The organism is Serratia marcescens, assembly GCF_001902635.1.
Lineage (GTDB): Bacteria > Pseudomonadota > Gammaproteobacteria > Enterobacterales > Enterobacteriaceae > Serratia > Serratia marcescens_F.
In genome coordinates this window covers 56,902-112,855 of record NZ_MJAO01000016.1, presented here as the reverse complement: position 1 = coordinate 112,855, position 55,954 = coordinate 56,902, and the positions used below count along the sequence as shown (strand labels likewise).

The 55,954-nt window shown below is 60.7% G+C and carries 56 protein-coding genes and 1 tRNA gene (2 of these 57 running past the window's edge); 25 read left to right on the top strand and 32 right to left on the bottom strand.

Features of this window, described 5'->3' with window-relative positions; all coding sequences use genetic code 11:
* A protein-coding gene (locus BHU62_RS16825) for a molybdopterin guanine dinucleotide-containing S/N-oxide reductase (RefSeq protein WP_073533021.1) crosses the window boundary here: on the bottom strand, window positions 1-1,560 show its 5' portion. Its footprint begins 699 nt before the window's first position; the window shows 1,560 of its 2,259 coding nt (coding positions 1-1,560); its start codon is at window positions 1,558-1,560; its stop codon lies beyond the left edge, outside the window.
* Window positions 1,561-1,780: 220 nt separating this feature from the next.
* On the opposite strand from BHU62_RS16825, the gene galR reads away from it, so the two are divergent.
* The 3 genes from galR to BHU62_RS16810 all read left to right on the top strand — a co-directional run bounded on the left by galR (window position 1,781) and on the right by BHU62_RS16810 (window position 3,612).
* Window positions 1,781-2,800: an HTH-type transcriptional regulator GalR gene (galR, locus tag BHU62_RS16820; RefSeq protein WP_073533020.1), complete on the top strand. Its 1,020-nt coding sequence runs from the start codon at window positions 1,781-1,783 to the stop codon at window positions 2,798-2,800.
* Between the two features lie 159 nt (window positions 2,801-2,959).
* Complete coding sequence (locus BHU62_RS16815) at window positions 2,960-3,304, top strand: type II toxin-antitoxin system RelE/ParE family toxin (RefSeq protein WP_073533019.1); 345 nt, start codon at window positions 2,960-2,962, stop codon at window positions 3,302-3,304.
* Between the two features lie 5 nt (window positions 3,305-3,309).
* Window positions 3,310-3,612 carry a helix-turn-helix domain-containing protein gene (locus BHU62_RS16810; protein WP_004931828.1) on the top strand — a complete coding sequence of 101 codons (303 nt, stop codon included), beginning with the start codon at window positions 3,310-3,312 and terminating at the stop codon, window positions 3,610-3,612.
* Between the two features lie 27 nt (window positions 3,613-3,639).
* On the opposite strand, the gene lysA is transcribed toward BHU62_RS16810, so the two are convergent.
* Complete coding sequence (gene lysA, locus BHU62_RS16805) at window positions 3,640-4,902, bottom strand: diaminopimelate decarboxylase (RefSeq protein WP_073533018.1); 1,263 nt, start codon at window positions 4,900-4,902, stop codon at window positions 3,640-3,642.
* Window positions 4,903-5,035: 133 nt separating this feature from the next.
* On the opposite strand from lysA, the gene BHU62_RS16800 reads away from it, so the two are divergent.
* Window positions 5,036-5,959: a LysR family transcriptional regulator gene (locus BHU62_RS16800; protein ID WP_073533017.1), complete on the top strand. Its 924-nt coding sequence runs from the start codon at window positions 5,036-5,038 to the stop codon at window positions 5,957-5,959.
* A gap of 15 nt (window positions 5,960-5,974) precedes the next feature.
* Here the strand turns inward: BHU62_RS16800 and BHU62_RS16795 are convergent, their stop codons facing one another.
* Complete coding sequence (locus tag BHU62_RS16795; protein WP_073533016.1) at window positions 5,975-6,883, bottom strand: LysR family transcriptional regulator; 909 nt, start codon at window positions 6,881-6,883, stop codon at window positions 5,975-5,977.
* A gap of 108 nt (window positions 6,884-6,991) precedes the next feature.
* Between BHU62_RS16795 and BHU62_RS16790 the strand changes: the two genes are divergently transcribed.
* A complete protein-coding gene (locus tag BHU62_RS16790) occupies window positions 6,992-7,876 on the top strand; it encodes an MBL fold metallo-hydrolase (RefSeq protein WP_073533015.1) in 885 nt (294 codons plus the stop codon).
* A 65-nt stretch (window positions 7,877-7,941) separates the two neighbouring features.
* Window positions 7,942-8,589, top strand: coding sequence for a DsbA family protein (locus BHU62_RS16785; RefSeq protein ID WP_073533014.1), 648 nt, complete (start codon window positions 7,942-7,944; stop codon window positions 8,587-8,589).
* Between the two features lie 27 nt (window positions 8,590-8,616).
* Here BHU62_RS16785 and BHU62_RS16780 read toward each other — a convergent pair whose 3' ends face one another.
* Entirely contained in the window at window positions 8,617-9,324 is a 708-nt protein-coding gene (locus BHU62_RS16780; protein ID WP_073533013.1) for a tetratricopeptide repeat protein, read from the bottom strand.
* A gap of 205 nt (window positions 9,325-9,529) precedes the next feature.
* Between BHU62_RS16780 and BHU62_RS16775 the strand changes: the two genes are divergently transcribed.
* Window positions 9,530-11,257, top strand: a complete 1,728-nt coding sequence (locus BHU62_RS16775; protein ID WP_073533012.1) for an ABC transporter ATP-binding protein/permease — start codon at window positions 9,530-9,532, stop codon at window positions 11,255-11,257.
* 36 nt (window positions 11,258-11,293) lie between these two features.
* On the opposite strand, the gene agaF is transcribed toward BHU62_RS16775, so the two are convergent.
* From agaF to agaR, 6 genes are read right to left on the bottom strand one after another with little or no spacing between them, the layout of a single operon-like run.
* On the bottom strand, window positions 11,294-11,728 hold the full coding sequence (gene agaF, locus BHU62_RS16770; protein WP_073533011.1) for a PTS galactosamine/N-acetylgalactosamine transporter subunit IIA: 435 nt from the start codon (window positions 11,726-11,728) through the stop codon (window positions 11,294-11,296).
* Between the two features lie 10 nt (window positions 11,729-11,738).
* The gene (locus BHU62_RS16765) at window positions 11,739-12,632 is read right to left on the bottom strand and encodes a PTS system mannose/fructose/sorbose family transporter subunit IID (protein WP_073533010.1); all 894 of its coding nucleotides are present in this window, start codon (window positions 12,630-12,632) and stop codon (window positions 11,739-11,741) included.
* On the bottom strand, window positions 12,622-13,401 hold the full coding sequence (gene agaW, locus BHU62_RS16760; RefSeq protein ID WP_019455697.1) for a PTS N-acetylgalactosamine transporter subunit IIC: 780 nt from the start codon (window positions 13,399-13,401) through the stop codon (window positions 12,622-12,624). Before agaW ends, BHU62_RS16765 begins: the two co-directional genes overlap by 11 nt.
* A gap of 15 nt (window positions 13,402-13,416) precedes the next feature.
* Complete coding sequence (gene agaV, locus BHU62_RS16755; RefSeq protein WP_073533009.1) at window positions 13,417-13,893, bottom strand: PTS N-acetylgalactosamine transporter subunit IIB; 477 nt, start codon at window positions 13,891-13,893, stop codon at window positions 13,417-13,419.
* 1 nt (window position 13,894) lies between these two features.
* Window positions 13,895-15,178 (bottom strand): D-tagatose-bisphosphate aldolase, class II, non-catalytic subunit, encoded by a 1,284-nt coding sequence (locus tag BHU62_RS16750; RefSeq protein WP_073533008.1) that lies wholly within the window; start codon window positions 15,176-15,178, stop codon window positions 13,895-13,897.
* A gap of 23 nt (window positions 15,179-15,201) precedes the next feature.
* On the bottom strand, window positions 15,202-15,975 hold the full coding sequence (gene agaR / locus BHU62_RS16745) for a transcriptional repressor AgaR (protein WP_004931804.1): 774 nt from the start codon (window positions 15,973-15,975) through the stop codon (window positions 15,202-15,204).
* A 503-nt stretch (window positions 15,976-16,478) separates the two neighbouring features.
* On the opposite strand from agaR, the gene BHU62_RS16740 reads away from it, so the two are divergent.
* Window positions 16,479-17,699, top strand: coding sequence for a CynX/NimT family MFS transporter (locus BHU62_RS16740; protein ID WP_073533007.1), 1,221 nt, complete (start codon window positions 16,479-16,481; stop codon window positions 17,697-17,699).
* On the opposite strand, the gene BHU62_RS25275 is transcribed toward BHU62_RS16740, so the two are convergent.
* The 3 genes from BHU62_RS25275 to BHU62_RS16730 all read right to left on the bottom strand — a co-directional run bounded on the left by BHU62_RS25275 (window position 17,696) and on the right by BHU62_RS16730 (window position 20,034).
* A complete protein-coding gene (locus BHU62_RS25275) occupies window positions 17,696-17,857 on the bottom strand; it encodes a hypothetical protein (RefSeq protein ID WP_171971329.1) in 162 nt (53 codons plus the stop codon). The genes BHU62_RS16740 and BHU62_RS25275 overlap by 4 nt on opposite strands.
* 20 nt (window positions 17,858-17,877) lie before the next feature.
* A complete protein-coding gene (locus BHU62_RS16735) occupies window positions 17,878-17,994 on the bottom strand; it encodes a YmiA family putative membrane protein (RefSeq protein WP_073533039.1) in 117 nt (38 codons plus the stop codon).
* A 387-nt stretch (window positions 17,995-18,381) separates the two neighbouring features.
* The gene (locus BHU62_RS16730) at window positions 18,382-20,034 is read right to left on the bottom strand and encodes a multidrug ABC transporter permease/ATP-binding protein (RefSeq protein WP_073533038.1); all 1,653 of its coding nucleotides are present in this window, start codon (window positions 20,032-20,034) and stop codon (window positions 18,382-18,384) included.
* 179 nt (window positions 20,035-20,213) lie between these two features.
* On the opposite strand from BHU62_RS16730, the gene BHU62_RS16725 reads away from it, so the two are divergent.
* The 3 genes from BHU62_RS16725 (at window position 20,214) to lldD (ending at window position 24,223) form a co-directional block, all read left to right on the top strand.
* The gene (locus BHU62_RS16725; protein WP_073533006.1) at window positions 20,214-21,134 is read left to right on the top strand and encodes a LysR family transcriptional regulator; all 921 of its coding nucleotides are present in this window, start codon (window positions 20,214-20,216) and stop codon (window positions 21,132-21,134) included.
* Window positions 21,135-21,457: 323 nt separating this feature from the next.
* A complete protein-coding gene (locus tag BHU62_RS16720; RefSeq protein ID WP_073533005.1) occupies window positions 21,458-23,041 on the top strand; it encodes an L-lactate permease in 1,584 nt (527 codons plus the stop codon).
* Window positions 23,042-23,083: 42 nt separating this feature from the next.
* Complete coding sequence (lldD, locus tag BHU62_RS16715) at window positions 23,084-24,223, top strand: FMN-dependent L-lactate dehydrogenase LldD (RefSeq protein WP_073533004.1); 1,140 nt, start codon at window positions 23,084-23,086, stop codon at window positions 24,221-24,223.
* A 1-nt stretch (window position 24,224) separates the two neighbouring features.
* On the opposite strand, the gene BHU62_RS16710 is transcribed toward lldD, so the two are convergent.
* Together BHU62_RS16710 and BHU62_RS16705 are read right to left on the bottom strand one after the other, a co-directional pair.
* Window positions 24,225-25,034: a MoaF C-terminal domain-containing protein gene (locus tag BHU62_RS16710; protein WP_073533003.1), complete on the bottom strand. Its 810-nt coding sequence runs from the start codon at window positions 25,032-25,034 to the stop codon at window positions 24,225-24,227.
* A 35-nt stretch (window positions 25,035-25,069) separates the two neighbouring features.
* The gene (locus BHU62_RS16705; protein WP_073533002.1) at window positions 25,070-26,335 is read right to left on the bottom strand and encodes an MFS transporter; all 1,266 of its coding nucleotides are present in this window, start codon (window positions 26,333-26,335) and stop codon (window positions 25,070-25,072) included.
* Window positions 26,336-26,978: 643 nt separating this feature from the next.
* Here BHU62_RS16705 and BHU62_RS16700 point away from each other — a divergent pair.
* Window positions 26,979-27,410, top strand: a complete 432-nt coding sequence (locus BHU62_RS16700; RefSeq protein ID WP_073533001.1) for a VOC family protein — start codon at window positions 26,979-26,981, stop codon at window positions 27,408-27,410.
* A 6-nt stretch (window positions 27,411-27,416) separates the two neighbouring features.
* On the opposite strand, the gene BHU62_RS16695 is transcribed toward BHU62_RS16700, so the two are convergent.
* On the bottom strand, window positions 27,417-28,961 hold the full coding sequence (locus tag BHU62_RS16695) for a BCCT family transporter (protein WP_073533000.1): 1,545 nt from the start codon (window positions 28,959-28,961) through the stop codon (window positions 27,417-27,419).
* Between the two features lie 158 nt (window positions 28,962-29,119).
* On the opposite strand from BHU62_RS16695, the gene betI reads away from it, so the two are divergent.
* The gene (gene betI, locus BHU62_RS16690; RefSeq protein WP_073532999.1) at window positions 29,120-29,716 is read left to right on the top strand and encodes a transcriptional regulator BetI; all 597 of its coding nucleotides are present in this window, start codon (window positions 29,120-29,122) and stop codon (window positions 29,714-29,716) included.
* A gap of 9 nt (window positions 29,717-29,725) precedes the next feature.
* On the opposite strand, the gene BHU62_RS16685 is transcribed toward betI, so the two are convergent.
* Window positions 29,726-31,495 (bottom strand): ABCB family ABC transporter ATP-binding protein/permease, encoded by a 1,770-nt coding sequence (locus BHU62_RS16685; protein WP_073533037.1) that lies wholly within the window; start codon window positions 31,493-31,495, stop codon window positions 29,726-29,728.
* 181 nt (window positions 31,496-31,676) lie between these two features.
* On the opposite strand from BHU62_RS16685, the gene BHU62_RS16680 reads away from it, so the two are divergent.
* Window positions 31,677-32,534 carry an AraC family transcriptional regulator gene (locus BHU62_RS16680; RefSeq protein WP_073532998.1) on the top strand — a complete coding sequence of 286 codons (858 nt, stop codon included), beginning with the start codon at window positions 31,677-31,679 and terminating at the stop codon, window positions 32,532-32,534.
* Window positions 32,535-32,727: 193 nt separating this feature from the next.
* Here BHU62_RS16680 and actS read toward each other — a convergent pair whose 3' ends face one another.
* Window positions 32,728-33,486, bottom strand: a complete 759-nt coding sequence (gene actS, locus BHU62_RS16675; protein ID WP_073532997.1) for an amidase activator ActS — start codon at window positions 33,484-33,486, stop codon at window positions 32,728-32,730.
* 149 nt (window positions 33,487-33,635) lie between these two features.
* Between actS and BHU62_RS16670 the strand changes: the two genes are divergently transcribed.
* A complete protein-coding gene (locus BHU62_RS16670) occupies window positions 33,636-34,205 on the top strand; it encodes an HdeD family acid-resistance protein (RefSeq protein ID WP_073532996.1) in 570 nt (189 codons plus the stop codon).
* A 95-nt stretch (window positions 34,206-34,300) separates the two neighbouring features.
* On the opposite strand, the gene BHU62_RS16665 is transcribed toward BHU62_RS16670, so the two are convergent.
* Together BHU62_RS16665 and BHU62_RS16660 are read right to left on the bottom strand one after the other, a co-directional pair.
* Window positions 34,301-34,909, bottom strand: a complete 609-nt coding sequence (locus BHU62_RS16665; RefSeq protein WP_073532995.1) for an OmpA family protein — start codon at window positions 34,907-34,909, stop codon at window positions 34,301-34,303.
* 3 nt (window positions 34,910-34,912) lie between these two features.
* The gene (locus BHU62_RS16660) at window positions 34,913-35,389 is read right to left on the bottom strand and encodes a hypothetical protein (protein ID WP_073532994.1); all 477 of its coding nucleotides are present in this window, start codon (window positions 35,387-35,389) and stop codon (window positions 34,913-34,915) included.
* A gap of 390 nt (window positions 35,390-35,779) precedes the next feature.
* On the opposite strand from BHU62_RS16660, the gene BHU62_RS16655 reads away from it, so the two are divergent.
* From BHU62_RS16655 to BHU62_RS16630, 6 genes are all read left to right on the top strand, one after another.
* On the top strand, window positions 35,780-36,394 hold the full coding sequence (locus BHU62_RS16655) for a 2OG-Fe dioxygenase family protein (protein WP_236720684.1): 615 nt from the start codon (window positions 35,780-35,782) through the stop codon (window positions 36,392-36,394).
* Complete coding sequence (locus BHU62_RS16650; protein ID WP_073532992.1) at window positions 36,391-37,623, top strand: cysteine desulfurase-like protein; 1,233 nt, start codon at window positions 36,391-36,393, stop codon at window positions 37,621-37,623. Before BHU62_RS16655 ends, BHU62_RS16650 begins: the two co-directional genes overlap by 4 nt.
* Before the next feature lie 176 nt (window positions 37,624-37,799).
* The gene (locus BHU62_RS16645; RefSeq protein ID WP_073532991.1) at window positions 37,800-39,398 is read left to right on the top strand and encodes an ATP-binding cassette domain-containing protein; all 1,599 of its coding nucleotides are present in this window, start codon (window positions 37,800-37,802) and stop codon (window positions 39,396-39,398) included.
* Complete coding sequence (locus BHU62_RS16640) at window positions 39,395-40,999, top strand: ATP-binding cassette domain-containing protein (protein ID WP_073532990.1); 1,605 nt, start codon at window positions 39,395-39,397, stop codon at window positions 40,997-40,999. Before BHU62_RS16645 ends, BHU62_RS16640 begins: the two co-directional genes overlap by 4 nt.
* Window positions 41,000-41,013: 14 nt before the next feature.
* Window positions 41,014-41,682, top strand: a complete 669-nt coding sequence (locus BHU62_RS16635) for a TetR/AcrR family transcriptional regulator (protein WP_078062078.1) — start codon at window positions 41,014-41,016, stop codon at window positions 41,680-41,682.
* Between the two features lie 45 nt (window positions 41,683-41,727).
* Window positions 41,728-42,027, top strand: coding sequence for a hypothetical protein (locus tag BHU62_RS16630; protein ID WP_139282291.1), 300 nt, complete (start codon window positions 41,728-41,730; stop codon window positions 42,025-42,027).
* A gap of 8 nt (window positions 42,028-42,035) precedes the next feature.
* Here BHU62_RS16630 and BHU62_RS16625 read toward each other — a convergent pair.
* The 3 genes from BHU62_RS16625 to prfB form a co-directional block, all read right to left on the bottom strand.
* Window positions 42,036-42,109 (bottom strand) — tRNA-Gly (locus BHU62_RS16625).
* Between the two features lie 147 nt (window positions 42,110-42,256).
* The gene (gene lysS, locus BHU62_RS16620) at window positions 42,257-43,774 is read right to left on the bottom strand and encodes a lysine--tRNA ligase (RefSeq protein WP_073532987.1); all 1,518 of its coding nucleotides are present in this window, start codon (window positions 43,772-43,774) and stop codon (window positions 42,257-42,259) included.
* 9 nt (window positions 43,775-43,783) lie between these two features.
* Window positions 43,784-44,882 (bottom strand): peptide chain release factor 2 gene (gene prfB / locus BHU62_RS16615; protein WP_096242572.1). Its coding sequence is split into 2 segments (ribosomal slippage): window positions 43,784-44,806 and window positions 44,808-44,882, totalling 1,098 coding nucleotides; the frame shifts between segments, so codons are not numbered across the junction.
* 261 nt (window positions 44,883-45,143) lie between these two features.
* On the opposite strand from prfB, the gene BHU62_RS16610 reads away from it, so the two are divergent.
* Together BHU62_RS16610 and BHU62_RS16605 are read left to right on the top strand one after the other, a co-directional pair.
* The gene (locus BHU62_RS16610) at window positions 45,144-45,530 is read left to right on the top strand and encodes a type II toxin-antitoxin system RelE/ParE family toxin (RefSeq protein WP_073532986.1); all 387 of its coding nucleotides are present in this window, start codon (window positions 45,144-45,146) and stop codon (window positions 45,528-45,530) included.
* Window positions 45,523-45,867, top strand: a complete 345-nt coding sequence (locus BHU62_RS16605; protein WP_073532985.1) for a helix-turn-helix domain-containing protein — start codon at window positions 45,523-45,525, stop codon at window positions 45,865-45,867. Before BHU62_RS16610 ends, BHU62_RS16605 begins: the two co-directional genes overlap by 8 nt.
* A gap of 50 nt (window positions 45,868-45,917) precedes the next feature.
* On the opposite strand, the gene recJ is transcribed toward BHU62_RS16605, so the two are convergent.
* Genes recJ through xerD form a run of 3 tightly spaced genes read right to left on the bottom strand, consistent with a single transcriptional unit; the run spans window position 45,918 to window position 49,300 of the window.
* Window positions 45,918-47,651 (bottom strand): single-stranded-DNA-specific exonuclease RecJ, encoded by a 1,734-nt coding sequence (gene recJ, locus BHU62_RS16600; protein WP_073532984.1) that lies wholly within the window; start codon window positions 47,649-47,651, stop codon window positions 45,918-45,920.
* 6 nt (window positions 47,652-47,657) lie between these two features.
* A complete protein-coding gene (gene dsbC / locus BHU62_RS16595) occupies window positions 47,658-48,374 on the bottom strand; it encodes a bifunctional protein-disulfide isomerase/oxidoreductase DsbC (RefSeq protein WP_038871236.1) in 717 nt (238 codons plus the stop codon).
* 26 nt (window positions 48,375-48,400) lie between these two features.
* Complete coding sequence (gene xerD / locus BHU62_RS16590; RefSeq protein WP_073533036.1) at window positions 48,401-49,300, bottom strand: site-specific tyrosine recombinase XerD; 900 nt, start codon at window positions 49,298-49,300, stop codon at window positions 48,401-48,403.
* Between the two features lie 106 nt (window positions 49,301-49,406).
* On the opposite strand from xerD, the gene fldB reads away from it, so the two are divergent.
* On the top strand, window positions 49,407-49,925 hold the full coding sequence (gene fldB, locus BHU62_RS16585) for a flavodoxin FldB (protein ID WP_073532983.1): 519 nt from the start codon (window positions 49,407-49,409) through the stop codon (window positions 49,923-49,925).
* Between the two features lie 36 nt (window positions 49,926-49,961).
* Here the strand turns inward: fldB and creD are convergent, their stop codons facing one another.
* The 5 genes from creD to sdhE all read right to left on the bottom strand — a co-directional run bounded on the left by creD (window position 49,962) and on the right by sdhE (window position 54,186).
* Entirely contained in the window at window positions 49,962-51,326 is a 1,365-nt protein-coding gene (gene creD / locus BHU62_RS16580; protein WP_073532982.1) for a cell envelope integrity protein CreD, read from the bottom strand.
* An 80-nt stretch (window positions 51,327-51,406) separates the two neighbouring features.
* The gene (gene creC / locus BHU62_RS16575) at window positions 51,407-52,825 is read right to left on the bottom strand and encodes a two-component system sensor histidine kinase CreC (RefSeq protein ID WP_073532981.1); all 1,419 of its coding nucleotides are present in this window, start codon (window positions 52,823-52,825) and stop codon (window positions 51,407-51,409) included.
* On the bottom strand, window positions 52,822-53,517 hold the full coding sequence (creB, locus tag BHU62_RS16570; RefSeq protein ID WP_033644777.1) for a two-component system response regulator CreB: 696 nt from the start codon (window positions 53,515-53,517) through the stop codon (window positions 52,822-52,824). The genes creC and creB overlap by 4 nt, the downstream gene beginning before the upstream one ends.
* Window positions 53,517-53,939 carry a protein YgfX gene (locus BHU62_RS16565; RefSeq protein WP_073532980.1) on the bottom strand — a complete coding sequence of 141 codons (423 nt, stop codon included), beginning with the start codon at window positions 53,937-53,939 and terminating at the stop codon, window positions 53,517-53,519. Before BHU62_RS16565 ends, creB begins: the two co-directional genes overlap by 1 nt.
* On the bottom strand, window positions 53,920-54,186 hold the full coding sequence (gene sdhE / locus BHU62_RS16560; RefSeq protein ID WP_019455657.1) for an FAD assembly factor SdhE: 267 nt from the start codon (window positions 54,184-54,186) through the stop codon (window positions 53,920-53,922). Before sdhE ends, BHU62_RS16565 begins: the two co-directional genes overlap by 20 nt.
* Window positions 54,187-54,506: 320 nt before the next feature.
* On the opposite strand from sdhE, the gene ygfZ reads away from it, so the two are divergent.
* Complete coding sequence (gene ygfZ / locus BHU62_RS16550; protein ID WP_073532978.1) at window positions 54,507-55,499, top strand: tRNA-modifying protein YgfZ; 993 nt, start codon at window positions 54,507-54,509, stop codon at window positions 55,497-55,499.
* A 38-nt stretch (window positions 55,500-55,537) separates the two neighbouring features.
* On the opposite strand, the gene BHU62_RS16545 is transcribed toward ygfZ, so the two are convergent.
* On the bottom strand, window positions 55,538-55,954 hold the 3' portion of the coding sequence (locus BHU62_RS16545; protein ID WP_073532977.1) for a DUF2165 family protein. 81 nt of this gene lie beyond the right edge of the window; the window shows 417 of its 498 coding nt (coding positions 82-498); its start codon lies off the right edge, out of view; it ends in the stop codon at window positions 55,538-55,540.

Here is a 55,954-nt window from a genome sequence, read left to right as displayed (position 1 = left end):
GCGGTTCTCGGTAAAGCGTTCGCGATAGCCGAGGCGCTCCGCCAGATCGGCGAAGATATCGAAATCGTTGCGTGCCTGGTGCTGCGGCGCGATGGCCTGGTGCATCGCCAGTACGTAGCGATCGCGCGAGGAACCGCCGATGTCGTTGCGCTCCAGCGAGCTGGTGACCGGCAGCACGATGTCCGCCATTTTGGCCGCCGCCGTCCACCAGATATCTTGCACGATCACCGTATCCGGCCTTTGCCAACCTTCCACCAGCCGGTTCAACTGCTGATGATGATGGAACGGGTTGCCGCCGGCCCAGTGCACCAAATGAATATCCGGGTAATGCCGCGTCTCGCCGCAAAACTGATAGGCTTCGCCAGGGTGCAGCAGCATGTCGCAGATGCGCGCCACCGGGATCGCCAGCCCGGCCGGGTTGTCCCCCACCGGCATGGTCGGCGCGGGCGTATCCACACGCGGATTGCCGACGCCGTTCATCGAACCGTGGCCAAACGAGAAACCGCCGCCCGGCAGCCCCACCTGGCCCAGCATCGCCGACAGCGCGATCATCATCCAATACGGCTGTTCGCCGCGGTGTGCCCGCTGCACGGAGTAGGCGCAGGTGATGAAACTGCGCACGCCGATCAGCTGCCGCGCCAGCAAAGCGATGCGCGCCGCTGGAATGCCGGTGATGGCGCTGGCCCAGGCGGGGGTTTTCGCCACGCCGTCGCCGGCACCGTTCAGATAATCCGCCAACTGTTGATAACCCACGCAGTGACTGTGCAGGAAAGCCTCGTCCTGAGCACCCTGCCGCTGGATTTCGTACGCCAATGCCAGCATCAGCGCCACATCGGTATTCGGCCGGATCGGGATCCATTCCGCGTTGACGAACTCGGGGCAGTCGTCGCGCATCGGGCTGATGTTGATCACCGGCGTGCCCTTTCGCACCAGCTGTTGCAACCACGGCTTAAGCGCATGCTCCGCCGCGCCGCCGGAAGAGACCTGGGCATTTTTCAGCGCCAGCCCGCCAAACGCCACGAACAGCTCACAGTGCTCCACCACGCTCGGCCAACTGGTGACGCGCCCGGTCAACGGCGAGAAGGTGCCGATCACATACGGCAGGAAAAACTGCGCCGCGCCCCAGCTGTAGTTGCCCTGCTGATCGACCCCGCCGCCGCCGCTGAAGTAGAACCGCCGCACCAGCGAACGCGCATGGTGCAAACGCCCGGCCGACGACCAGCCATAAGAGCCGGTAAACAGCCCGGAGGCACCGTAGCGATCGCGCACCCGGCGGTTCTCCTCCGCCACCAGATCGAGCGCCAGCTCCCAGTCCACCTCAACGAAATCTTCCCGACCGCGCAGCGAGCGATCGCTGCCCTCGCGCTTTTGCAGCCACGAGCGGCGCACCGCCGGCTTGCGGATGCGTTTGTCGGAATAGACCATCGGCGCGATGGAATCGAGCAGCGGCGAAGGATCGGGATCGTCGGCGAAGGGTTCACAGCGGATGAGGCGACCGTCTTCAACCACGGCGGTATAGGCGCCCCAATGGGCGAGCTGCGGATAGCGTTTAATGGACATGGTGTTCTCGGCGCAAAACGGAATGTAAAGACGTTACCTCAGCCCGTCGCCCGTGCCAACGTACAAATTGCACTATCGTTCGGCGGCCGAAGGTTATGCGCGCAGCCGCGAAGATATTCTGCAACGGCCGCCACAAGTTGCGCACGACACCGCTTGCAGCCCCGGTTTTTTTCCGCAAAACTGGGGCATGTAAGCGATTACCCAGGATGTGTTGACAGATATGGCTACGATAAAGGATGTTGCCAGGCTGGCGGGTGTTTCCGTGGCCACGGTATCCCGCGTGATAAACAATTCCCCCAAGGCCAGCGAAGGATCGCGCACCGCGGTGCTGGCCGCCATGGAACAGCTGCAGTACCACCCCAACGCCAACGCGCGTGCGCTGGCGCAGCAATCCACCGAAACGCTGGGCCTGATCGTCTCCGACGTTTCCGATCCCTTCTTCGGCGCCATGGTCAAGGCGGTCGAGCAGGTGGCTTACGCTACCCACAATTTTCTGCTGATTGGCAACGGTTACCACGACGCCGAGAAAGAGCGCCAGGCGATTGAACAACTGGTGCGACACCGCTGTGAAGCGCTGGTGGTACACGCCAAAAGGCTGAGCGATCAGGAACTGTGCGGTTGGATGCAACAGATCCCGGGCATGGTGCTGATCAACCGCACGCTACCGGGTTTTGAAACGCGCTGCGTGGCGCTCGACGATCGCTACGGCGCCTGGCTGGCGACCCGTCATCTGATCCAGCAAGGGCATCAGCGCATCGCCATCATCTGTTCCACCCACCAGATTTCCGACGCCACCGATCGCCTGCAGGGCTATCTCGACGCGCTGCAGGAACACGGCATTGCGGTGGATGAAAAGCTGATCGCCTACGGCGAGCCGGACGAGATCGGCGGCGAACAGGCGATGACCGAGTTGCTCGGCCGCGGCCGCTCGTTCTCCGCCATCACCTGCTACAACGATCCGATGGCCGCCGGCGCACTGTCGGTGCTGAGCGATAACAGCGTCGACGTACCGGGGCAAATTTCGCTGATCGGTTTCGATGACGTGCTGATTTCACGCTATCTGCGGCCGCGCCTGACCACCATTCGCTACCCGATCGTGGCGATGGCGACTCAGGCGGCGGAGCTGGCGCTGGCGCTGGCCACTCGGCAACCGCTGCCGGAAATCACCAACATGTTCAGCCCGACGCTGGTGCGCCGCCACTCGGTCGCCATCCTCAACAACGCGCACGAACAGCCGTAATTCACGCCGCCGCATGGGTGAGCCATCACCCATGCGCTCAGATTGCGCAGCCCGCCGCATTTCCCGCTTTTGGATTTTTTCCGCTCCCAGCGTTCGTGCATATTGTTGGCACAATAACCTTTACACTATATAGCATAAACGCTATATTCGGAGCGCATCATGTGGCAAGTGGTGACCGTCGAACGGTTTGACGACTGGTTTTTAGCGCTGAACAACGCCCAGCAAACAAGCATCCTGGCTGCGATCTACAAATTGCAGACGTTCGGCCCGCAATTGGCGCGGCCGCATGCCGATACGCTGCATTTTTCCGACGCGGTCCGGCAGTTGAAGGAGCTGCGCATTCAACATCGCGGGCACCCTTTCAGGGTGTTTTTCGCCTTTGATCCACAGCGGCAAGCGGTATTGCTGTGCGGCGGCGATAAAACTGGCGACAAACGCTTTTACCAGCGCATGTTGCCCATCGCCGCCATGGAGTTTTCACATTATCTGGCAACCCGGAGGTAGTGCAGATGGCCAAACCTTTATCCCAACTGATCGATAAACTCGATCCCGCCGTCGTTGCTGCCGCCAGGCAAAAAGCGGACCAGGAGATTTTCGAGCTGCGGCTGGCGATGCTGAGGGAAGAGTTGGCGGTTTCTCAGGTTGAATTGGCGAAGCGGCTCGGCATCAGCCAACCCTCCGTCGCCAATTTGGAAAAGCGCGGCAGCGAAATAAAGCTGTCGTCGCTCAAACGCTATATCGAGGCGATGGGTGGCACGCTGTCGCTGGATGTGCAATTGCCCAATGGCCAGCACCGCCGCATGACGCTGTGAAGCGGGCGCAATGTGCCCGCCCTCTAATCAGATAAGCTCCAACGCGATCAACTCTTCGATGGTTTGGCGGCGGCGGATCAGCCGCGGTTCGCCGTTTTCGAACAACACCTCCGGCAACAGCGGGCGGCTGTTGTAGTTGGAGGACATCGACGCGCCGTAGGCGCCGGTGTCGTGAAACACCAGATAATCGCCGATCTGAACCGGCGGCAGCTCGCGGGTTTCCACTCCGCCCCCCGCCTGCTGGGTGAACACGTCACCGGATTCGCACAGCGGCCCGGCGATCACCGTTTCGCGCAATGGTTGCCCCGAAGTGTCGCGCCCATCGGCCGGCAACAGCGAAATATGGTGATAGCTGCCGTACATCGCCGGGCGCATCAGATCGTTAAAACCGGCATCCACCAGCACAAAGTGGCGGCTGCCCATGTCTTTTACCGCCCGTACCTCGGCCACCAAGACGCCCGCTTCCGCCATCAGGAAACGCCCGGGTTCGATCTCCAACTGTACCGGGTGCCCCAGATGCGCGGCGATGCGTTCACGCGCCCGGTTCCACAAACCGAAATAGTGTTCGGTATCGATCGCCTCTTCGCCGTACTGATACGGGATAGACAGGCCGCCGCCGGCGGAAATGGCGCTGATATCATGACCGAGATCGATCACCTGCTGCACCATCGCATCGCAGACGCGCTCCAGGTGCTGGTAGTCGACGCCGGAACCGATATGCATGTGTACGCCGATCAGTTTCAGGCCGTAGCGGCGGATCTTCTCCACCGCCTGCGGCAGGTCTGCATACCAGATGCCGTGCTTGCTGTTCTCGCCGCCGGTGTTGGTTTTCTGGCTGTGGCCGTGGCCAAACCCTGGGTTAATGCGCAGCCACACCGGGTGCCCTGCGGAAACCTGGCCAAGCTGATCCAGCATGTCGATGGAGCCGGCGTTGACCGGGATCTTCAATTCGCTGACGCGCGCCAGCGTGGCGTGATCCAATACGTCCGCGGTAAACACGATCTCGCTCGGTTCGCCGCCCGGCTGGAAACCGGCCTGCAGCGCCCGCTCGATCTCGCCCAGCGACACCGAATCCACCTTCACGCCCTGCCCGCGCATCAAGCGCAAAATATGAATGTTCGAACAGGCCTTCTGCGCAAAACGGATAGTGTCGAAGTGGCGCAGCTGAGCGATGCGCTGGCTGATGATGTCGGCATCATAGGCCCAGACCGGGCAGCCGAAACGCTGCGGCAAAGCCAGCAGGTTGGCGGCGTTCAACGCGGTGGAGGTGTCGTGCAGTGGGCGTGGCATGGCGATATTCCCAATTCGAAAATGACGGCAGAGAAAGCCATAGTGCCGCACGCTGAATCGGGTGGAAAATATCTATTTAGCCGTAGTCTATTCATTTATGATATGGCTTTCTTCACAGTCGAGCAGCTTCGCCATGTACAGCATCTCTTTGCGGCAGATCGAAATCTTTCGGGCGGTGATGACCACCGGCAATCTGACCGAGGCGGCGGCCCTGCTGCAAACCTCGCAACCGACCGTCAGCCGCGAGTTGGCGCGCTTTGAAAAGCTGATCCGGCTGCAGCTGTTCGATCGGGTGCGTGGGCGTTTGTCTCCCACGGTGCAGGGATTGCGGCTGTTTGAAGAGGTGCAGCGTTCCTATTACGGCCTCGATCGCATCGTCAACGCCGCCGCCGGTATCCGCCAGTTTCAGCAGGCGCAACTGTCGATCGTGTGCCTGCCGGTATTTTCCCAATCGCTACTGCCGGCAGTGTGTCGGCCCTTTATCGAACGTTACCCGGAGGTCAGTTTCAGCGTCATCCCGCAGGAGTCGCCGCTGCTGGAAGAGTGGCTGTCGGCCCAGCGCCACGATCTCGGGCTGACGGAAACCACCCTGACGCCGGCGGGTACCGAGCGGGTGACGCTGATGACGTTGAACGAGGTGTGCGTGCTGCCGACGGGCCACCCATTGCTGGCGAAAGACCAGCTGACGCCGCAAGACTTCGCCGGGCAGAACTTTATCAGCCTGTCGAGCACCGACAGCTATCGCCATTTGCTGGATGCGCTGTTCGGCGAACAGGGCGTAGAGCGCCGCATGGTAATGGAAACGCATAGCGCGGCGTCGGTGTGCGCCATGGTGAGAGCCGGCGTGGGGGTATCGATCGTCAACCCGCTAACGGCGCTCGACTATGCCGGCGGCGGCGTACACGTGCGGCCGTTCAGCATCGACGTGCCGTTCACCGTCAGCCTGATCCGGCCGCTGCACCGCCCTTCTTCGGCGCTGGTCACGGCCTTTGTCGAGCACCTTCATCAGCAGGCAGCAACCTTTTCCGCCCGGCTGGCGGCAGCCGTCAAGCGTTAAAATATTGCCAAGACATCAACGCAGCGTCGCCTGCCACTGCGGATCGGTCGCGAACCACTCCACCAGAAAGTCCAGCATGGTACGCAAGGTGGCGGGCATTTGTCGGCGTGAGGTGTAGATGCCGTAGATGCCCATCGACTGCGGCCGGTAATCCGGCAACAGCTCCACCAACTCGCCGCTGGCCAACAGCGGCGCCGCCGAATAATAGGGCTGCATGGAAATGCCGGCACCCTGCACCGTGCCGGCCATCAGCACCACCGACTCGTTGGCGCTCAGGTTGCCGCTGACCGCCACCGCCGATTTCACCCCCAGGGCGTCGAAGTGCCACAGGCTTTTGCCAAAATAGGAGTAGGTCAGGCAGTTGTGCAACGCCAGATCCTGCGGCTGGCGCGGGGTGCCGTGCGCCGCCAGATAAGCGGGCGCGGCGCACACCACCGACGCGCAGGTGGACAGCGGCCGGGCGATCAGGTTGGGATCCAGTTCGTTGGTGATGCGCAGTGCCAGATCGATGCGTTCTTCCACCAGATTCACCGCGCGGTTGTTCATCTGCAGATCGACCGCCACCTGCGGGTGACGCTTCAGATATTGAGCCACGGCCCCCACCAGCGCCGTTTGCCCCAGCGACTGCGAACAGGTGATGCGCAGCAGGCCGCGTAATTCATCGCTCTGCCCTTCCTCCACCAGATCGATCTCCCCCGCCAGTGCCAACATTTGCCGGCAGCGTTCCAGAGTACGCTCGCCGGCGTCGGTCAGACTAAGCTTACGGGTAGTGCGATGCAGTAAACGCGCCCCGGCCCATTGCTCCATCTGTGCCAGGTAGCGCGTCACCATCGCGCGCGACATCTCCAACGTTTCTGCGGCAGCAATCATGCTGCCGCGATCGACGATGGTGACAAAAACCTCAGCGGCGGTAATGCGATCCATGATTAGTCCGATTTATGCAATGAATAATTGCTTATTATCCGGTTTTTCTATCGCTTTATGCAACCTAACATCATTACAACATTAACCGATACCTAAGGACCTCTGCCCATGTTTAAGAAATCACTGTTGACTCTGGCCTTCACCGGCGTCGCCACCCTGAGCGCCTACGCCACCGCCGCCGATACCCTGACCATGGAAGTGTATAACCCGGGCGAGAAAAGCGTGTTCCCGGTTTCTTCCGAGATCGTCAGCGGCAAACACGAAGTGGCGCTGATCGACGCTCAGTTCCAACGCAACGATGCCGAAGCGCTGGTGAAGAAGATCAAGGCGACCGGCAAAAAGCTGACCACCGTCTATATCAGCCACTCAGATCCGGATTTTTACTTCGGTCTCGATGTGATTAAGGCCGCCTTCCCTGAGGCGAAAATCATCGCTTCGCCAGGCACCATCAAGGACATCAACGCCACCAAAGACGGCAAAGTCGCCTACTGGGGCCCGATCCTGAAAGACAACGCGCCGAAAACCGTGATCGTGCCTCAGCCGCTGCAGGGCGACAGCTTCACCATCGACGGCCAGAAAGTGGAAGTGAAAGGCCTGAACGGCCCGACCCCCGATCGCACCTTCGTGTGGATCCCGGCGCTGAAAGCGGTGGTGGGCGGTGTCGCCGTCGCCGGTGACAACATCCACCCGTGGATCGCCGACAACCAGAGCGTGGAATCGCGCCAGCACTGGCAGCAGACGCTGAAAAACATCGAAGCGCTGAAGCCGCAGGTCGTCGTGCCGGGCCACTTCCTGCCGGGTGCAGCGCAAACGCTGGCATCGGTGCACTTTACCCAGAAATACCTGACCACGCTGGAAGCCGAACTGCCGAAGGCCAAGGATTCCGCCGCGCTGATTGAAGCGATGAAACAGCACTACCCGACGCTGAAAGACGAGTCGAGCCTGGAACTGAGCGCGAAAGTGCTGAAAGGCGAGATGAAGTGGCCGCAATAAGCCCGCGTGATTAAACCAGCCCTGGCGCCGCGGTTGACCTGCCGCGCGCCAGGCGAGGAGCAAAGATGACCGAAACCACTCTGCATTACATTTTCGATCCGCTGTGCGGCTGGTGCTACGGCGCCGCGCCGCTGGTGAAAGCGGCTCAGAGCCTTCCAGGCCTGAAGGTCGTGCCGCACGCCGGCGGCATGATGACCGGCAACAATCGCCGCCAGATCACCGACGAATGGCGCAACTATGTCATTCCGCACGACAAACGCATCGCCGAGATGACGGGCCAGCCTTTCGGCGAAGCCTATTTCAACGGCCTGCTGCGCGACACCACGGCGGTGATGGATTCCGAACCGCCGATCACCGCCATCCTGGCGGCGGAAAAGCTGGCGGGGCGCGGGCTGGACATGCTGCACCGCATTCAGCAGGCGCACTATCAGGAAGGCCGGCGCATCGCCGACACGCCGGTGCTGGAGGCATTGGCGAAAGAACTGGGGCTGCCTTCTGCGGCATTCATCGCCGAAATGCGCTTCAACAGCGGGGCGCCGACCGCGCAACACATCGCGGAAAGCCGGGCGTTGCTCGCCAAAGTGCAAGGCCAAGGCTTCCCGACCTTTGCTTTGCAGGATAGCGAAGGCCGCCTGCATCTGCTGCCGGCCGGCAACTATCTGGGTAACGTGGAAGCCTGGAAAAACCTGCTGGGCGCCGCCGTTCTGGCGTAACCCCTCCGCCCCGCTCACCGGGGCGGGTCATTCGACCCGCACGAACCGCCCTTCCGCCCGCACGTTGTGACCGAACCCGCAATCGCCCCGCGTGTGCATTTCCAGCGCTTGCTCGCCAAATTCCATCGTGACGTCGCAAACCTGCGCGCTTTCCGACTCGTGCTGGTGGTAAACCGCCTTGCCGTGCTCGATCGGCAGCTCGGCGGTGAAGTCGCCCATGTTCGGCCCGTAATACAGCCCCATCTGCGGCATGGCGTAGCCGGAGAAATCGATCAGCCAATGCTCGCCCTGCGGCTTCACCACCACTTCGCTCCACACGCCGCGCCCGGCGTATTGCCAATACACGCCGCCCGGCCCGTTCGAGGCTTGCCGCTGCGCCAGACGCTGGCGCAACAGCTTCATGTTGTGTTGCGACTTGTCGTCATGCGGCGCAAGTTCCAGATAAGCCTGAGCCTTGAGCAGTTCACCAGCGTGCATCAGCGACAGCGCCACATTGTTGTAAGCCGTGGCGACGGCCTGCTCGCTCAGGCCGCAAAACTCGCTCCAGGCCGCCTGATCGCGAAAGATGTCGGCGGATTTTGCGTAATCCTGCCGCTGATAGGCCTTTTTTCCCAGTTCGGCGTAGCTCACCACCTTTTGGCAGTCGGCGACGATGTCCGGCTCGTCAATATGCGCCCAGGCCCGGTCGCTGGCGAAAACGCCGCAGGTCAGCAACAGGGGAAACCAAACCTTCATCGTTTATCCTTTCCGCAAAAATTCGGCGCCAGTATAACCGCCCGACGCCGGAGTGTATGCCGCAATTGCGCCCGTCTGCGTGCCGCTGGCGATTCAACCGTATTATTTCAAACGGTTAGCGGAGTCAAAACTGCTTACAGTCACGGTTTGTTTGTTACCGGCCCGCGGCCCATGCTGAACGAAACGCCGCAATTAACGAGTCGCTATGAACACAACCCCGTTGCAGAAACATGCCGTTTGGCAGCTGATCAAGCCCTTTTGGGTGTCGGAGGAGCGATGGCGCGCCTGGGCGATGCTGATCGCCATCGTCGTCCTGTCGCTCGGCCTGGTCTATATCAGCGTGCTGATCAACCAATGGAACCAGGTGTTCTACGACGCGTTGCAGAATAAAAACTACCCAGTGTTCAAGGCGCAGCTGTGGCGTTTTACCTATCTGGCGCTGATCTTCATCGTGCTGGCGGTCTACAAAATCTACCTGACTCAGGGACTGCAGATGCGCTGGCGGCGCTGGATGACGGAAAAGTTCATGGGAAAATGGCTGGCGCATCAGGCGTATTACCACACCGAACAACAGCAGATCGTCGATAACCCCGATCAGCGTATCGCCGAAGACCTGAACGTGCTGACCCAATATACCCTGTCGCTGTCGCTCGGGCTGCTCTCCAGCCTGGTGACGCTGTTTTCCTTTATCGATATTTTATGGCACGTCAGCGGGCCGATGACTTTCGCGTTTCGCCAGCACGCCATCACATTGCCCGGTTATATGGTGTGGTTCGCGCTGCTGTATGCGGTGCTGGGATCGCTGCTGATCTGGTGGGTCGGCAAACCGCTGGTCATGCTGGGCTTCAACCAGGAACGGTACGAGGCAAACTTCCGTTTCGGCCTGATCCGCATCCGCGAAAATAACGACGCCATCGCGCTGTACCACGGCGAACCGCGCGAGGCGCAGCAGTTGGGCGATCGTTTTGACACCATTCGCAACAACTGGTGGGCGATCATGCGCATCACCCGGCGGCTGAACATCGCCACCAACTTCTACAGCCAGTTCGCCATCGTGTTTCCCCTGCTGGTGGCGGCACCGCGCTACTTCTCCGGCGCCATCCAGATGGGGGGGCTGATGCAGATCTCCTCGGCCTTCGGCCAGGTGCAGGGCGCGTTGTCGTGGTTTATCGACGCCTTCAGCGATCTGGCGACCTGGAAAGCCTGCGTCAACCGTCTGGCCGGTTTCAACGCCGCCGTCGATCAGGTGCACCATCAGCCGCGCGGCATTCAGCTGCGGGCAGACACCCCCCATCCGTTGACGCTGAACAATCTCAGCCTGCACTTGCCCGACGGCCAGCCGCTGTTAACCGGCGCCGAGATGACGCTGCAACGCGGCGACCGCCTGCTGATCGTCGGGCCTTCCGGCTGCGGCAAGTCGACGCTGCTGCGGGCCATCGCCGGTATCTGGCCTTACGGTGCCGGCGCCATCGGGCTGGCGGCCAACGCCAACACGCTGTTCCTGCCGCAGCGCAGCTACATTCCGATCGGCACGCTGCGCGAAGCGTTGAGCTACCCGAGCCTGGCCTCGGAATACAGCGACCCGCAGCTGATGCGGGTGTTGGAAAACTGCCGCCTGAAGCACCTGCAGCGCTGGCTGGACACCGCCGCCAACTGGAGCCATCGCCTGTCGCCAGGCGAGCAACAGCGGCTGGCGTTCGCCCGCGCCCTGTTGATTCGCCCAAGCATTCTGTTCCTCGACGAGGCCACCAGCGCGCTGGACGATGACACCGAACAGCTGATGTACTGCCTGCTGGTGGATGAACTGCCGGACGTGACGCTGGTCAGCGTGGCGCACCGCAACAGCGTGGCGAAGTACCATCAGACCTGCTGGCGCTTCAGCCGCAGCGAAGATCAACCCGCACGCCTGGTGCTGAGCCCGCTGCCGGCATAACCCGCAGAACCGGGCGCAGCCACGCCCGGCGTTCGTTCAGATGCCGTCTGCCTGCACGTCTTCGCACTTCACCCGGCGTCGTTCATGCCACAGGCTGGTGAGGCCACGTTTGCCGCACGCCAGCGCCACCTCGCGAAATTCGTCCAGGCTCAATCCGTCGCGCTCCAGCATCATTTCCGCCGCCAGCTGCATATTGACGCCGGTCAGCACTTCGCAATCGCCCTGCGCATCTGCCAGCTCGCAGGCGCTGCGGAACGGCGAGCCGCCGAGCATGTCGGTGAGGAACACCACCCCGTCCGGCTGCGCCACCGCCGCCAGCGCCGAGCGCAAGGCGTCTTTGAGCTGCGCGGTGCTCATCTGTTCGGGGAAATCGACCGCCGCGCAGTGCGGCTGCGGCCCCACCACCTGCTCCACCGCCTGCAACAGCCCGGTGGCAAAACCGCCGTGGCCGGTAATCACAATGCCTGGCATAGCCCGCTCCTCACAAAATGCCGATAAATTTGCCCGCCACGCCGATCGCGACGGTGACACCAATCAGCTTCACCGGCGAGAAGCCGCGCTTCATCAGGAAGAAAATGAGCAGCGTGAAGCACAGCGGCAACAAGTTGGGCATCAACTTGTCCAGCACGTCGGTCTGCAGCGCGACGCTGGCCTTGCCGGCATGCATCACCAGCGGCGTGGACAGGTGCACATACGAGGCCACCAGCGCACCGATCACCGTCATGCCGACGATCGACGCAGCGTGAGAAATGCGCCGGGTGTGGGTCTTCAACAGCGCCAGCGCGCTGGTGCCAGCCTGATAGCCGTAGTGCGCCAGCCCGAAGCGCAGGCCGAAGTGGAACAGGTTGAACAACAGCAGGAAGACGATCGGCCCGAACAGGCTCCCCTCCAGCGCCAGCGAAGCGCCAATCCCGGCGCAAATCGGCAGCAGCGTCAGCCAAAACAGCGCGTCGCCGATGCCGCCAAGCGGCCCCATCAGCGCCACTTTCACCGCGCGAATGGTGGAGATCTTCTCCTTGTTCTGCTCCATCGCCAGCACCAGGCCGGACAGGAAGGTGACGTCGAACGGGTGCACGTTGATAAACTCCATGTGCATCTTCATCGAGTTGGCCAGATCCTGCGGGTTGCGGTGGATCTTGCGCAGCCCGGGGATCAGCTGATACAGCCAGCCGCCGGCCTGCATGCGTTCATAGTTGAACGACGCCTGCAACAGCAGCGAACGCCAGGCCATGCGGTTGATGTCGCCGCGCGTCAGCGCTTCGGCGGGCTGACTGTCCAGGTAATCGTCCCGCTCTACCTGGCTGGTGGCCAGCGCCTGCGCCATGCGTTGCTCGGCCTTTTGCGCCAGCAGATCGTCGGAATCGTTAAATGCCATCTTCGGCGTCCTCCTGCGGAGCGGGCCGTGCCGTCGCCTCTGCCGCACCGCGTTGTGTGTTGAAGAAGTCAATCAGCGCGATCGCCAGGGCGCCCAGCGCCACCGCCAGGATCGGCAACTTAAGGAACGTGACCGAGATAAAGCCGAGGATAAAATAGGCCACGTAGGTTTTTTTCATCATCACCTTCATCAGCAGCGAGAAACCGATCGCCGGCATCATGCCGCCCGCCACCGCCAGCCCGTCCAACAACCAGCCCGGCGCCTTCTGCACCATGGCGCTGGCCGCGTCGGCGCCGAAGTAAATCGGCAGGAACGCCACCACGAAATAGAAGATGAACAGGATGCTGATGCCAAGGTAGTTCACCCGTTCGATACCGCGCCAGTTCAGCTCTTTCACCATGCGATCGCAGCGGTGCATCATCGGCGAGAACAGCGTAAACAGCAGCGTGATGCAGCCCTGCACCGCAATCGAAAACGGCACCGCCACGCCGATCGCCACTTTCGGGTCGGCCTTGGTCAGAATGGCGAACGCGGTGCCGATCACACCGCCGATCACCACGTTCGGCGGCTGGGCGCCCGCCAACGGCACCATCCCCATCCACACCAGCTCCAGCGTGCCACCCACCAGCAGCCCGGTGTAAACATCGCCCAAAATCAGCCCCACCAGCGGCCCCATCACTACCGGCCGGTGGAAGTGCGTCAGGCCGTCGAACAGGTCAACCCCCGCCAGCCCGGCCAACAGCGCAATCAATAACGCATCCGTCAACATGCTTCCCCCTCAGGCTCAAAAGAGCAATTTGCCGATCGCCTCGCCCGCTTCATCCGGCACCCGGCGCACTTCGCATTCAACGCCCAACGCCGCCAGCGCGCGGAAAGCGGCCACGTCGCCGTCGTCCAGCGACACCGTTTTGTGCACCTGCCGCTTCCCCTCGGCGAAGTGCATGTTGCCGACGTTGACGAAACGGATCGGCACCCCGCCGCGCACCAGCGTCAACACGTCCTGCGGCGTTTTGCACACCAGAAAGATCTTCTGCCGATCCGTCGCCTTGTGGATCACGTCGATGGTTTTCTGCAGCGTGAAGTAGCGGGTCTGCACTCCTTCCGCCACCACCATGTCCATCAGGTTCTGCTGCACCGGATCGGCGGCGGCCTCGTCGTTGGCTACCACTACCAGGTTGGCGCCGAGGGTGTTGGTCCAGGTTACGCCCACTTGGCCGTGCACCAGGCGATTGTCGATGCGGGTCATTAAAATGTTCGGCATGTCAGCGGCCCTCCGGGTAACAGGCGGCGTGGTAGTCGTCGAGCACCTGCATCACTTTATGCAGCACCCACTCCTGCGGATCGGCGCTCAATTCGCCGGCGTTCAGCGCCCGCGCCTGATCCGGCAGGTACTGGCTGAGCAGCGCCAGCGGCGCCGGGCTGCGGCGCAGGTTGTCCAGCAGGCCGTCGACCGCCTGTTGCACCTGCGGCTGCGGCCAGTAGTAACGCACCCGATCGCTCAGGCTGTAGTGGCGATCGAGATACTGTTGGTGCGGTGTACCGTGGTAATAGCGGCTCCACTGCTGCGGCTGCTCGCGCATCACCTGTTCCAGCGTGGCGCACAGCTGCGCCGACTGGCGTTCCCCCAGCCATTCACGCTCGATGCGATCGAGGGCGAACAGCGCCTCGCGCAGCGCGAAAGTCAGCGCCGGCCCCACCTTCAGGATGGCGAAATGATCGCGCACCAGCTGGCGGTAGGCCTGCGGCGGTTGGTAATCCGTGGAGTGCGCTTCATAGATCATGCCCGGCTGCCGTTCGATAAATTGGCTTAAAGCGCCGGCGCGCTGCGGCTGGTAGCGTTCGACGCTATGGTGATCGAACTCGACGCCCGGCTGCACCACCAGCGCGATGGTGCGCTGCCAGGCGTCATTCAGCTCGGCCTTTTGCCAGGCCAAACAGTGCGTTTCCAGCGTTTGCGCCACCGCCTGCGGCGTGGTGACCTGCAACCCCGCCAGCGCCTCCTGCGCGCCGCCCGGCACCGGTACTTCGGTGCCGATCACATAGACCGGCGCTTCGCCGCCGCTCTGCGACCAGGCGCGTTCCGCCACCGCGCACAAGCGCGCCGCACGCTCGGCGACCGCCGCATCCCCCAGCGGCGATGGGTCCCCGGCGCACGACATGGAACAATCGAGATGGATCTTGCGGAATCCGGCGCGGACGTAATCGTCAATCAGCGTTTCCGCCAGCGCCATCGCCTCCTGTGCCGGGCGTTCTTGCCAGGCGTTGGGGCCCAGGTGATCGCCCCCCAGCCATATACGTTCGCGCGCCAGGCCGACCTCGTCCGCCAGACGCCACAGCGCATCGCGGAACTGGGCTGCCGTTTGGCCGGTATAGCCGCCGAACTGATTGACCTGATTGGACGTCGCCTCGATCAGCACCGGCGTGCCGCGGGCTTTGGCCTGCCGCAGCGCGGCCTCCAATACCCAGGGATGGGCGGAACAGACGGAAAAGATCCCGACCGGCATACCGGCCTTGTGCTGCTCGACAAGCTGTAACAACTGCTGCATGAAGCCCCCATGCAGGCGCCGTGCTACCGATCGGCGATGATGACCTCCACGCCCAGCTCGGTTAACGCCCGCTCGTAATCGTCCGGAAGACGGCTGTCGGTGATCAGCCGATGAATTTGTCCGGCTTCGCGAATCATGCAAAAGCTCTTGCGACCGAATTTGCTGGCATCCGCCACGGCGATAATTTCGCGCGCCACCTCGCACATCACGCGATTGAGGTGCGCCTCACCGGGGTGAGGCGTGGTGATGCCGGCACTCAGATCGAATCCGTCGACACCCAAAAACAGCTTGTCGAAGCGGTACTGGCGCAATTGCTGCTCGGCAGCCGGACCGTAGAGCGAGTAGGAGTTGCGGCGCACGCTGCCCCCCAGCACCATGACCTCCACCCCGTCGTTTCCCGAAAGCTCGTAGGCAATGTTCAGCGCATTGGTCATCACCACCAAATCGCGCCGCCCCTTCAGAAACGGCACAATCTGCGCGGTGGTGGAGCCGGAATCGAGGATCAGCGCATCGCCGTCGCGCACATAGCCGGCCGCCGCGTTGGCGATCAGCGTTTTGACATCGCGATTCAACCGCCCTTTGTCCCGCAGCGGCCGATCGAAAGCGAATTGCTGATTGAGCATCGCGCCGCCATAAGCGCGCAGCGCACACCCTTTTCGTTCCAGAAAGCGCAGATCGTTGCGGATCGTCACCGTGGATACCGCAAACTGTTTGCTGAGCTGCTCCACGCGCACGCTGCCGTGCTCGCATAACAGATCGATAATGTGTTCACGTCGCTTTGCGGTATTCACTGGCATGAGCTGCGGTCCTCAGGTTTCCGGCATCGCCGGGGAGAAGATGGCTTTCGCTCTACTGCGCTGGCATTACAGCAAAGCGAAAGCAATGAAATTGTGATCGGGCTTACAGCCCCGTTTTAGCAAAAAAACCGCCAAAAAACCTTTCGAATCGAAACGGATCGAAAAGCAAAAAAGCGTAATGAGAGAAAAGTGAAATGCCATGACGGGCGCGAACGCCGGGGAGAAGCCGCGCAGACGACGAGGGAAGCGAAAGCGGCGCATGGCCGGCCCCGGGCCGTGACTTTTAGTTCACTCAGTGACCAGGATCACATAATGGTAATTATCCTGCGGGCGCCGGCGTCTCACGGCATTGCCCCGCCCAGGCCCCGCTCTTGTCAGCGCAGGCGATCTTTCCTACACTTGCGAACAGATACCGCCAACTTGTCGGTACGTAAGCGTTAACGTCAATCAACGCATCACGCCATGCAGCACTGATTGACTGCATGCCCTGGTGCGAGGAATCCATGCCGCAACCCGCTTCTTCCCCATCCGCCACCGCGGCCCCGCGTCGCCGTTTACACCGCCCTGTGCTGCTGATCGTCGGCATCATGCTGATCGCGGCCAACCTGCGCGCCGCCCTGACCAGCGTCGGCCCGCTGTTGGAGCAGATCCAGCAACAGCTGGCGTTATCTGCTACCGCCGCAGGCCTGATCAACTCGCTGCCGTTGATCCTGTTCGGCGTCCTCTCGCCGCTGACTCCGGCGCTGGCGAAACGCATCGGCATCGAGCGCACGCTGGGCCTCGCCCTCATGCTGCTGGTGTGCGGCATCGCGCTGCGTTCACTGCCGCAAAACGCCATGTTGTGGCTGGGCAGCATTCTGATCGGCACCGCCATCGCCTTCGCCAACGTGGTGCTGCCGACGCTGGTGAAGCGGGATTTCCCGCATCGCGCCGCCGCGATGATCGCCGCCTACGCGGCGGTGATGTCACTGGTCGCCGCCATCGCCTCCGGTCTGGCGGTGCCGTTGGCTTCCCTGTCCGACCTTGGCTGGCGCTTCTCTTTGTTATGCTGGGGATTACCCGCGCTGTTGGCGCTGTTGGTCTGGTTGCCGCAGCTGCGGCGCTCTGCCGCCCCACACGCCGAAGAATCGCAGCCGGCGGAGCCGCAACGCTATCGCTCCCCTTGGGGAAGCGCGCTGGGCTGGCAGGTCGCGCTGTTTATGGGGCTGCAATCGATCACCTTCTACACCATTATCGGCTGGTTCAGCGCCTTCGCCGCCAGCCACGGCACGTCTCCCCAGCAGGCGGGCTTCGAACTGTTCGTTTACCAGGTGGTGGCGATCGTCGCCAATTTTGTCATGGTGGTGATTCTGCCACGGGCGCGCGATCAACGGGCGATCGCATTGGGCAGTTCTTTGCTGATCTTTATCGGTGTCGGGGGATTGTTGGTGCAGCCCGCCAGCTCACTGGTGTGGCTGACATTTGCCGGATTGGGGGCGGGAAGCTCGCTGGTGCTGTCGCTGTCGTTCTTTGGCCTACGCAGCCAGCATCATCACCAGGCGACGCTGCTGTCGGGCATGGCGCAGTCCGTCGGCTATCTGTTGGCGGCGCTGGGCCCTACATTGTTCGGTCTGCTGCACGACCTGACGGAAGGCTGGCGTTTACCGCTGATCGTCCTGCTGTGTCTGACTGTCTTGCAAATGTTGTTCGGCGCACTGGCAGGCCGCAGCCGCGTGATCAGCTAACGCCGCTGAGCGATGGGCCGCTCCGGTTCGGGGGCATCGTCCTGCCACAAGTCTTCGATAAAAGCGCGTTGCTCCTCGCTCAATACCCACGAAGGCGGAATTTTGGACTGCGCGCGCCGCTGGGCGCCCTCGCTGGTTTTAGCCTGCTTTTTATTCACGAATCGCCTTCCTGCTCAACCTACTTAATCAGTAACCAGTAAATCACGGCGGCGGTGAGTAGCCAGAACAGCCCACAGCCAATAAACACGCACAGCCATGCTTTACGTTTGATATTTGCTCCATCCTTGCTCACCACAGCGCCCCCAACCAATAGATTAAACCATTCAAACATTGATTATCGATCTGTTTTAACGATCGATAAAGTGGTTTGTTCCTATGGAAATTTAAAAAACCGCTGCCACCCATATACCTGCATTGCAGTCGCAGTGAGAACAGCACCGTGGATATCACTGTTATCGGCAGGCGATAACTTGTATTGATAGGTGAACTAGCGTGCAGTCTGCCACATATTGATAGTCTAAAATTAAACCACTGGTAAATAATTAAACACTCAATTATTTGACTGGTCGTAAGTCAAATCGGCAACAGGCAGCGCTGAAGGCGGGAAAGAAAATGAAGTGACGTGCTGCAACCACGCGAAAGAAGCGCCGGCCCGTTTTAGTCTCGCCCGGGCCGGCGTGGCTTAGCCAATCCGGCTGACGGAATCCCGGCTGGCGTGTTCACGCTCGCTGCCGGTCAGCTCGCGCAGCTGGCCTGAGCGCATCTCAAGCAGCCGATCGGCGTGTTCGAAATAGTGATCGTCGTGGCTAATAGCAAACACTGTTTTGCCCAACGCACGCAGCTCCGGCAACAGTTCGCGATAGAAAATGCGCCGGAACTGCGGATCCTGATCCGCCGCCCATTCATCCAACAGTAAAATATCGCGCTGCTCCGCCACCGCCAGCAGCAAGGCCAGTCGTTTGCGCTGCCCCTGCGACAGTTGCGGGTTTGTCACTCTGTCGCCGTCGAACTGCAGTTTGCTTTTCATGTTCAACCGCTCCAGCCAGACGGCGACCAGTGCCGCATCGGGCTCACCACCTTCCGGCCCTTGCAAGCGATCGAACTGATGAAAATCGGTGAAAATCGCCGAAAACAGCCGACGATAGTCCGGCATATCCGCCGCGGCCTGCGCCACGCCATCCAGGACGATGTGCCCACTCACTGGCCGATACAACCCGGTCAGCAGCATCGCCAGCGTTGACTTGCCGCTGCCGTTGCCGCCAATCAGAAAGACCAGCTCACCACGCCGCAGCGTCAGATTAAGTGGCCCTACGGCAAAACCGGGCTGTTGTTCCGTATCTGCATAGTGAAAAACCACGTCGCGCAGCTCCAGCGTCTGCCAGGCACGGGCGATGCCGGCGGAAAACGCCGGTTGATATTCGGCAAGACGCAGCGTCTTCAGCTTGTTGAAGGCCACTTCGGCGCTGACCAGCGTGGGAAACGCCCCCACGGCCTGCAGCAACGGCGTGCGCAAGAACAACAACGTCAATGAATAGGTGGCGGCCACCGCCGTGTCCGCCCACCCCAGGCTGTTAGCCATAAAGAACACCAGCCCGATCGCCCCCAACATCATGATATTTGACCAGTTCACCGCGCTCAGATGGAAGGTGTCGGCGCGAATGATATGGTAGCGATAGGCTTGCGCGTCGGGCTGGTAAGTCTGATCGTACAGCGCCTGCGCCCGCTTGCGGTTCAACGTAAGCTCCTTGCGACCGTCAATCACCGACTCATAACGCTGGTAGAGACGCTCTTCCGACTCGCGCACGCTGGCCATATGGCGATAGACCCGCGATACCAGACAACCGCTGCCCACCACGGTGATGGCGACCCAAACCGCCGTCACCGCCAGCATTTGCGGGGATAGCCAGCCCAAGTAAGCCGCCGCGCCCAAGGTTAAAATCACCCCTTGCACCAGCTCGGGTAGCCGCACGAAGGCGACGGTGATATTGCGGATATCGCTGGACAGGCTGGCCAGCAGCGAGGCGCTGCCCAACTGTTCGAGACGTTCGATATCGGTATCCAGAATGCGCTTCACCAGCTGCCCGCGCAGCCGATAGACGAAGTAATGGCCCAATGTCGTCAGCGCCAGTTGCGATCCCAACGTGACCGCCATCAGCAATGCCAGCAGGGCGAGAAACATCGGCAACACGGCCAATGGGTTGCCGCCGGTGCCCATCAGATATTGATTGATAAAAGCAATGATACCGATACCTAAGCCGGCACTGGCCATGGTCAACGCCATGACAGCCAGAAATGGCCAACGATACTGGCGATAAACCACCCGTAGCAGTTCCATGAAAAAACCTCTGAAGTCGCGATCCGGCAGGCATTGTAAGCGGCGCGCGAATGAGATCAAGACGAATTCTCATCATTCACGCGGTCTCTTATTTCAGCGCCGATAACATTTTGAGGATTGATTATTGAAGCAGGGGACTTACACTGGCGGCCTCTTTCCACTGAAGGGAACAGCCGATTATGCTCGCCACCCACGAATACGCCAACGACCTGATTCTATTTTCGCTGATTGTCGACTGCGGTTCGTTCAGCAAAGCGGCGGAGAGCGCCGGCATCACCAGCTCAGTGGTCAGTAAACGCATCGGGCGGCTGGAAAAATCGCTGGGTGCCCGGTTGCTGTACCGCACCACCCGCAGCCTGACGCTGACCGAAAACGGCCAGGCGCTCTATCAGCAGGCCAAAGAGATCGGCGCCAAAGTGCAAGAGGCGCTGTACGCCGTCAGCGAAAAGAGCGAAGAGTTGACCGGCACCATCCGCATGTCGGTGCCGACCATTTCGGGCGAGCTGTTGCTGAGCGAGAGCGTAGCGGAGTTTTGCGCTCTGCACCCCAACCTGAAGGTCGAGATGCGGCTGGAAAACCGCTTTGTCGATCTGGTGGAAGAAGGCATCGATCTGGCGATCCGTACCGGCACCATGCCGGACTCCAGCCTGATTGCCCGGCCGATCTTCGATTCCCGCTGGGTGATCGTCTGCTCGCCGGGGTACCTGGAAAGCCACCCGGAACCGCGCAGCGCCGAAGATCTGCTTGGTCACAACTGCCTGACCTACACCTATCAGGAGAGCGGCACCGCCAACTGGCTGATGAAGCGGCCGGGGCGCAACGACATCTACGAGCTGCAGGTTAACGGCAACCTGTCGGCCAACAACGCGCGGGCGATCCGCAAAGCGGTAATCGGCGGCCACGGCATCGCCATGGTGCCGCGCTGCATGGTGTATGAAGATTTGCAGGACGGCAAACTGACGGAAATCCTGGCCGGCCACTGCGGCAAAGTATTGGGCATTTACGCCGTCTACCCTTACACCCGTAATTTGCCATTAAAAACCCGCCTGCTAATCGAACATATCATCGGTTCCTACCAAAATATCAGCCATTACTTTTGAGTTTCCCTCTCTGATTATTTCCCCACGACCGCAAAATGCCGTGGGGATTACACTACTTTTGGACATAATCTATTGAGCATTACCGCTTAATTAATGTGAACTCACGCATTCATCACACAATAAACCATTCTATCTAATTGATTTTAAAATACTTAATCTATCCGCTCCCGCTGCCTGTTTTTCCACCGCCTGTGTCGATCGTCGATGTTAAAAAATTACCGCATGGCATCGCCGCCAACGTTGTGATTAGAATGAAAATGTTGCGGTAATTAACCTTTCAGCTACATATCTCTGCCCATAAAAATAATAGCCCTGAGGATCTTATGCCCCTGCTTTTCAGTATTGCGCCCATCGTCCTGCTGATTTGGATGATGACCAAAAGGAATGGCGTGCCCTCTTACCTCGCCCTGCCGCTGACGGCCGCCTTGGTCTATGCCGTACAGCTCGGGTGGTTCGATGCCTCGCTGCGGTTGCTGCATGCCAATATCATCACCGCGCTGGTGTCGACGCTGACGCCGATCACCATCATCGCCGGCGCCATCCTGCTCAACAAACTGATGCAGATCAGCGGTGCGGAAAACGTGGTACGCCGCTGGCTGGAAACCATCAGCCCCAATCCCGTGGCCCAGCTGATGATTATCGGCTGGGCGTTCGCCTTTATGATCGAGGGCGCCAGTGGCTTCGGCACCCCGGCCGCCATCGCCGCGCCGATTCTGGTGGGGTTGGGCTTCAACCCGCTGCGCGTCGCCCTGCTGACGCTGGTGATGAACTCCGTGCCGGTCTCCTTCGGCGCCGTGGGCACCCCCACCTGGTTCGGCTTCGCCAATCTCGGCCTGTCGGACGCCAGCCTGCTGGAGATCGGCCGGCAAACCGCGCTGATCCACTTTGTCGCCGGCTTCGTCATCCCGCTGCTGGCGCTACGCTTTATCGTTTCCTGGCAGGATATCCGCCGCAATCTGCCGTTTATCCTGCTCAGCGTGCTGAGCTGCACCGTGCCCTATCTGCTGCTGGCCCAGGTGAACTATGAGTTCCCGGCGCTGGTCGGCGGCGCCATCGGCCTGGCGCTGTCGGTGCTGCTGGCGCGCGGCGGCGTCGGCCTCGCCCGCAGCGACCAACCGCAGAGCGCCGGGCAAGCAGTGCCGTTCATCCAGGTGGTCAAGGCCATGACCCCGACTTTGCTGCTGATTGCTATCCTGATAGTGACGCGCGTTCATCAATTGGGCCTCAAGACGCTGCTTAACAGCACCGCGCCGCTGTGGCAGGAAAACCTCGGCTGGCTCGGGGAACTGCGCATCAGCCAGGCGCTGATCGTCGAACTGCAGCAGGTGCTGGGCACCACTGCCGCCGCCGGCTACAAGACGCTGTACGTACCGGCGCTGATCCCGTTCCTGCTGGTGGTACTGCTGTGCATCCCGCTGTTCCGTCTGAATCGCGGTCAGGTGCGACAGATGTTCAACGAAACCGGCGAGCGCGTCGCGCGGCCCTTTATCGCCCTGTTCGGCGCACTGGTGATGGTCAACCTGATGATGCAGGGCGGCGACAATGCGCCGGTGATCCTGATCGGGAAAGCGCTGGCGGCGCTGACCGGCGACAGCTGGCTGCTGTTCTCTTCGTTCCTCGGCGCGCTGGGATCGTTCTTCTCAGGCTCCAATACCGTCTCGAACCTGACGTTCGGCGGCATTCAGCAGTCGATCGCCCAGAGCAGCGGCCTCGACGTCAATCTGACGCTGGCCTTGCAGTCCGTCGGCGGTGCCATGGGCAACATGGTGTGCCTGAACAATATCATCGCGGTGTGCTCGATCCTCGGGATCGGCAACGCCGAAGGCAAAATCATCAGAAAGACCGTACTGCCGATGCTGGCGTACGGCGGGATCGCGGCCGCGATGGCGGCGATCCTCACGCTCTGACCGACTACTCGTTATCGCAAGCAAGACAAGAAGGTAAACAACATGATCATCTCCGCGTCAACCGACTACCGGGCCGCCGCCCAGGCCAAACTGCCGCCGTTTCTGTTTCACTACATCGACGGCGGGGCCTACGCGGAGCACACGCTGAAGCGCAATACCGAGGATCTGGCCGATATCGCCTTGCGCCAGCGCGTATTGCGCAACATGTCCGAACTCAGCCTGGAGACCTCGCTGTTCGGCGAAAAACTGGCGATGCCGGTCGCATTGGGGCCGGTGGGGCTGACCGGTATGTACGCCCGCCGCGGTGAAGTGCAGGCCGCGCGCGCCGCAGCCAAGAAAGGCATTCCATTCACGCTGTCCACCGTGTCGGTCTGCCCGATCGAAGAAGTGGCGCCGGCGATCGATCGGCCGATGTGGTTCCAGCTCTATGTGCTGAAAGATCGCGGCTTTATGCGCAACGCGCTGGAGCGCGCCAAGGCCGCCGGCGTGAAAACGTTGGTGTTTACCGTCGACATGCCGGTGCCCGGCGCCCGTTACCGCGACGCGCACTCGGGGATGAGCGGCCCTAACGCCGCCCTGCGCCGCGTGCTGCAGGCGTTTACCCATCCTCAGTGGGCCTGGGATGTCGGCCTGCTCGGCAAACCACACGATCTGGGCAACGTCTCGGCCTACCGCGGCAAGCCGACCAGTCTGGAAGACTACATCGGCTGGCTGGGCACCAACTTCGATCCGTCGATTTCCTGGAAAGATCTGGAGTGGATCCGTGAATTCTGGGACGGCCCGATGATCATCAAAGGCATTCTGGATCCGGAAGACGCCAAAGACGCGGTGCGCTTTGGCGCCGACGGCATCATCGTCTCCAACCACGGTGGCCGCCAGCTGGACGGCGTGCTGTCGACCGCGCGCGCCATGCCGGCGATCGCCGGCGCGGTAAAAGGCGACATCACCCTGCTGGCCGACTCAGGCATCCGCAGCGGCCTGGACGTGGTGCGCATGATCGCCCTGGGGGCTGACAGCGTGCTGTTGGGGCGCGCCTTCGTCTATGCGCTGGCGGCGGCCGGCGAAGCCGGCGTCGCGAACTTGCTGGATCTGATCGACAAAGAGATGCGCGTCGCCATGACGCTCACCGGCGCGAAAACCATCGCGGAGATCAACGCCGGCTCGCTGGTCAGAAACGCCTGACTCAAAGCGGCTGCACGCCCTCCGGGTAAGCGTTGTAGCTCATCTTGCTGATGAATGCCCCGGCCGGTGACACCAGAACCCGGCCGGCGGCGTCCAATCCGAGGAAGGTGCCGGTGCAGCGCCCGGAAATAAAGTCGAAGAAGAACACCGAGCACACCGGAATAATCTTTTCCCGGAAGGTGAACAGGAACATCTCTTCCTCAAACTTGTAGTAGGTGGCGTAGTCCATGTCGCCGTGGCCGAACTGCTCACCGCGCAGGTTTTGCCAGGCATAGCGCTCGGTGTTGACGTAGAAGTGCTCGTAGTAATGGTTGGGGCTGTAGACGTTCAGCGTGCGATAACCGATCAGCTCGCGGGTCAGATGCGGCGCAATGCCGCCCGGCGCCACGCCGGCAATTTGGCCGACGTGGAAGCTTTGCTTGAGGCGGGAACCCTTTTCCACCGCCTGTTCCGGCAACAGCGTGCTGCGCACCAGCAGCGCCCGGCCGCTGTCGCGGTTGAGCACCAGCGTCAAACACTCGTTGCCCGGCGACTGCAGCGGAATATTGAAGAAATAGCGCGCGGCGGAGGTTTGCACCTCTTCGTAAGCGTCCTCGCCGCTCCCCCCGTCCCAAGACCACAGCACCCGCTGCCGATCGGCGCTGAAGCGCAGCGTGATTTCCCCGCCGTCTTCAAAGGCGATCTGCAGCGTTTTTCCGCGCCAGTCCTGGGTGCCCGGCAGCCGGTTGGTGTCGATGCCGCGCGCGAAATCGTCGTAGTTTTTCCAGTCCGGCTCGGCATTTTGATTCAGTACGGATTGTTCTGCTGACATCTTCGCTCTCCTTGATTGAATGAGATAGAAACCGTTCAGACGTCGGCGACGCCCGCGGTTTTCACCGTTCTGCGGTTCACCACGGCGGGTGCGGTTTCATCGAGAAAACAACTCAGTATGCCGGCACAGACCGCGCCGGCGGCCGCCAACCACATCACGCTGACCAAGCCGTAGCGATCGGCGATCAGCCCGGCGATAAACGGCGCCAGACAGCCGCCGATCACCTCGCCAATCCCCATCACCAGCCCCAATGCGGTAGCGATACGGGCAGGCGACACCGTTTCCGACGGAATGGTGGCCATAAACAGCGTGAAACAGCCAAGACCGGTATAAGACAGGAACACCAGCACGCCCAACAGCCACGGATTGTCGACGTAGCTCAGGAACAGCGGGCAGCACACCGCCAGCAGCGAAAAGAAGATCAGCGTCGGCTTGCGGCCGAGGCGGTCGGAAATCGCCGGCACCGCTACGCCCCAGAACACCCAGGCGGCGCCGATGGCGCTCATGATGCCGCCCATCGTGCCTTCGCCGAAACCGCGGTCGGTCACCAAAAAGTTGGGGGTGAAGGTAATGATGATCATGAACCAGGTAACGAACACGCAGGAGATCAGAATGCACAGCGCCACGTTCTTGATTTTAAACAGTTCGCCGTAAGCGCCTTTGTTCGCCGCCTTATCGGCCGCCGGTGCGGCGCTGAAAGCGGGATCCTTCTTGCCGTTCACATAGCGGTAGATCAGCCATGCCAGAATGATGCCCGGCACGGCGGTCAGATGAAACGCCATGCTCCAGCCCCACTTCTGCGCCAGATAGATGATCAACGGCGGCGCAATAATGCCGCCCAGCAGCCCCGGCGCCGCCCCCTGGATCAGCCCCATGTTGAAACCGCGGCGCTGCGGCTGCGATTTTTCCACCATCAGCGATTGCGCGATCGGCAGCACCGGCCCTTCGGCGATCCCCATCAGCGCGCGGAAGATCAATAACATGGCGAAACCGCTCACCCACCCCGACAGCGCGGAGAACAGCGAAAACACCAGGATCGACAGGATCAGCATCGGTTTACGGATATTAAAGCGATCGGCAATCGCCCCCAGCCCCGCACCGGACAGCGCCCAGGTCAACGCCAGCACCGCCGACAGCGTACCGAGATGCACATTGCTCAGCTTAAGATCGGCGGCGATCATCGGAAACAGAAAAGAGATAGTCAGGCGATCGACGAACACGCAGCCGAAGACGAAAAACAAAATGATCAGCAATCGGTTCTCTTCGCTTAATAACGCGCGTTGCCCTGGCGATTTATTCATAGCGTCAGTTGTCCATAAGTTAACTTATAAATGGCGATCGGCCACGACATAAGTCTGTTAAGCGCTCGGCCAAGCGGAAAGTTGGCCATCCGTCACGACAACAACTCATTAACATATTAACGATATAAACTTATCTCAAGCGGGAGGCATGTCAAACGACCAGTAGAAACGGTGACAGGAAATTGGTTCCGGCATTTTTCAAAGCGTGTGAATGAAATGAAAACAAATCAGTTAATTGTTTTTATTAATTAAAAAGTAAATCATCGGCACTTTTTATTTTATCGAATACGCCGACGCGCCGTGATTTATAAACAGGTTAACAAATAAAGATTAAGCATTGCTTATAAATATCCTCTCGCCAACGCGGTCACTCTCTGCTTTTTTATTATTTGAATCTGTTTACTTTATATCGCCCACAGCGCCGCCGATTAACTCCATTGTGTTAGTCAATAATCACGCCATGACATTATCAATGCTGAATAATAATAAAAGCGCAGGCCGTGACGGGAATCACAAACAGAACGCCCTTTAACGCCCTGCGAACGGGTTATTACCGGCGCGGCTAGCTTATGCCAACGCGATCCAACCCCGGATGGAAAAACGGCGGCATGATAAGCGGCAAGAAACAAGCAAGGAGATGAACATGACGACAGCACTGACAGAAGCCGGTTTCTGGCGCAAAACCGCCGACTCTTCATCACAGCGTGAGCCACGCGTGCTGATTCGGGTCTACGTTGACGAAGGCGAAATCGATCGCGCCATCGCGTTTTACGAACAGCTGCACGGCGTAACGGCGGACATGCGCTTCGATTTTCCCGAACATCGGCTGGTATTGGCGGCGGTGGGGCCGTTTCTGATCCTGGAAGGGGCGCAAGAGCAGTTGCGCCCTTTCCACAGCACCGTCGGCACGCTGCTGGTCGATGACATTTATCCCTACCACCAGCGGCTGCTGGCCGCCGGGGCCGAGATCTTCTTCGGCCCGGTGGAGGTGCCCACCGGCGCCTGTTTCAATGCACGCCTGCCGGACGGCACGACTGTCGAGTACGTGCATCACCGGCCGCGCGCGGGTGAATAAACCGCCTCAGGGCAGTACCGGCTTCATGGCGTAACGGCACAGATCCTTGCGCAGGCTGATCATATACAGCACGATCACCGCCGAGAACGGCAGGCCGCACAGCACCACCGCGGTCTGCATCGCGCTGAAGCTGCCGGCGTACAGCAGGCCGGCGCACACCAACGTGGTCACCGCCGCCCAAAATACCCGCAGCCAGGCCGGCGCGTCATCATGGGTGGAACCGCCCTGGCAAGAGAGATTGGCGATCATCAGCGTGCCGGAATCGACCGGCGTCAGGAACAGCACGAAGCTGATCACCACCACAAAGCCGGCGGTCAGCTGGCTATAAGGCAAGTATTCGAATAGCTTGAACACCGCCATCGGCGGATCGCTTTGCGCCACCTGCCCCAGGATCGCCTGCCCGCCTTCCAGTACCAGGCTGATGGCGGTATTGCCGAAGATCGACAACCACGCCAGCGTGAAGCCCAGCGGAATCAGCAACACGCCGAAAATCAGTTCGCGAATGGTGCGCCCTTTGGAAATACGCGCGATGAACAGCCCGACGAACGGCGCCCACGCCACCCACCAGGCCCAGTAGAACAGCGTCCAGGCGCCCTGCCATTGACGCGCCTTGCCGTACAGATACATGTCGAAGCTGCGGCTGACCAACGAAGTCAGATAATCGCCGAGGTTCTGCAACATGCCGTTGAGCAGATTCAGCGTCGGCCCGGCCAGAAATACGAACAGCAGCAGCAGGCACAAAAAACCGACGTTGATGTTCGACAGCATGGCGATGCCCTTCTCGACGCCGGTGACCGCCGCCAGCGTGGCCACCACCATCATCACCACGATCAGCGCCAGCAGCACACCGGTGCTTTGCGGGATATCGAACAGATAAAACAGCCCCGAGTTCACCAGCAGCGCGCCGATCCCCAGGTTGGTCACCATCGAAATCACCGTCACCAGAATGCCGAAGCTGTCCACCAGATGACCGACGCCGCCGTGAGTGCGTGCACCGAAGATCGGGTACAACGCAGAGCGCAGCGCCAGCGGCAGGCCGCGACAATAGGCGAAATAAGCCAGCGCGGTGGCGATCAGCGCGTACAGCGCCCAGCCGTGTAGCCCCCAGTGCAAAAAGGTCAGCGCCATCGCCTGCCGCGCCGCCTGCACGCTGCCGCCGCTGCCTTCCGGCGGCGACAGGAAATGATCCAGCGGTTCATAAGCGCCGTAATACACCAGCGCAATACCGATGCCCGACGAGAACAGCATCGCCACCCATGAGGGGTAGCTGAACTGCGGCGGCTCGTCGTCCTGGCTGAGGCGAATCTGGCCGAAGCGCGACAGCGCCAGCCAGAAGACAAACGCCATGCAGGCGACCATCAACAGCATGTAATACCAGCCGAACACGTCGGCTACCCAGCTTTGCGCGGCGTTCAACCACAACTTGCTGGCGGCAGGAAACAGCACGACCAGCGAACCCAGCAGCAGGATCACCGCCGCCGAGCCGAAAAATACCGGAACATTCAATCTGATAGGTTCTTCTTCAAGCGATGGGGGATTTTTCACTGTCATTGGCAGGCTTCCATGGTGCGAAAGACAGACGATTTAAATGCAACCTTTTGTTAACATTTTATCGTCATTTATTTGACATTTTTGCAGCATATAGAGTATTGATTGACCGTTCAATCAATCAAATCCAAAGTGTGATTGGCCTATCAGTTGAGGAAAATATGTACCGCAGAGACATTCCAGAGCAGCGTAAGGAGCAGCTGATTAACGCCGCTTTCGAAACCATCAACGTCGTCGGGTTGGCCGGCGTCACCCTGTCTCAGGTGGCGAAAGAAGCCGGGCTGTCGACAGGCATCGTCAGCCACTATTTCGGTGATAAAGAGGGGTTGCTCAGCGCCACCATGCGCAAAATCCTGCGCGATCTGCGCGATGCGGTGGCCGAATGCCGCGCGCAGGCGGCAAGCGACAGCCAGTCGCAGCTGTGCGCCATTATTCAGGGCAACTTCCACCCCAGCCAAACCAACGCGATTTCCATGCGCGCCTGGCTCGACTTCTGGGCCGCCAGCATGCACCAGCCGGTGCTGCGCCGCCTGCAACGCGCCAACGATCGGCGGCTCTATTCCAACATTTGCAGCCAGTTCCGCCGCGAGCTGCCGCTACCGCAGGCGCGTGACGCGGCGCGCGGGCTGGCGGCGATGATCGATGGGCTCTGGCTGCGCGGCAGCCTGGCCGGCGACGAGACCGATCTGCAACAGGACTGCCGCATCGCCTGCGACTACGTGGTGCAGCGGCTCAATGCCGCCCAGCCGGCGGGATAAACGGCACCGTCAGCGCGCTCCCTGCTCTTCGCTGTACTGGTTTTGCCACATCGCGGCGTAGCGGCCGTTCGCGGCCAGCAGCCCTTCGTGCCGCCCGCGCTCGACGATCTCCCCCGCCTCCAGCACGATGATTTCATCGGCGTCCACCACGGTGGAGAGGCGATGGGCGATCACCAACGTGGTATGGTTACGGCTCACCTCGCGCAGGTGCCCCTGGATCTCGCGTTCGGTCTGGGTATCCAACGCGCTGGTCGCTTCGTCGAACACCAGGATCGCCGGGTTTTTCAGGATGGTGCGCGCGATCGCCACCCGCTGTTTCTCACCGCCCGACAGCTTCAGCCCGCGTTCACCCACCCGGGTGTCGTAACCGTCGGGCAGACCGACGATGAAATCATGAATGTGCGCCAGCCGCGCCGCCCGTTCGATCTCCTCATCGCTGGAGCCGGTTTTGCCGTAGCCGATGTTGTAGCGCAGCGTATCGTTGAACAGCACCGTATCCTGCGGCACGATGCCGATCGCCTGGCGCAGACTGGCCTGGGTCAGCCGGCGAATGTCCTGGCCGTCGAGGGTAATGGCGCCGCCCTGCACGTCGTAGAAACGGAATAGCAGGCGCGACAGCGTGGACTTGCCGGCGCCGGAGGCGCCGACCACCGCCACCGTGTGGCCCGCCGGAATGGTAAAGCTCACCTGCCTGAGGATCGACCGGCGCACGTCGTAACCGAAGCTGACCGCATCGAACCGCACTTCGCCGCGGTCGAGACGCAGCGGCTGCGCATCCGGGCTATCGACGATCTCGCGCTCCTCTTGCAGCAGCTCGAACATGTTCTCCATGTCGATCAGCGCCTGTCGCACCTCGGCATAGATAAAGCCGAAGAAATTCAGCGGCTGATACAGCTGCAGCAGATAGGCGTTGACCAACACGAAGTCGCCAACCGTCAACCGCCCCTGCACGATGCCCTGCGCCGCCATCGCCATCATCACGATCAGCCCGATCGAGATCACCGCCGTCTGGCCGAGGTTCAGCGCGGTATAGCTGAACTGGCTCTTGATGGCGGCGTATTCATACAGCCTGCGCGACAGGTTGAAACGCTCGGCCTCGAACTCTTCATTACCGAAGTACTTCACGGTCTCATAATTCAGCAGGCTGTCGATGGATTTGCTGTTGGCGTCGGCGTTGGCCTGGTTGAGTTCGCGGCGAAAGCGGGTGCGCCAGCTGACCGCCAGCACGGTGAACAGAATGTAGCAGCCGACCGTCGTCAGGATCGCCAGCGCGAACCAGCCGTTCAGCATGTGCCACATGATCGCCGTGACCAGCGTGAGCTCAAACAGGATCGGCACGATGGAGAACAGCAGCCGCGACAGCACGGTGGACACCGCCTGGGTACCGCGCTCGATAGACAGCGACAGCCCGCCGGTCTGGCGCTCCAGGTGGAAACGCAGGCTCAGCGCATGCAGCTGGCGAAACACCCGCACGCCCAGCAGGCGAGTGGCGTTCTGGCTGACGTGGATAAACATCACGTTGCGCAGCTCTTCAAACAGCGCGCCGCCCACCCGCGCCACGCCGTACGCGACGATCAGCCCCAGCGGCACCGCCAGCATTTTCGCCGTCTCGCCGCTCAGCGCATCGACCATCGCTTTATAGGCCAGCGGCACCAGCGTGGTGCTGACCTTGGCAGCTACCATGAACACAAAGGCCACCACCAGATACCCCCGCAGCCGCGGGTTGTCTTTCGGCCACAGGTAGGGCAGCAGGAATTTCAGCAAGCGGGAACGATCCATCATGTAATATTCATCTTCTCGGTCGTGATCGCGGCGCACGGCCGCGCGGGGGTTATGATTTTGGCCTGGTCGGCGGCGAACGCCGCGGCCATCCCGTTTTCCTGCGCCGGCAACTCAGCATCATCCGTCAGGAGAAGCGGCCGCCACTCGGGCAAAGTTCAGGCATGGAGGAGACAATCACATGACTCACACTTATGCAAAGCGCTTTGCGCAGGTCTTTGACTATATCGACCGCCACCTGGACGAGGCGCTCACCGTCGAAAAACTGAGCGAAGTGGCCCACTTTTCGCGCTTTCACTTTCAACGCCAGTTTAGCGCGTATTGCGGCATCTCGGTGTGGCGTTACATCCAGTGGATGAGGCTCAAACGCGCCTCTTATCGCCTGGCGTACAACCCGCTGGAGCCGGTGATTGACATCGCGCTGGACGCCGGTTTTCAAAACCCGGAGTCCTTCAGCCGCGCCTTCAAACAAGCGTTCAGCCAAACGCCGAGCCAGTTCCGCAAACAGCCGGCCTGGATCGATTGGCAGCAGCGCTTTCCCGAACCGAAACACAGAAGGAAACACCCCATGAAGGTAGACATTGTCGACTTCCCGGCCACGCCGGTGGCGATGATAGAACATCGCGGCCCGTCCGCGCTGGTCAACGACACCGCCGCGCGTTTTATCGAGTGGCGCAAAACCAGCGGCCTGTCGCCGGTCAGAAGCAGCCGCACGTACGGCATCGCGCCGCACGATCCGGCCACCACCGAAGCGCAGGACTTCCGCTTCTATATCTGCGGTGAGGTCACCGCGCCGATCCCGGAGGACAACGCCTTCGGCGTGGTGAACGGCATGCTGCCGGCCGGACGCTGCGCGGTGCTGCGCCATCACGGCTCGCAGGATAGGCTCTCGGAAAGCGCCCGCTACCTGTACCGCGAGTGGTTGCCGGCCAACGGCGAGGAGCTACGCGATTTTCCGCTCTATTTCCACTACCACAACTTCGTACACGAGGTGGCGGAATATGAACTGGTGACCGATCTTTATCTGCCGCTGAAATAGCGAAAATGAGGCTCCGCAAGGAGCCTGATGTTAATGACAAACCTGATGCCGTCGCCAGATTTACAGAAGGCAACGGATAAAAAATAAGGAAAATCAATTTATTGATTTTCGGCTGATAACCACAAAGGAAGAAAAACCACGCTTTTTCCTCCTTTGTCTACAGTCTAAGGCTCCGCAGGGAGCCTGATTGACGTTAACAGGACGGCGAAGATCCTTGCGGCGGCAGATAGCGCTGCGGATCGAGCGCAGTGGCGCGATAGCGAATTTGGAAATGCAGGAACACCGAGTCGGTGCCGGTGCTGCCCATGGTGCCGATCTTCTGCCCCGCTTTCACATCCTGGCCGTTGCGCACCAGCGTGGTGTCGTTGTGCGCATAGGCGGTAATGAAGTCTTCGCCGTGCTTTATCATGATCAGGTTGCCGTAGCCGCGCAGCTGATTGCCGACATACACCACTTTACCCTTGGCGGAAGCGTAGATCGGCTGGCCGCGATTGCCGCCAATGTCGATCCCCTTATTGCCACCGTCGCCGTTGGAATACGCCTGCACAATCCGGCCGCTGGCCGGCCAGCGCCAGCAACGCGCGGCGCCCGGCGGCGGCGTCTGTTTGACGATCGCGGCGGAAGAAGAAGAGGACGTTTTACGGCGCGTGGCAGCGGTTTTGGTCGGCGCGCCGCCGCTCAACCGCAGTTTCTGCCCCACTTCCAGGCTATAGGGCGGGCGTATCTTGTTGATTCTGGCCAGATCGCTGACTTCGCTGTCGGTGATCCAGGCGATGTAATACAACGTATCACCCCGTTTAACCGTGTAGGACTTGCCGGTGTAGCTGCCCTTCGGCAGTTTGTCGTAGTCACGGTTGTAGGTGTTTTTCCCCGAACACCCGGCCAACAGCAGCCCCAATGTCAGACACACCGCGATGCGGCGCCACCCCGCCAGTTTGCTTCCTGTGCTCAAATCCTGTCCCCAGTCGTCGTTTCGGTTCTGATACGCGTCAGCCGCACAGTGTAACATTTGCGCCGGGTCAGTCAAAAACCCCCGGACGGTCTATGCTAAACAGGTAAGGATGACTGATTAATTACCCAACGACGAAATGGAGTACTGTCATGTTGAACCTCGACCGCAATAATCTGCCCCTCCTGAGCGAAGAACTGCTCAAAAAGCAACGTACCACCCTGCTGATCATCGCCTTTCTACTGCTGGCGGGCGGCATACTGTGTCTGGTTAATCCCTTAGCCTCCGGCGCGGCATTGAGCATCGTGGTCGGCGTCCTGCTGCTGTTGAGTGGCGCCGGGCTGATTATCGCCATGATCGCCAACCGGGCGCAGAATACCTGGCCGATGATCGGCGGCATTCTGTTGGGCGTGGCCTACCTGATTATCGGCTATCTGTTCATCACCAGCCCGTTGGCGGGCATTTTGGCGCTGGCGGTATACCTCGCCGTGCTGTTTGCGCTCGGCGGCATTGCGCGCCTGACGGCGGGCTATATGCGCCGCGGGCTGCCGGGCAACTGGCTGCAGTTCGTTATTGGCGTGCTCGATTTGATCATCGCCTGGATGCTGATCGGCTCGGGCCCGGCGGCGTCGGTCACGCTGGTGACGGCGATCGTCGGCATCGAAATGCTGGTCAGCTCCTTCGCGCTGTTCCAGGCGGCAAATCTGTTTAAACGCGCCTGACTTTCGCTTCCGCCGCCCGACAACGGCGGCGGTTTTCACCGTGTTCACGCCGTTTTCCCCTACACTGAGAAGAGGAAACGGCCGCCGGCGCGATGTTAACCGGCAGCAGCGGTTTTCGGCAACACGAAGTCAACCCGTCGATTCTTGGCCCGGCCTGTCGGCGTGTCGTTGGAAGCCACCGGCTCAGCCTCACCTTTTCCCCGCTCACTCAGACGAGATTTTTCTACGCCATGTGCGATCAGCCAAGCAGCCACCGCACGTGCGCGTCGCAGCGACAAATCCTGATTATATTTATCGCTGCCCACCGCATCGGTATGCCCCTCGATCACCACCTTTCCTACCGGTTCGGCAGCGATAAATTGCGCCACCTGTTGCAGCGCAGGCTCTGCTTTAGCGGCAATCGCATCGCTGTCGAAGGCGAACAGCACATCGCTGCGCATCGATAACGTTACGGCATTTTTGCTGTTTCTGACGGAAATGTCGGCGGACTGTTTAGCCAAATCCGCTGCCTTACTCTGCAGATCCAGGACACCGGCATTCAGCCCCGAGGGCAAACCAACCAAATCCAGCCGGGTGGCCTTGAGATTGAGTATCACCGGTTTCCCAACCGATGCCGGCTCTCCGCTGTCAGCCCATGAACCGAATGACACCAGCCCAATGGCTAGCACCCCGCCCACGCAGGCGGCTTTCCTGAGGCCGTTCATCGCTCAACGATCCGTAATGGCTATCGGCCCGAGCGGCTCGACGTTGGCGATCGTCAGGTACACCTCCTTCACGTCAGGTGGAGGCGCAGGGAAGCTGCCAAACCAGGTGGCGACATAGGGAATGCCTGAGCTTGAGCTGAATGACACGCTGGGAGAGGTCAGTGGGACATTGTTGCTATCGGTAAGCAGCAGGTATTTTTTATTACCCACCAGAATATAGAAGGATTTCTCAAGACTGCTTTTATCGAGGCTGCTATACAAGCCTTGTCCGTTAAGGTTGTCTTTCAACCCTTTGAAACGCACCTTGATGGTCAGGATTTCACCGTGACGCACGGCTTCGGTCACTTGCGCTTCGGCCACGCCGCTGCTGACGATCCCGGTAGCCAACGGTGTCGCCGGGGGATCCTCCGCAAACGCCATGCCGGGAAGCATTATCGAAGCAAACAGGCAGGAAATGAGGAGTTTTCTGGCATGCTGCATGATCGGAGTCCTTATTCAGGGGGAATTGAAGATTGTTCTTTCAATAATCTGGCAATTCCACTGCGGTCACCTTGTCCCGGAATTATAGTAAAGCATCTCATATTCATGAGAGTTATCCCCGAAAGCGTAACCGTGGTCACGTTACGCATCCGCATTAATTCTCTCTCCGTCAGCGCTGCTTTTGCTGTATGCCCCCGCACCATGCAGGCATTTCCTGCTGCTCATCCCCTCTGCTGTTCACTCCACTTTACGACCGCCGTCACACCTCGCCACCGCCAAATTGCGTTGGTTATAGAGTCGTCTACAATTCAATCGAATTACCCCCTACAACATCAGAAATTATTATTATTAGAGGTGATTATGTTACAGAAACACGAAAACGTAATAAGTATGACTGTACTAAGCCCGCAAGCCACCCAACAGCTGATGCCTTCGTTTTCCTCCTTGCCCCACACGCAACACGCCGACGGCAAGTATCGCCTGCGCCGCTATTCGGTCGTTAAATACCTCAACCCCAACGTCGTCGAAGTGGGGCCGCGCACCTTTATGCAATCCGATGAGATCAACCACTTCCAGGGCAACGTGGTGCGCCGCTTCGAGCCTATCGACAGCGCCGTACTGCAAAGCGCCGGCATGGAAGAGATGTGCAACCTGTTTGCGGAGAGCAACGAGCTGCCGGAAGGCACCGAGATAGAGATCCACCAGATGCGCGTGGTCGCCATCGAGAAAGACACCCAGGTGGCGCCGGAAGGCATTCACCAAGACGGCTTCGACCACATCGCGATGATCGCCATTCACCGCCACAATATCGTCGGCGGCGAAATCATGCTGTACGACGACAGCCACCACGATCCTTTCTTTAAAAAAGCGCTGGCGGACGGTGAAGCCGTGCTGCTGGCGGACAGTAAACTGTGGCATAACGCCACGCCGATCAACGCCGTGAGCCCGAAAGAAGAAGGCCATCTGGACCTCTTTGTCCTCACCGCCCGGGGAGAGAAAGCATGACCTTCACCCCCGAGCTCGCCCGACGCCAATTCAGCGCCCTGTCCCAGCAGATCGACGGCAAACCGGTGATCTTTTTCGACGGCCCCGGCGGTTCGCAGGTTTCACGGGGCGTGCTGGAAAAAATGACGGACTACCTGGGGAAATACAACGCCAACCTGGGCGGGCACTATTTTTCCAGCCAGGCCACCGGTGAGGTGATGAGCCAAGCGCGGGAATCAGTGCGCGCCTTGTTAAATGCGCCGTCGCCCGACAACATCGCCTTCGGCATGAACATGACCACGCTGACTTTTCATCTCAGCCGTATCATCAGCCGCGATTGGCGGGCCGGCGATGAGGTCATCGTCACCGCGCTGGATCACTACGCCAACGTTTCCAGCTGGCAGCAGGCCGCCGCCGATAAAGGGGCTGTGTTGCATCAAATACCGCTGGAAAGCGCCGACTGCGCGTTGGACGCCGCAAAAGTGTGTGAGCGCATCAACGCCAACACCCGCCTGGTGGCGGTGAGCTACGCCTCCAACGTCACCGGCAGCATCGTCGATATCAAAACCATCGTCGAAGCCGCGCATCGGGTGGGCGCGCAGGTCTATGTCGACGCCGTACACTACGCGCCGCACAACCTGATCGACGTACAGGCGTTGGGCTGCGACTTCCTGGTCTGCTCCGCCTACAAGTTCTTTGGCCCGCACGTCGGCATGGCCTACATCGCGCCGCAGTGGCTGCAACGCCTGCGGCCGTATAAAGTCGAGCCGGCCACCGATGTCGGCCCCGGACGTTTCGAAACCGGTACGCAGAGCTTCGAAGCGCTGGCCGGCGTCACGGCGGCGATCGACTATCTGGCGCAGTGGGGCACGCCGGGTGCGCCATTGAGGCAGCGCTTGCAGGAGAGTTTCGCCGCCTATCACCGCCATGAAGAGGCGCTGTGCAGCCACTTTTTACAGCGGTTGCAGCAACTCGACGGCGTCAGGCTCTACGGCAATCCGCAGGCGAACAGCGCACGCCGCACGCCGACCTTTGCCCTGACCTTCAGCGGCCACACACCTGACGCGATCGCCCGCCGTCTGGGGCAGCGCAATATCTGCGCCGGCAGCGGGCATTTCTATGCGCTGGGCCTGGTTCAGCAATTGGGGTTGCAGGACGGCGGCGTGCTGCGCATCGGCATGATGCACTACAACACCCAGAGCGAGATCGATACGCTGTTCGAGGTGATCGCCGAAGACATCTTCAGTTAACCCGCCACATCGGCCCGTTCAGCACCTCTGGCGGGCCGCAACAAAATCCAAAATAACTCAACTTTTGTCCTGTCTTCCACCGTAAACCACCCTATACTGACCATCGGTCATTAAGGATAGAATGCCGATAGCTCCGCTGTTGGCGTTACCGCACAACAGTGATAGGGGGAGATCATATGGTGTTATCGCGTTTAACCACCGCGGCGCTGGCGCCGGTACTGCGTCCGCTCTTGCCAAGGCTGGCTATCGCCACCCTGGCCGCGGCGTTGTCCGGCCTGGCGGCGTTGTGCGCATTGTGGTGTCTCGTCCAGTTCATCGCCGATCTTACGACGAACTGGATTCTCGCGGCTTTAGGCCTGTGGATCGCCGCCGCCGTACTGACATCCTTCGCCTCCTGGCTGGCGCACGATACGGAAGCGAAGTTTGCAGCCCGGCTGCGGCGAAGGGCCGCCAATCATTTGGTTCGCTTGCCCGCCGGCGCGTTAGCCCGACATAGCGGCGATGTGCTGCGGCGCCTGGTGTCGGACGATATCGCCGCATTGCACCACATGATCGCGCACCTTCCCGCCGAGATTTCCACATTCGTGATTGTTCCCCTGGCCTCTATCGCGCTGCTGCTGGCGATCGCCGGCCCCATCGCGCTGCTGGCCCTGCTGCCCGGCGTGATTGCGGCGTTGTACTACCTGGTGTTGATGCCACGTTTATCGGCGCGCCACGGCGCCGAACGCATGAAAGTGATGAGCGAGATTGTGACGGCGGTCGATGACTACGCGCGCGGTATCCGCGTCAACCGCATTTATGGCACCCAATCGGGCGCACTGGCCGCCTATCGCAACGCCACCACGCGATTCACCCAAGGCATGGTCGCCTGGGTCCGTAAAGTCGCGACGCCTGCCGCGCTGGCCGTGGCGCTGATGCAAGCCGCCACCACTTTCGCCATCGCCTACGCAGTGGCGTATCGGCAGGACACATCGATTCTGGCCGCAACCCTATTCTTCAGTCTGGCTATCGTCACCCCAGCGCTAAAACTCGGACATGGACTGGATTACGTTGCCGCCGGCCGCGCTGCGGCCAAGCGGATCGCGACATTGCTGCTTGAACCAACGCTGCCTGCCGGAAACGCTTCACTGCCGGCAGCGCCTCTTTCGATTGAGGCCGCGCATGCCGTGCTGGCAGTGGCAGACCGCCGCATACTTGACGGGCTGAGTTACCGCTTCATGCCGGGGATGCTGACCGCGATCACCGGCGCCAGCGGCTCGGGCAAGACCACGCTGCTGAGAGCGCTGGCGGGCCTGGAACCGCTGCAAGGCGGCCATATCTTCCTGGCGCAATGCGACATTGCGCCGCTGGATGAACAGACTCGCCACGACGCCGTGCTGCTGTTGCCCCAGGGGGGCGACGTATTGCCAGCCAGCGTGCGCGAAAATCTGGCGCTATCCTCACCGGAAGCAACCGATGAACAATACATTGACGCACTGCGCCAGGCGCAAATTACTCTCGATCTGGACACGGATACCGGGCAACTGTCCGGCGGTGAGCGTCAGCGCGTAGGGCTGGCGCGCGCTTTCCTCAGCCACGCGCCGGTGCTCCTGCTGGACGAACCGACCAGCGCGTTGGATGCCGCCACCGCCAAACGTTTGATTGAAGCATTGCACACACTGGCCCACCGCCAGCAAAAAACCGTCGTGGTGGTCACGCATGACCCCGCGCTGGCCGCCGGTGCCGATGCCCTGCTCGCGTTAACGCCTGCGACACACGAAGGAGCTCTGGTATGAACCCGACATCCCCTGACCGTTCATCCTCTCTGCCACCGGTGGCTCGCCGCCGCTTGTTTACGGTCGGTCTGGCTTGGGTCGGCGTAGCGGCTATCGAAGCGGCCACCTATACCTTGCTGGCGCTGACGATTATCCGGCACGCCTCGCCCGAGTGGGTGTTTGTCGCCGCCGCCGTCGCCGTGCTGGCAACCATCTTAACCACGCGAGCCGGGTTTCTCTCCGGAACGCGGCTGGCAGGCGACCTCTATGCATTGCTCGGCGATGCCTTGGCGCGCGCCAAGCTCTCTTGGTTCACTCATGAGCACCGCGCCCGCGTGGCTCTCATGGCGGGCCGCGGCATTCCCGGCTTTATGAGCATTCCCGCGCATCAGCTGCAAACATTTCTGCACGCACCGTTGATGCCGCTTTTCCTGCTGTTCGGCATGGGCATGTTGGCCGGGACCGGCACCGCGCTGATGGCCGGCGCCCTGCTGATTCTGGCGCTCCTGGCACAATATCTGGCGCAGCGTGCGCTCGCTCGTGCCGACAAACAGCGGCACACGGCCGATGAGAACGCCACGCAGGCTACGTTGGAGTTGGTCGATCACCTGGAACTTTTGCGTACCGCCGCTGGGCCAAAACGCGCGGTCGAACGCCTTGAGCAGCGCTGGCAAGCGCAAGAATCCGCCCTGGCGGCCACCAACCGCGCCGCCGCCGGCGCCGTGCTGGCCGCCTTCCTGGCCAGTGTCTTGCCGCTGGCGGGCATGGCCGCCTTTGCCGCATTAGCCGGATTGCACGATCCGGCGCTCATTTTGGCGCTGCTGGTCATGACGGGCCGGGCTGCCGCACCGCTGGGCGAGTTGGCGCTGGCCGGCATCGGTCTCAACGATTTGCGCGCCGCCGTGCAGGATTACCGTCAGATCACGGCCGCACCGGCGCTAGCCGAACCGACAACAAACGCCGCCCAGTCGCCACATGGTCATCACCTTTCCGTGAAACATATTAGCCACGCCCCGGTTCTCGACAGCATCAGCCTTGAGATCCCGCCGGGTTCAAAAGTGTGGGTAGCCGGCGCCAGCGGCAGTGGTAAAAGCACCCTACTGGCGTTGCTGATGCGCTTCGACGACCCGCAGCAGGGGCATATCTCGCTGGGCGGCACCCCGTTAACACAAATGCACTACGCCGATCTGGCTACCCATATCGCCTATGTCTCCCAGGAACCGATCGTGTTTTCCGGCTCACTGGCGGAAAACGTTCGCCTCGGCAACCCGCTGGCATCGGAACAGGATGTGGAGCGGGCAATGCGGCAGGCCGCTCTGGGGCCGCTCATCGAACGTTCACCTCTAGGGATCCACCAAAGCGTGGGGCACCAGGGCAGCGCTTTATCGGGAGGGGAACGCCAGCGGGTGGCGCTGGCCCGCGCCTTGCTCAAGCAGGCGCCGATACTGATCCTGGACGAAGCCACTTCGGCGCTGGATGAAAAAACCGAACGGGAAGTGGCTCACGTCGTGCGCGCGCTGCCTGTTACCGTTATCATGGTCACCCATCGTGACGCGGCGCTCTGGCAGCCGACTCATACCTTGTTCCTGCCAGGCTCCCCGACCGCGGCCAACGCAACATAACGGTAAGCCAGAACATGACGACAAGCTCCGGCCGCAAGGGCCCGGCAAGCAAGAAAACGACGACACCCGCCGCGGCGACAGTGCGGCGGCGCACCCGCGCGCCACAGGTGAGACGAGCGGCGTTGTTAGACGCTGCGGAAAAACTGTTTCTCACTCATGGCGTCACCACCACCAGCGTCGAAGAGATCGCCGCCGCCGCCCAAGTCGCCAAAGGCACCTTCTACCTCTATTTCAAATCACGCGACGCCATCCTCAATGCGCTGCAGCAACGCTTTATGTCGGCATTTTGCGTGCGGATCGAACAGGCACAGATGGCGTGTGAACCAAAGGATTGGGACGCACGCCTGAATGCCTGGTTCCTCTGCGCGCTAGAGGGGCTTTTGGGGCAGGTGATGCTGCACGATATGCTGTTTCATGACGTGCGCCCCGCCGATGATCGCCAGCTGATGGCCAACAATCCGGTCATCGGACAGCTGACCGAGTTGCTGCACGCCGGCGTGCGGGCCGGCGCCTGGGAACTTGCCGACGCTCGCAGCATGGCCATTATGATGTTTCACGCCATGCACGGGCTCGCCGACGAGGCCGTAGCACAGGGCAAAGCGGAACAGCGCGTTTCGCTCGCCTATCAGCTGGCGCAAACCTTTGGCAAAGCGCTGCGCCCCGCCACGGCGGCAGCAACCTGAATTTGTGACGTTGGCGGCCGGCAAGAGGCCGAGCAGCGCTGTCCTGTGCGTCTGTCTCTGAACGCACGCTCGCCGGCCTTTTCAACCATGAAGATCAACGGCGCAGGGATTCCCACCGCCGGCGCTACCTTGCCTTCAGACCGCAACGACATGCGCAGAAAAGCGTACTTTACTGCCTGTATGAAACTGGAAGGCTGGGAAAACAAAAACCAGGTGACGGGGTTATTGGCGTTTCTGTTTAACTCGCGGGGAATCAACGACGCAGGGCAAAAACTGAAACGACGCGACAGAGCTCGGTTTAGTGCTTTACCAGGAAAGAATGAGCCAGCGTTGAAGATAAGGTGAGTGGTACTTGGAGCGGGTGAAGGGAATCGAACCCTCGTATGCAGCTTGGGAAGCTGCCGTTCTACCATTGAACTACACCCGCATCGGTGTGCGACAGGCATTATAACCGGTTATCGGCGGCGGGCAAGCGGAGATGGTGCGTAACTGTCGATGTTTTAAGCGGTTAAGTGCAGCGGGCGAAAAAAAACCGGTGCAGTCGCCTGCACCGGTTGTTTCACGCTAAACGGAATTATTTCTGTGGGCGCATCGCCGGGAACAGAATCACGTCGCGGATAGTGTGGCTGTTGGTGAACAGCATCACCATGCGGTCGATACCGATACCCAGACCGGCGGTCGGCGGCAGGCCGTGCTCCAGCGCGGTGACGTAGTCTTCGTCGTAGAACATCGCTTCGTCGTCGCCGGCGTCTTTCGCGTTCACCTGATCGGCGAAGCGCTGCGCCTGGTCTTCGGCGTCGTTCAGCTCAGAGAAGCCGTTGCCGATTTCACGGCCGCCGATGAAGAACTCGAAGCGGTCGGTGATTTCCGGGTTAACGTCATTACGGCGCGCCAGCGGCGACACCTCAGCCGGGTACTCGGTGATGAAGGTCGGCTGAATCAGATGACTTTCCGCCACTTCTTCGAAGATCTCGGTCACGACGCGGCCCAGACCCCAGCTCTTCTCAACCTTGATGCCGATGGATTCGGCGATGGCCACCGCTTTGCCCATGTCGGCCAGGTCAGCCAGATCGGTTTCCGGACGGTATTTCTTGATCGCCTCGGTCATGGTCAGCTTCTCGAACGGTTTGCCGAAGTCGAACACTTCGTCGCCGTATTGCACCTGAGAGGTGCCCAGCACTTTCTCGGTCAGGGTGCGGAACAGCGTCTCGGTCAGCTCGATCAGGTCTTTGTAATCCGCGTAAGCCATATAGAGTTCCATCATGGTGAACTCTGGGTTGTGACGCGGAGAAACGCCTTCGTTACGGAAGTTGCGGTTGATTTCGAACACGCGCTCAAAGCCGCCGACCACCAGACGCTTCAGATACAGTTCCGGTGCGATGCGCAGGTACATGTCGATATCCAGCGCATTGTGGTGCGTGATGAACGGACGCGCGGACGCGCCGCCCGGGATCACCTGCATCATCGGGGTTTCGACTTCCATGAAGCCGCGTTCCACCATGAAGTTACGAATAGCAGACATCACCTGAGAACGCACTTTGAACGTGTTGCGCGATTCTTCGTTGGCGATCAGATCCAGGTAACGCTGGCGATAACGGGTTTCCTGATCCGCCAGGCCGTGGAATTTGTCCGGCAGCGGACGCAGCGCTTTGGTCAGCAGGCGCAGTTCGGTGCAGTGGATCGACAGTTCGCCGGTCTTGGTTTTGAACAGCTTGCCGCGCGCGCCGAGGATATCGCCCAGGTCCCACTTCTTGAACTGATCGTTGTACACGCCTTCAGCCAGATCGTCGCGCGCGACGTACAGCTGAATGCGCCCACCCACGTCCTGCAGCGTAACGAAGGATGCCTTGCCCATAATGCGGCGGGTCATCATGCGGCCGGCGACGGTCACTTCTACGCCCAGCGCTTCCAGCTCTTCGTTGTCTTTATCGCCGTAAGCGGCGTGCAGTTTGTCGGAGGTGGAGTCGCGACGGAAGTCGTTCGGGAACGCAATGCCGTTCTCGCGCAGGCCGACCAGTTTCTCGCGGCGGGACTGCAGTTCGTTATTGAGATCCAGCGCCTGATCGGCGCCCTGTACTTGTTGTTCAGACATTTCTATTCCTCATAACCCGGCTTTCAAACTTGCCTCAATGAATTTATCCAGGTCGCCATCCAGTACGGCCTGCGTGTTACGCGTTTCGACGTTGGTGCGCAAATCCTTGATGCGGGAGTCATCCAGCACGTAAGAACGGATTTGGCTGCCCCAGCCGATGTCGGACTTGTTGTCTTCCATCGTCTGCTTATCAGCATTTTTCTTTTGCATCTCAAACTCGTACAGCTTGGCTCGCAGCTGTTTAAACGCTTGATCCTTGTTCTTATGCTGAGAACGATCGTTCTGGCACTGCACCACGATGTTGGTTGGCAGGTGAGTAATACGTACGGCGGATTCGGTTTTGTTGACGTGCTGACCGCCCGCACCGGAGGCGCGGTACACGTCGATACGCAGATCCGCCGGGTTGATTTCGATATCGATATCGTCGTCGACTTCCGGGTAAATGAACACCGAGCTGAACGAGGTGTGGCGACGGCCGCCGGAGTCGAACGGGCTCTTGCGCACCAGGCGGTGAACGCCGGTTTCAGTGCGCAACCAGCCAAACGCGTAGTCGCCGATGATCTTGATGGTGGCAGACTTCAGGCCCGCGACGTCGCCGTCGGACTCTTCGATCACTTCGGTCTTGAAGCCCTTGGCTTCGGCCCAGCGCAGGTACATGCGCAGCAGCATGCTGGCCCAGTCTTGCGCTTCGGTGCCGCCGGAACCGGCCTGGATATCCAGGTAGCAGTCGGCGCTGTCGTATTCGCCGGAGAACATGCGGCGGAATTCCAACTGATCCAGCTTGCTCATCAGTTGATCCAGCTCGGCGACCGCTTCGTTGAAGGTCTCTTCGTCGTCGGCTTCCACCGCCAGTTCCAGCAGCCCGCCGACGTCTTCGCCGCCCTGCTCCAGTTGATCGATGGTTTCAACGATGGCTTCCAGCGCGGCGCGCTCTTTGCCGAGCGCCTGTGCGCGCTCCGGCTCGTTCCAAACGTCTGGCTGCTCCAGCTCGGCGTTGACTTCTTCTAGGCGTTCCTTCTTGGCATCATAGTCAAAGATACCCCCTAAGAACCGCAGTCCGCTCGGACAGGTCCTGAATTCGGTTTTTTACCGGGTTAATTTCAAACATGGTTTCGTTCTTTTACGTTGATGTCGTCGATGGCGGAATGCCATTGGAACCGCCAATTCTAACGGATCCGGGCGCCAGTTTATAGCGAGTTGGTCAGTTTTTGTGGCGATCGGGCGACAAAGCGGGTGGCAGGGAGAGCAGGAATTTCGCCAGCGTTTTATTACCGGCGCCACCCACACCGCTAAGCTGTTCAAGTATTGAGCAAGGTAGTCATTGAGACTATAGTCGCTATGATGACTCACAGGGACAGGCGGTGCCAAAATGGACATTTTCGTCACGGATGATTTCGACAAATTTATGAAGAAAAATCGCATCGTCGATCAAAAGGTTTGCACGGCGGCTCACGAACTCGCTCACGGTAAGCATGACGGCGATCTGGGCGGCGGCGTCTACAAGAAGCGCATTTCGCTCAATCGGGGTAAACGGGGTGGCGCCCGATCCATCGTGGCGTTTAAACGCGGACATCATCAGTATTTTGTTGATGGGTGGCTGAAAAACACCGTAAAACAGAGCGGTGCAAAAGAAATCAACGATGATGAATTGGCAACCTATCGCGAGCTCGCCAGAGATTTTCTTGCCATGCCGCCGGAAATTATCAAACGAGCCATCGATAGCGGCTACTTGCGAGAGGTGAAATGCGATGACTGATAATCGCCTGCTCAGACTGCAAAAAATGGCGCAGCGTTTTAATGAGATCGGTGCGGTGTCAGACGACACCGTGCGCAACATCGCCGCGCGTGTACATGCGCAGGAACAACATGCCCGGCGTGAACAGCAAGAGCAAATGGACGGCGCACGCATCAAAATGCTGCGCAGACGGCTCGGCCTGAGCCAGGCCGATCTGGCTGCCGTGGTCAACATGTCGACCACCAGCGTACAAAAATGGGAACGTAACGCGGTAAAACCCCAGGGAGCCGCGCTCAGAATGCTGGAAATTATCGAACAGAAAGGGGTCGCCAGCCTGATCATCTCGCCACGAAACTGATGGACGTTCGTGCACCGGTCACTTACCGATGCACGAACGTCAATTTCGCCTCAGCGCGGCCAAAGATGCTGGATCAGCAACTGCACATTGCGGTTGCCGCGAAACTCGTTGACGTCGAGTTTGTAGGCCAGTTCCACTTCGCGCACGCTGCTGTCCGGCCACAGCGTAGTGTCCACGTTGAAAGCGATGCCGTCGAGCAGCGGGCCGCCACCGAGCGGTTCCACCATCAGCTTGAGGTGCTTTTCACCCACCAGCCGCTGCTGCAGGATGCGGAACTTGCCGTCGAAGGTCGGTTCCGGGAACGCCTGGCCCCACGGGCCGCCCTCGCGCAGCAACTCCGCCGTCGTCAGCGACAGCTCCTGCATCGCCAGTTCGCCGTCGGACCAAATCACCCCTTCCAGCATCGCCGGATCGAGCCATTCCCCCACCAGATCGCCGAAGCGCTGGCGGAACTCGTCGAATTTGGCCTCTTCCAGCGACAGCCCGGCCGCCATCGCGTGGCCGCCGAACTTCATCATCAGACCCGGGTTCAGCATATCCAGCCGCTCCAGCGCGTCGCGCATGTGCAGGCCGGGCACCGAACGGCCGGAACCTTTCAGGATGCCGTCACCCGCCGGCGCGAACGCGATCACCGGGCGGTGGAAACGCTCTTTGATGCGTGAAGCGAGGATACCCACCACGCCCTGATGCCATTCCGGGTGATACATCGCCAGCCCGTAAGGCAGCTCGGTGCTGGTGCGCTCCAGTTGGTCGCACAACTGCAAGGCCTCCACCTGCATGCCCTGCTCGATCTCGCGCCGCGTCTGGTTCAGCGCGTCGAGATCGTTGGCCAGCATGCGCGCCTGCGCGATGTCGTCGCTCAGCAGCAGCGCCACGCCGATCGACATGTCGTCCAGCCTGCCGGCGGCGTTGAGCCGTGGGCCGAGGGCGAAACCGAGATCGTTGGCCGCCAGCTGGCGGGCGTCGCGGTTGGCCACCTCAAGCAGCGCGCGGATGCCCGGACGGCATTTGCCGGCGCGGATGCGGTTTAACCCCTGATACACCAGAATGCGGTTGTTGGCGTCCAACGGCACCACGTCGGCCACGGTGCCGAGCGCCACCAGATCCAGCAGTTCCGCCAGATTGGGCATCGCCAGGACGCGCTGTTCGAACCAGCCGCTGTCCCGCAGCCGGGCGCGCAGCGCCAGCATCAGGTAGAACGCGACGCCCACCCCGGCCAGCGATTTGGAGGGGAAGGCGCAGCCGCGCAGGTTGGGATTGACGATCGCTTCGGCCGCCGGCAGGGTCTCGCCCGGCAGGTGGTGATCGGTCACCAGCACCTGCATGCCCTTGGCGTGCGCTACGTCGACGCCGGCGTGGGAGGAGATGCCGTTATCGACGGTGACGATCAGCTCCGCGCCGCGCGCCGCCGCCTGCTCCACCACTTCGGGGCTCAGGCCGTAGCCGTCTTCGAAGCGGTTCGGCACCAGGTAGTCGACGGCTGCGCCGCCCATGCTACGCAGCGCCAACACCGTCAGCGCGGTGCTGGTGGCACCGTCGGCGTCGAAATCGCCCACCACCATGATGCGACGACCGTCGGCCAGCGCCTGTTGCAGCAGGCTGACGGCGTCGTCGATGCCGTCCAGCTGTTGCCAGGGCAGCATGCCTTTGACGCCGCGCTCCAGCTCCTGCTCAGCCTGCACGCCGCGCAGGGCGTAAAGCCGGCGCAGCAACGGCGGCAAACTGGCGGGCAGATGCGTGTCGTCCGCCGCCGGGCGGCGGCGTAGTTGCGTTTTGATACTCACCGGCGATTAACCACCGGCTTTGGTGGCGGCCTGGTGCGCGTCCAGCATGGCGGCCATCTCTTTCGGCCCCTGATAGCCTGGGATCATCATGCCATTTTCCAGAATGATCGCCGGCGTGCCCTGAATGCCGAACTGCACGCCCAGCTCGTAATGCTTGCTGATGTCGGTTTTGCAGGTCGCCGGGGAAATCGCGTCGCCCTTCATGGCGGCGTCGAACGCCTTGGCCTTGTCGGCGGTGCACCAGATCGACTTCATGTCTTTCTCCGCCTGGGAGGCCAGCCCCTGACGCGGGAACGCCAGGTAACGTACGGTGATGCCCAGATCGTTGTACTCTTTCATCTGCTGGTGCAGCTTGTGACAGTAACCGCAGGTGATGTCGGTGAACACGGTGATCACGTGTTTCTCTTTCGGCGCTTTGTAGACGATCATCTGATCTTTCAGCGCGTCCATCTTGCTGCTCAGCAGTTGGTTGGTCACGTTGACCGGCTCTTTGCCGCTGACGTCGAACAGCGGGCCCTGCAGGATGTGCTTGCCGTCTTCGGAGGCGTACAACACGCCGCTGTCGGTCAACACGGTTTTCAGGCCGTTAACCGGCGAAGGCTGCACGTCCGCCTGCTGGATGCCCAGGCTGGCGAGCGCTTTTTTGATCGCCGCGTCATCGGCATGGGCCGCACCGGTCACCGAAGCCACCAGCAGAGAGAGCAGCATTAAACCTTTTTTCATTGTTCCAATCCTTTCGAACCCGCCGCTCAGGCGCGCGGGTGATGCTGTTGATGTAGCTGTTTCAGTCGTTCGGTCGCTACATGAGTATAAATTTGCGTGGTCGAGAGATCGCTGTGCCCTAACAACATCTGTACGACACGGAGATCGGCCCCATGGTTCAGCAAATGGGTGGCGAACGCGTGCCGCAACACGTGCGGCGACAGTCGTTCGCTGTCGATGCCCGCAAGGATGGCATAGTGTTTGATGCGATGCCAGAACGTCTGTCGGGTCATTTGCTGGCAACGGGTGCTGGGGAACAGCACATCCAGCGTCTGGCCGTTGACCAGCCACGGGCGGCCGTGTTCCAGATAATTTTCGATCCAGTAGACCGCCTCTTCGCCCAGCGGCACCAGCCGCTCCTTGTTGCCCTTGCCGATCACCCGCACCACGCCCTGACGCAGGCTGACGTCGCTGATGCTCAGCCCCACCAGCTCGGAAACCCGCAGCCCGGTGGCATACAACACTTCGAGCATCGCCTTGTCGCGCAGCTCCAGCGGCTGATCGACGCAGGGTGCCTGCAACAGCGCATCGACCTGCGCCTCGCTCAAATCCTTCGGCAAACGTTGCGGCAACTTGGGGGAAGCCAGCTGCGCGGTAGGATCGTCGGCGCGCAGCTTTTCACGGTACAGATATTGAAACAGGCGGCGCATGGCACTCAGCAAGCGCGCGGAACTGGTGGCCTTGTAACCGCCCTCCACCCGCTCGGCGAGAAACGCCTGCAGATCCAGCGCCTGCGCCTGCAGCAAGGCGGTATTCTGCCGGCCAAGCCAGGTGCCCAGGGCCTGCAAATCCAGCCGGTAGGAGGCCAGCGTATTTTCCGCCAGATTGCGCTCAAGCCACAGCGCATCCAGGAATTGTTCAATCAGCGCATTGTCTTGCTGTTGCACGCGGTCCTCTCTTTGTTGCATTTCCACCTGTGCCATTATGCCTTAAGCCGACGCAAATCAGGTATACTCGCTGCAATTCTCTAAACAGCAACGTAACGGTTTACACATGAAGATTGGTCTGTTTTACGGCTCCAGCACCTGCTACACCGAGATGGCAGCAGAAAAAATCCGTGAGATTCTGGGTGAAGACCTGGTCGACCTGCACAACCTGAAAGACGTCTCTCCCACGCTGATGGAGGACTATTCCATTCTGATCCTCGGTATCCCGACCTGGGATTTCGGCGAACTGCAGGAAGACTGGGAAGCAATCTGGCCGCAGCTGCCGGCGCTGGATCTGAAAGGCAAGATCGTCGCCATGTACGGCATGGGCGATCAGCTCGGTTACGGTGAGTGGTTCCTCGACGCGCTGGGCATGCTGCACGATCAGATCGCGCCACTGGGCGTGCAGTTCGTCGGCTTCTGGCCGACCGACGGCTTCGAGTTCACCAGCCCCAAACCGCTGAGCGCCGACGGCAAACACTTCGTCGGCCTGGCGCTCGATGAGGTCAACCAATACGATCTGAGCGAAGAGCGCCTGCAGCAATGGTGCGAACAGATCCTGTTGGAAATGGAGCCGCTGCTGTAGCCGCTGTCGGGCGCTTAGGGCGCCCGATTTCCCCGCTTATTTCCACAGACGAAAGCGTGGCTCGTCTTCCCCGGCCGGCGTCTCCTTTGTCAAACGCGCCGGATCGGCCACCTGATACCAGTCCAGCTTGCGCGTCAACAGCATAATGCCCGCCAGAATGGCAAACAGCAGCCCTGCCCCCAGCACCAACGCATTGTCCTCCGACTGCAACAGCAAGTAGAGCACGCCGTACAACAGCAATAGGCTCGCGGCGAACAGCGCACCGCGCAGCTTGCCGCGCAGTACGGCGCTCAGATAGAAGCCGATCAGTCCGCTGCAGGCGATACTGGCCACCAGGTAAGCGAGAGCGAATCCCAGGTGTTCGGCGAAGGCCAGCAGAATCAGGTAGAACAACACCAGCGCCGCGCCGACCAGCAGGTACTGAATCGGGTGCACCCGCAGCCCGGTCAGGGTTTCGAACAGGAAAAACGCCATAAATGTCAGCCCGATAAACAGCAACGCGTATTTGACCGCGCGCTCGGCCAGCTGATAGTGATCGACCGGTTCGACCAGGCTGGCGCTGAAGGCCGGCAGCTTGTCCTCGTCGATAATGCCATCGTCGTAATGGAACGCACTGTTGATGTTGTTGGCGAACCAGGTGCTGCGCCAGCGAGCGCTAAACCCCTGCTCCGTCACCCTGCGTTCGTCCGGCAGGAAGTTGCCGAGGAAATTCGGGTGTGGCCAGTTGCTTTGCAGCTGCAATTCGCTGCTGCGCCCCAGCGGCACCAGCGACAGGCTGCTGGTGCCCGCCAGCGTCAGGGTGAAGTCGGCGTTCAATCCCTCTTTTTGTTGCAGCGCCGCCAGCGTCAGCGGTGCGTGGATCCCCTGGCGTAACGATCCCACGCCGGTGCCCGGCTCAAACGCCACCGGCTGCGGCATTGCCAGCGGGGAAATGCTCTTGATGCCGCGAGAGTCGCTCAGCGCCACCAGCAGGAACGGCTGGCCGACGGTCACGTTGGCGCGTTGCAAATCCGTCAGCTCCGGCTGGCCGAAACGCACCTTGAAGTTCAGCGGCCCCTGGTAAACCTGCGTCTGATAAATGCCCAGTTTGCGCACCTCTACTTTCGGCGCCCCCTGCACCTGAAGCGACTCCGGCAGCAAATAGCGGTAATGCTGCACCCGCTGCACTACCGTTTGTCCTTTCTCGTCTTTCTTCTCTTCGCGTTCGACGTAGGGAATGACAATCAACGGGCCGAGCACGCGCTGCGCCCCGCTGGTGCTTTCGCTCACCTGCCCGACCACGCTTTGCCGATAGCCGCTGCGTTCGTCGATCACGCTCATCAGTTGGGCGATGGGGATCAACATCACCACCATCAATCCCAGCAGCGTGGTTATTTTCCAGAAAAGTACCGATTTCATCATGCTCGCTCCTCGTAGGTAATGAGGCCACGATAAAACCTGCAGGTGAAATCAGAATGTGGTTATGTGAAGGGAAGGTGAAGTCACAGCGATAGCATGAAAGTCGCTTCCACCCCGTGCGGCCGGCGGTTGCGCAGGTGAATGCCGCCATGATGCAGGCGGGCGACCTCCTGCACGAAGTTCAGCCCCAGCCCGCTGCTTTTCGGCCGTTCGGCGCGCGGCAGCGAATAAAAACGTTCGAACACCTTATCGAGCGCATAGTCCGGAATACCGCTGCCGTCATCGCAAACGCTGATGCAGTAATGCTGTTCCCGCCGTTCGCCTCGCACGCTGACGCAACCACCCGGCGGGGTAAAGTCGATCGCGTTGTCCAGCAGGTTGGTCAGTGCCTGGCTGATCAGCAACGCATCGCCGTTCAGCGTCACCTCCGCCAACGCCTCCAGCTGCAATCTGACGCCGCGCTGCGTCGCCTGAGCCTCTTTGCCCGCCATCGTCTGGCTGACCAGCGCCGCGATCGCGATGGGCGCGGTCTCCATGTCTGGCCGACTCTCCAGCCGCGCCTGCACCAGCAGTTTGTCCACCAGTTGCTGGATGCGTGCGCTTTGCTGCTCGATATTGGTGAGAAAACGACGGGCGGTCTCCGGCGGCGGCAATTCTTGCAACAGCTCTGCCGCGCCCCTGATCGCCGCCAGCGGGCTTTTCAGCTCATGCGTCAGGGTATGTGCATACTGTTCGATATACGCTTTGCCTTCCAACTTCAATCGCATGCTCTCCAACGCCTGCGCCAGCTGCGTCAGTTCCCGGCCGCCCACTTTGGGCAACGGCGCGTTTTCTCCCTGCGCCACTCCGTCGGCATAGCGCACCAGCCGGCCTATCGAACGGTTGATCCACCAGACGAATACCGCCCCGATCAGCAACGCGATCCCCAGCAGCAATGCGCCGGCCCACAGAATGCGCCGTTCGCTGCGTTTGATCACCGGCGCCATGGTGCTGTTGGGTTTGCCCACGGTGAGCACGCCGATAATACGCCCTTGTTCTATCACCGGCGCGGCCACATACATCACCGAACTGTTTTCATCCTGCGGGTCGCTGCGGGTGCTGCGGGCGCCATACTGACCGCGCAGCGTCCGATAAACGTCATTCCAGCGCGAATAGTCCTGCCCCTGTGCGCGGCCGGTAGAATCGAAGATAACTCGGCCTTGGGCATCGGTAAGATAGACGTGGTATTCGCTGCGATCCTTACGGATGCCGGAGATATTGGCGCCGATCGGCCGCTGATTAAGCTGAGTGAACGCTTGCGCCAGTTGGCCATGCGCCGCATCGCCGCGCTGCATGTCCTGACGGGCGATCTGCGCCAGCAGGTTGGCGGTATCCACCAGCGTGCCTTCGGTGGCACGCCGCACGCCGGGCTTCACTTCCTGGACGAAAATGCTCAGCACGAAGTACCCGGCCACCGCCACGATCAGAAAATACCCCAGCAACAGGCGCAGGCCAATTTTCATGGCTGGCGGCTCACGCTATAGCCCAATCCGCGGTGGGTGTGAATGGGCGGCTCACCGGGTTCCACCGCACGCAGCTTGGCGCGCAGCGTTTTAATGTGGGTATCGACGGTGCGATCCAGGCTTTCTTCCGCCTGCGCCCAAACGCTTTCCATCAGTTGCTGCCGCGAGAACACCCGTCCAGGCGCCAACAACAGCGTCTTCAGCAACAGGTATTCGTAACGAGTCAGCGGCAGCGGCCGCTGATGGTAGGAGATGGTAGCCGCGTCTTCGTCGAGCGTGAAAGCGCCGAAATGGTAGCGCGCGCTCTGTTGCAAGCGCTGCTGCTTGTACAGGCGGCGCAAAATGGTGCGCACCCGCGCGCTGACCTCGCGGGGGGAGAACGGCTTGGCGACATAGTCGTCGGCGCCGATCTCCAGCCCGATCAGGCGATCCACTTCATCACTGCGGGCGGTAAGAAAGAGAATCGGCAGGTCGGCCGCCTGAGCCAACAGGCGGCGACACAATTCAAAGCCGTTGATATCCGGCAAACCGACATCGAGGATAGCGAGCGCGGGCGCGCCTTGCGCCAGCGCCTGCAGCGCCGGTTCCGCGCGTTCGAACCAGCGAACTTCGAAGCCTTCGCTCTCCAGCGTGTAAACCAGCGTATCGGCAATGCTGGGTTCATCCTCCACCAACCAGAGTACGGGTTTCATCAGGACTCCTCGCCGTCACCCGCCGGCGGATACAGCAGCAGCTGCCGCAGGTGGCGCCACTCCGTTTTGCCCATGCAGTCGGAAGCCAGCCACAGCCGGCGGCGCTTTTTGCCTTCCATCGGCTGCAGCGTCAGCAGCATGCCGTAACCCGGCATCCACGGTTTTTTCGCCAACAACCACTCACGGCCGTGCCAGCTGAAACGCCGGTCCGCCAGCAGACGAAGCTCGCCCTGCACCGCGGCGATGCGCTTCTGGCTGCGAATGCACTGAAACACCACCAGCGTCAGCAGCACCAGCCAGAGCGGGCCCAAGCCTTCCGGCCAAGGCGAAATCAGGATCAGCAGGATCAGAACGCCGTGGGTCAACAGTGAAAACAGCTGGGTGCGCCAGGAGATGCGGATATCACATCGCCACTGGGCCACGGTCTTTATTTCGCGTTTGGATCAGGGTCACCATTCTCTGCAGCTCGCTGTCCTGCGGCGCGCCATGATTCATCAGCCAGTTGAACAAATCGGGATCGTCGCACTCCAGCAGGCGGATGAACAGCGCCTTGTCGGCGTCGTTCAGGCTGTCGTATTCGTATTCGAAAAACGGCATGATGGAGATGTCCAGCTCGCGCATGCCACGGCGGCAAGCCCAGTGAATACGTGCTTTGTTGTTAATATCCATGTTGTTATGACTCACCTCTTTTCAGCGCGGCAGCGCCAGCGCAGGGTTCAAATGACACACTGTATGGCAACGCCGTCGCAATATAATTCCATCAGCCGGGGATCTGTCTGCAAGGGTGCCCTGGCCGCAAGCCTATAGAGTAACAATTTGACATACTCGCCGGGAAGGCGCTTTGCTGCGGAAAACGTAATAAAGCGCAAAATGCCAAAAAAAGCGCCACCCGCCGCCGCCGTGCGAATAACAGTTTGCAAAGCCCGTCGCCTCTTTTACCATGGGTTCAATACCCTTCAGGTAAGCTAAACGTTGAGCAGGAACTTACTATGGCGCATAACATTCCATTCCCACCCCGTCAGCCCTCCGCTTCCACCCATCTGCCCCTGACGCTGATCTCGCTGGAAGATTGGGCGTTGGTGACGCTGAACGGGCCGGACACGGTGAAATATCTCCAGGGCCAGGTGACGGCGGACATCGACGCGCTGGCGGCCGATCAACACGTGCTGTGCGGCCACTGCGATGCCAAGGGCAAAATGTGGAGCAACCTGCGTCTGTTCCACCGTGGCGAAGGCTTCGCCTATCTGGAACGCCGCAGCGTGCTGGACAGCCAATTGGCGGAAATCAAAAAATACGCGGTGTTCTCCAAAATCACCATCGCCGCCGATAACGACGCGGTGTTGCTGGGCGTTGCCGGTTTCCAGGCGCGCGCCGCGTTGGCGGGCCTGTTCGCCACGTTGCCGGACGCCGAACACCCGGTGGTGCAGGAAGGCGATACCACGCTGTTGCACTTCAATGCACCGGCGGAACGTTTTCTGCTGGTGACCAGCGCCGTCGTAGCCGAACAGCTGGTCGGCAAGCTGCATGACCAGGCGGAACTGAATAACAGCGGCCAATGGCTGGCGCTGGAGATCGAAGCCGGCTACCCGGTCATCGACACCGTCAACAGCGCACAGCTGATCCCGCAGGCCACCAACCTGCAGGCGCTGGAGGGCATCAGCTTCAGCAAAGGCTGCTATACCGGCCAGGAGATGGTGGCGCGCGCCAAATTCCGCGGCGCCAACAAGCGTGCGCTCTACTGGTTGGAAGGCAAAGCCGCCCGTGCCCCGCAGGCGGGGGAAGATCTGGAGTTGCAGTTGGGTGAAAACTGGCGTCGCACCGGCACCGTGCTGGCCTCAAGCCAATTGGCCGACGGCGCGCTGTGGGTGCAGGTGGTGATGAACAACGATCTGGAGGCCGACAGCAAGCTGCGGGTGCGCGATGACGTCGCCAGCCAGTTGGCGATCAAACCGTTGCCGTATTCGCTGGCCGAAGATAAATAATCCACCGGCCGCAGGCGCCCTGCCTGCGGCCGTCTTCGTTACTCGTCCAACTCCCCGTCACGCTGCACCAGATAAATCAGCACCAAAATGATGGTGACGAAGAAGCGAAACGCGCTCGGCACGCCGTTCCATTGCGGCGACATCCACATGCCGAACCACTCTCCCCCGATCGACATAAAGCCGACCTGCCAGGTGAGGAACCCCAGCGTCAACCCCGCCACCGCCAGCTTTTTCCGGCCGTTGAAGCCGCGCGCGGGCAGTTTCAGGCCGCACAGCAGGCGCAGCCCCCCTATCCAGCACAGCAGCGCGGTCAGGCTTTCGAGCGTAATGATGAAAATATAGCCGGCGTGATGCAGCCACGGTGCCTGTATCGCGCGGTAGCCGATAGTGGCGTCGGGGAAAATAGTGTCCATCATAAAGACGTGGCGCACGAAGGCGAAATTGGAGCCGTAGTC

Coding starts and splice junctions, on each gene's coding strand:
- galR (WP_073533020.1), top strand. CDS start 1,781: ATGGCTACGATAAAGGATGTTGCCAGGCTGGCGGGTGTTTCCGTGGCC.
- BHU62_RS16815 (WP_073533019.1), top strand. CDS start 2,960: ATGTGGCAAGTGGTGACCGTCGAACGGTTTGACGACTGGTTTTTAGCG.
- BHU62_RS16810 (WP_004931828.1), top strand. CDS start 3,310: ATGGCCAAACCTTTATCCCAACTGATCGATAAACTCGATCCCGCCGTC.
- lysA (WP_073533018.1), bottom strand. CDS start 4,902: ATGCCACGCCCACTGCACGACACCTCCACCGCGTTGAACGCCGCCAAC.
- BHU62_RS16800 (WP_073533017.1), top strand. CDS start 5,036: ATGTACAGCATCTCTTTGCGGCAGATCGAAATCTTTCGGGCGGTGATG.
- BHU62_RS16795 (WP_073533016.1), bottom strand. CDS start 6,883: ATGGATCGCATTACCGCCGCTGAGGTTTTTGTCACCATCGTCGATCGC.
- BHU62_RS16790 (WP_073533015.1), top strand. CDS start 6,992: ATGTTTAAGAAATCACTGTTGACTCTGGCCTTCACCGGCGTCGCCACC.
- BHU62_RS16785 (WP_073533014.1), top strand. CDS start 7,942: ATGACCGAAACCACTCTGCATTACATTTTCGATCCGCTGTGCGGCTGG.
- BHU62_RS16780 (WP_073533013.1), bottom strand. CDS start 9,324: ATGAAGGTTTGGTTTCCCCTGTTGCTGACCTGCGGCGTTTTCGCCAGC.
- BHU62_RS16775 (WP_073533012.1), top strand. CDS start 9,530: ATGAACACAACCCCGTTGCAGAAACATGCCGTTTGGCAGCTGATCAAG.
- agaF (WP_073533011.1), bottom strand. CDS start 11,728: ATGCCAGGCATTGTGATTACCGGCCACGGCGGTTTTGCCACCGGGCTG.
- BHU62_RS16765 (WP_073533010.1), bottom strand. CDS start 12,632: ATGGCATTTAACGATTCCGACGATCTGCTGGCGCAAAAGGCCGAGCAA.
- agaW (WP_019455697.1), bottom strand. CDS start 13,401: ATGTTGACGGATGCGTTATTGATTGCGCTGTTGGCCGGGCTGGCGGGG.
- agaV (WP_073533009.1), bottom strand. CDS start 13,893: ATGCCGAACATTTTAATGACCCGCATCGACAATCGCCTGGTGCACGGC.
- BHU62_RS16750 (WP_073533008.1), bottom strand. CDS start 15,178: ATGCAGCAGTTGTTACAGCTTGTCGAGCAGCACAAGGCCGGTATGCCG.
- agaR (WP_004931804.1), bottom strand. CDS start 15,975: ATGCCAGTGAATACCGCAAAGCGACGTGAACACATTATCGATCTGTTA.
- BHU62_RS16740 (WP_073533007.1), top strand. CDS start 16,479: ATGCCGCAACCCGCTTCTTCCCCATCCGCCACCGCGGCCCCGCGTCGC.
- BHU62_RS16730 (WP_073533038.1), bottom strand. CDS start 20,034: ATGGAACTGCTACGGGTGGTTTATCGCCAGTATCGTTGGCCATTTCTG.
- BHU62_RS16725 (WP_073533006.1), top strand. CDS start 20,214: ATGCTCGCCACCCACGAATACGCCAACGACCTGATTCTATTTTCGCTG.
- BHU62_RS16720 (WP_073533005.1), top strand. CDS start 21,458: ATGCCCCTGCTTTTCAGTATTGCGCCCATCGTCCTGCTGATTTGGATG.
- lldD (WP_073533004.1), top strand. CDS start 23,084: ATGATCATCTCCGCGTCAACCGACTACCGGGCCGCCGCCCAGGCCAAA.
- BHU62_RS16710 (WP_073533003.1), bottom strand. CDS start 25,034: ATGTCAGCAGAACAATCCGTACTGAATCAAAATGCCGAGCCGGACTGG.
- BHU62_RS16705 (WP_073533002.1), bottom strand. CDS start 26,335: ATGAATAAATCGCCAGGGCAACGCGCGTTATTAAGCGAAGAGAACCGA.
- BHU62_RS16700 (WP_073533001.1), top strand. CDS start 26,979: ATGACGACAGCACTGACAGAAGCCGGTTTCTGGCGCAAAACCGCCGAC.
- BHU62_RS16695 (WP_073533000.1), bottom strand. CDS start 28,961: ATGACAGTGAAAAATCCCCCATCGCTTGAAGAAGAACCTATCAGATTG.
- betI (WP_073532999.1), top strand. CDS start 29,120: ATGTACCGCAGAGACATTCCAGAGCAGCGTAAGGAGCAGCTGATTAAC.
- BHU62_RS16685 (WP_073533037.1), bottom strand. CDS start 31,495: ATGGATCGTTCCCGCTTGCTGAAATTCCTGCTGCCCTACCTGTGGCCG.
- BHU62_RS16680 (WP_073532998.1), top strand. CDS start 31,677: ATGACTCACACTTATGCAAAGCGCTTTGCGCAGGTCTTTGACTATATC.
- BHU62_RS16670 (WP_073532996.1), top strand. CDS start 33,636: ATGTTGAACCTCGACCGCAATAATCTGCCCCTCCTGAGCGAAGAACTG.
- BHU62_RS16665 (WP_073532995.1), bottom strand. CDS start 34,909: ATGAACGGCCTCAGGAAAGCCGCCTGCGTGGGCGGGGTGCTAGCCATT.
- BHU62_RS16660 (WP_073532994.1), bottom strand. CDS start 35,389: ATGCAGCATGCCAGAAAACTCCTCATTTCCTGCCTGTTTGCTTCGATA.
- BHU62_RS16655 (WP_236720684.1), top strand. CDS start 35,780: ATGACTGTACTAAGCCCGCAAGCCACCCAACAGCTGATGCCTTCGTTT.
- BHU62_RS16650 (WP_073532992.1), top strand. CDS start 36,391: ATGACCTTCACCCCCGAGCTCGCCCGACGCCAATTCAGCGCCCTGTCC.
- BHU62_RS16645 (WP_073532991.1), top strand. CDS start 37,800: ATGGTGTTATCGCGTTTAACCACCGCGGCGCTGGCGCCGGTACTGCGT.
- BHU62_RS16640 (WP_073532990.1), top strand. CDS start 39,395: ATGAACCCGACATCCCCTGACCGTTCATCCTCTCTGCCACCGGTGGCT.
- BHU62_RS16635 (WP_078062078.1), top strand. CDS start 41,014: ATGACGACAAGCTCCGGCCGCAAGGGCCCGGCAAGCAAGAAAACGACG.
- lysS (WP_073532987.1), bottom strand. CDS start 43,774: ATGTCTGAACAACAAGTACAGGGCGCCGATCAGGCGCTGGATCTCAAT.
- BHU62_RS16610 (WP_073532986.1), top strand. CDS start 45,144: ATGGACATTTTCGTCACGGATGATTTCGACAAATTTATGAAGAAAAAT.
- BHU62_RS16605 (WP_073532985.1), top strand. CDS start 45,523: ATGACTGATAATCGCCTGCTCAGACTGCAAAAAATGGCGCAGCGTTTT.
- dsbC (WP_038871236.1), bottom strand. CDS start 48,374: ATGAAAAAAGGTTTAATGCTGCTCTCTCTGCTGGTGGCTTCGGTGACC.
- fldB (WP_073532983.1), top strand. CDS start 49,407: ATGAAGATTGGTCTGTTTTACGGCTCCAGCACCTGCTACACCGAGATG.
- creD (WP_073532982.1), bottom strand. CDS start 51,326: ATGATGAAATCGGTACTTTTCTGGAAAATAACCACGCTGCTGGGATTG.
- creC (WP_073532981.1), bottom strand. CDS start 52,825: ATGAAAATTGGCCTGCGCCTGTTGCTGGGGTATTTTCTGATCGTGGCG.
- creB (WP_033644777.1), bottom strand. CDS start 53,517: ATGAAACCCGTACTCTGGTTGGTGGAGGATGAACCCAGCATTGCCGAT.
- sdhE (WP_019455657.1), bottom strand. CDS start 54,186: ATGGATATTAACAACAAAGCACGTATTCACTGGGCTTGCCGCCGTGGC.
- ygfZ (WP_073532978.1), top strand. CDS start 54,507: ATGGCGCATAACATTCCATTCCCACCCCGTCAGCCCTCCGCTTCCACC.